This is a genomic window from Streptomyces sp. NPDC058195, from assembly GCF_042883525.1.
In the GTDB taxonomy this organism is placed as follows: domain Bacteria; phylum Actinomycetota; class Actinomycetes; order Streptomycetales; family Streptomycetaceae; genus Streptomyces.
Genome location: NZ_JBHVVM010000037.1, coordinates 1 through 54,605, shown reverse-complemented (window position 1 = coordinate 54,605; position 54,605 = coordinate 1). Strand labels below are relative to the sequence as shown.

Below are 54,605 nucleotides of genomic sequence, written 5' to 3'. Positions count from 1 at the left end.
TGCCGCGGGCGCCGACTACGCCGTCCTGGTGGCCAAGCACCACGACGGCTTCTGCCTCTGGCCCTCCGCGGTCCCCAACCCGCACCGCGCCCGCTGGCACACCCGCCGCGATGTCATCGGCGAGTTCGCCGAGGCGGTCCGTGCCGAGGGGCTGCGCCTGGGGATCTGCTACTCCGCCGGGCTCGACTGGACCTTCGACGCGCGCCCCATAGGCACCGGCGCACATGCCCTCGCGGCCGTTCCGCGCGGCGACTACCCCGCGTACGCGGGCGCCCAGCTACGCGAACTGATCCGCCGCTACCGCCCCGACCTGCTCTGGAACGACACCGTCTGGCCCGGTACGGACACCGACGTCCGGCGGCTCGCCGAGTACTACCGCTTCGCCGTCCCGCACGGCGTCATGAACCGCCCGCTGTCCCCGTACGCACCCCTGCGGCGGGCCCTGCGGCTCCCCGGTGCCAGGACCCCGTACGGGATCACCCCCGGCGAAGGCCGCGGCTCCTGCTACCACCGCGACGCCCCGGCCGGACCGTGCCCGGCCGCGGAGGGCGCCGCGGCGGGCGGCGGGCGGCTGCTGGCCGTGGGCCCGCGGGGAGAGGACGCGGCCCTCCCAGGCGGGCAGCGACACCACCTGGAACGGCTTGCCCGGGGCGAGTGCCCCATGTGACATTCTGACGACCGTGATAGTCAGGGTGAGCGAGGCGCGCGTACGCCCGGAACGGTTCGAAGCGTTCCGCGACATGATCGTCTCCGCGGTGCGCGAGTTCCCCGGCCGCTACCCGGGCCTGGTGGACCACGAGGTACTGCTCGGGCCGCCCGACTCCCTGCTCTACGTCAGCCGTTGGCGCGGCGAGGAGGACCTGGTCCACTACGCGGGCGAGCACTGGCGCGACCAGCCGGTGGTCCTGCCGGGCGAGGCCGAGTACCTCCTCGGACCGCTTCGGGTGCGGCACTTCGCGGGCGCGCCGCTGACCTGAGTCCGGCCGGGGCCGGTCCGTACGGGGTCAGTCCCAGACCATGTCGAAGGAGCGCTCGAAGTTCACGTAGCCCAGGCGGGCGAAGGACCGGGCCATCGGGACGTTGCCGAGGTCCGTGGAGGCCCGGACGCGCACCACGTCGTCCTGCGCGGCCAGCACCCGGGTGCCCTCGGCGAGGAGGTCGTCGATGTATCCGTGGCCGCGCCGCTCGGGCAGCACTCCGATGTACGCGATGATCGGGTTGTAGTTGTTGCGGGCCGGGATCACGAACCCGACCGGCTCCCCGCCGGGGAGTTCGGCGATCCGCCACCACGCGCGCGGGGTGCGGTAGTGCGCCAGTTCCTCGTCGTAGTGCTTCTCGGCGGCCTCGCGGGCGCTGAGACCGGAGGCCAGGTCGGCCTGGCCGTGCGCGTCGAGAGTGCCCTCCATCACCGGGGTCATCAGTGCGAGAAGGTCCTCGCGGTCGGCGACCGGACGGAACCGGAGCCGCCCGCTGTCCGCGGGGACCGCCGTTCCCGCACGCCACTCCAGGCGCAGCCGCTCGACCAGCATCCGCGCGCCGGAACGCTCCATGACCCGGATCCGGGCCTCCACGATCTCCCGGGCCGCCGGGTCCTCGTGCCAGTCCGCCGGGACGTGGCGCTGGTACTCGGGCCGCGGCGCACCGGCCGGTATGACCGCCGCCGTCGCCGCCTCCAGCAGCCGCCGTCCCGCCTCGCCGCGCTCCGGCTCGGGCAGCGTGTCGTCCAGGTCGAAGACGTCCAGGATGAGCGGTGCCTCGCCCGTGTGGCTCCACCACGAGAGCCGGGCCACCAGCCGCTCGCCGCGCAAGGCCACCCACATCCACGCGGGGCGGCGCCGTCCCGAGGCGAGATCGTCATCGAACTCGTGGTCGAAGACGTACGACAACTGCCGGAACATCCCCAGTTCCTGGGGGCCGGTGAGCGGGCGGATGGTCAGTTCCTGCGGTGCAGGCGTCATGCAAGCTCCTGATAAGGGCCGGAAAAAACCGCCCGGTGCACCGGGCGGTCTGCGGTGGCAGACAGTAGCAACGCCGCCGCCTCCCCGCGCGCGGATTTACGGGTCACGGCCGCGACCGGACCGGAACGCGGCAGGCCGGACCGGAACGCGGCGCACCGGAACGGAACGCGGCGGACCGGAACGCGGCTGACCAGACCGATTCTGGACACTGCGGGGCGGTCGGGCCGACAATTGGCACGTGACGTCCTCCTTCGAGTCCCACACGCACGCCGTGCGGCTGTCCGACGCCCAGCGCGACCGCGTGCTCGGCGTACTCAGAGACGGCGCCGCCCAGGGCAAGCTCTCCCACGACACCTTCATGCGGCGCATGGAACTGGCGCTCGTAGCCCGCCGTCCGGAGGAACTGGCGGCGCTCACCGCCGACCTGGAGGGCGAGGGCCGCCTGTCACAGCGGATACTCCGGGTCGTCGGCGGGGTCTCCGGATTCCCCGGCCGGATACGCCGGGTCTGGCAGAACGAACGGCTCCCGAAGCTCCTGCTGCCCGCCCCCAGCCCGCGCCCCCTGCTGATCGGCCGCGACCCCGGAAACGGGCTGCGGCTCAACCACGAGACCGTCTCCCGGATGCACGCGGAACTCCACACCCAGCCCGGCGGCGGCTGGCTGCTGCGCGACCTCGGCTCCACCAACGGCACCTGCGTCAACGGCCGCCGGGTCACCGGCACGGTCCCGGTCCGCGCGGGCGACCAGGTGAGCTTCGGCCGCATGAGCTTCTGCCTCTCCGCCCCCGCGCCCCTGCCCCCGGCCTGAAACCCGGTCATCACCCGGACGGCCGTACGCCGACTGCGCGTCGGCCCCGCCGGTGGTCCCCTGAGGGAACCGCGCCGCACACCGGCGCCCCGGACTCCAGGGGAACCGATGCAGGCCGACGCGCCGGAAGGCATATCCGCACCGGCCCACCGCCCGCGCACCGCCCCGGGCCCCAGCCTCCTCGCCCCTGGCACCGCCCGCGACCCGCACCGGCTCTACCGGGCGCTGCGCGCGACGTACCCGCTCAGCTACGACGCGCCCCTGGGCGCCTGGCTGGTCAGCCGGTACGCCGACGTCGTCACCGCCCTCACCGACCCCCGGTTCACCGGCCTCCCGCACGACGCCGTGCCCCGCGGCGGCCCCGCGCCGCTCGGCCTCTGCCACGGCGGCCCGCGGTGCGCCGCCCCCGGCCCCGCCGCCCCGCCCCACGGCGCCGTCGCCCGGATCGAACGCACCGCCTACGTACTGGCCCGCCGGATCGCCGGACGCCGACAGGCCGATCTGGCCGAGGAGTTCTGCCGCTGGCTGCCCCTCGGCGCGGCCACCACAGCGCACACCCACCCGTACCCCGTCCTGCCCGGTCCCAGCCCCTGCACCCGTCACACCGGACTGCGCGCGACCGCGCTCGCCTCCTTCCTCGCCAACGTGCTGGACACCCCCGGCCTGCCCGACGTCCTGCGCACCGAACCCGCTCTCGCCGACCGGGCGTGGACGGAGTCGCTGCGCCGCGACCCACCGGTCCAGATGGTGCTGCGCCGCACCACCGCCGAGGTCGTCCTCAGCGGCGGCACCCTGCCCGCCGGGGCGTACGTCGCCTGCCTCACCGGCTCGGCGGGCCGCGACCCGGAACGCTTCGCCGCCCCCGGCCTCTTCGACCCCTTCCGCACCGACCAGGGCAGCCTCCTCACCGGCCCCGCGTCCTGCCCGGCCGTCCTGCTCGGCCGGCTGGAGGCCCGGCACGGGCTGCGCGCCCTGCTCGACGCGATGCCCCGGCTCCGCTGGGCGGACGGCTTCCGTCCGGTCCGCGCCGGGCTGCTCACCCGCGGCCCGCGGACCCTGCTCGTCCGGCCCGGCTGAGCAGTGCCACCGGCCGCTCCGCGAAGAGTTCGGCCGACACCGCCGACCCCCCGGAGAACTCCCGGCCGGGCGTCAGCAGATCGGCCCACACCCCGTCGTCGGGCAGCGACAGCTCCGTACCGCGCCAGCCGCCCGACTCCGCCAGCCGTGACGACAGCCGGGTCACCGCCGTGACCACCTCGCCGGAGCGGCAGAACGCCAGACAGTGCCCGGCCGCCGGGCCCCGGACCTCCAGCGGGACGTACGTACCGGCCGCGCCGAACACCTCCGGCCGCTCCCGCCGCAGCCGCAGCGCCACCGAGGTGAGCCGGGCCTTCTCGTCGTCCCCGGCCCCGTCCGGCTCACGGAAGGGCCGCCGGTTGTCCGGGTCGACCAGCGCCAGGTACTCCCGCTCGGTGCCCTGGTACAGATCCGGCACGCCCGGCATCGTCAGCTGGACCAGCGCCGCGCCCAGCACATTGGCCCGGACGTACGGGGCGAGCGTGTGGGCGAACCGCTCCAGCGCCTCGCGCACCGCCCCGCCCGCGGCGGCCGGGCCCGCCGCGACGAAGTCCGTCACGGCCCGCTCGTAGGCCGGATCGGACTCGGTCCAGCAGGTGAAGAGCCCCGCCTCCCGGACCGCCTTCAGCAGCGCCGGTTCCTGCCGCCCGGCCTGCTCCCCGCCCGGCAGGCCCGTGCAGCCCACCGCGGTCTGCCAGGACAGCCAGGCGAACTGCGCGTCGGGAGGAGTGGCCGTCACGGCCCGCCCCAGCTCGGTCAGCAGCCCCGACCACGCCTCCGGGCTCTCCGTCAGCACCGCGATACGGGCCCGCACATCGGCGCTCCGCTTGGTGTCATGGGTGGTCAGCACCGTGCTCGTGGAGGGCCAGTCGCGGGCCAGCCGGGCACAGAACGCGTGGAACTCCTCCGGAGCCACCGCGGGCCGCCCCGGATCGCCGCCCACCTCGTTCGCCGACACCAGCGGCGCGTACCGGTAGTACGCCGTGTCCTCGACCGACTTGGCCCGCAGCGCCGAAGCCGTCTGGGCGAACCGGGCACAGAACGCCGCCCGCTCCGGCCCCCCGCCCAGCCGCCCCAGTGCCAGCTCCCGGACCACGTCGACCGCCGAGGACTCCTCCGCGACCGCGAACACCGCCTTCGCGTCCCGCGCCGCCGCCTCCGGCACCGCCTCCTCGGCCGGCCCGGAGGGCGGGGCGCCAGGCCCGTCGGGCCTCACGTACGGACGGTAGACGGGCACCCGCACCAGCAGCTCGCGGACGGCGGTGCGCAGCGCCCACGGGGCGTGGTCGCGCAGGCCGGGCTCGGCCGCGCAGATCCGTACCGCCAGCCGGGTCAGCAGCGCGGTCTCGGCGGCCAGCTCATGCGTCACCACCTCGTACGCGGCACGGCGCACGGTCGCCGTCCAGTCGCCGCCCCGGTCGGCGGCCGGGCCCGCGTACTCCCGGAAGCGGCCGACCAGTTCCGCCGCGCCGGCCGGGTCGACGAACAGCCCGTCGACGTGGCGCAGCGCGTCGTACCCGGTGGTGCCCGCGACCGCCCACCGCGCGGGCAGGCGCTCCTCGCCGGTGAGGATCTTCTCCACCACCGTCCACCGTCCCCCGGTGGCCGCCGACAGCCGCTCCAGATAGGTCTCCGGGTCGGCCAGTCCGTCCGGGTGGTCGACGCGCAGCCCGTCGACCACCCCGTCCCGGACCAGCTCCAGGATCGTGCCGTGGGTCGCGGCGAACACCTCCGGGTCCTCCACCCGCACCCCGATCAGCCCCGAGACCGTGAAGAACCGCCGGTAGTTCAGCTCGGTACGGGCCAGCCGCCACCAGCCGAGCCGGTAGTGCTGGGCGTCCAGCAGCTCCGGCAGCGGCAGCCCGGCCGTTCCCGCCCGCAGCGGGAACTCCTGACCGCCCAGCCGCAGCACCTCCCCGTCCACCCGGAACCGGTCCATCTCCTCGCCGATCCGGCTCCCGAGCACCGGCAGCAGCACCTTCCCGCCGCCCGCCTCCCAGTCGATGTCGAACCAGCGGGCGCAGCGGGACTCCGGGCCCTCGCGCAGCACCTCCCGCAGCGCGCGGTTGTGGCGGGGATCGGCGGCCATGTGGTTCGGCACGATGTCCACGACCAGCCCGAGCCCGTGCGCCCGCGCCGTGCGGGCCAGTCCCCGCAGCCCCTCCTCGCCGCCGAGTTCACCGCGCACCCGGCCGTGGTCGACGACGTCGTAGCCGTGCCGGGAGCCGGGGACGGCCTCCAGCACGGGGGACAGGTGCAGATGCGAGACGCCGAGCTCGGCGAGGTACGGCACGGCACGCGCGGCGGCCGCGAACGGGAAGTCGGGCTGGAGCTGGAGCCGGTAGGTGGCGGTGGGCGTCATGCGGTCGTTCGTACCCGGCCCGGCGGCATCTGTGACAGAGAACGCCGCAAAGGGCCCGACCGGCGGTGTCCCCGGCACCCGCCGCCCCGCGCCCGGCACCCGGCCGTGCCCCGTGCCGCGGCCTACGCGGGCCGCTGGAGCACCGCCATGCTGCGCCCGACCAGCGTCACCCGCTCGCCCGCGGTCACCTGGGGCCCCGAACCGGGCATGACCCCGACCGGGCGCGCCGTGTCCACCACGAGCAGCCACTGCCGTCCGTGGTGCACCGGCACCCGGAACTCCAGCGTCTCGGCGCTCGCGTTGAACATCAGCAGGAACGAGTCGTCGGAGATCCGCTCACCGCGCGGCCCCGGTTCGGAGATCGCGTGCCCGTTGAGGAAGACCGTCAGCGCCTTGGCGTGCGCGGCCTGCCAGTCCCGCTGCGTCATCTCGGAGCCCTGCGGCGTGAACCACGCGATGTCCGACAGCTCGTCGTGGGGGCCGTCCACCGGGCGGCCGTGGAAGAACCGGCGGCGGCGGAAGACCGGATGGTCGCGGCGGAGCCAGACCATCGCCCGGGTGAACTCCAGCAGACTGCTGCTGCCCGCCGCCCCGCGCTCGCCCCTCTCCGGGCCGTCCGGGTCCTGGCGCGCCTCCTCGGCCGGTTCGGGCCAGTGCACCCACGACAGCTCGCTGTCCTGGCAGTACGCGTTGTTGTTGCCCCGCTGGGTACGGGCGAACTCGTCGCCGTGACTCAGCATCGGCACGCCCTGCGAGAGCATCAGCGTGGCGACGAAGTTGCGCATCTGCCGGGTCCGCAGGTCCAGCACCTCCGGCCGGTCCGTCTCGCCCTCGGCCCCGCAGTTCCAGGACCGGTTGTGGCTCTCGCCGTCCCGGTTGCCCTCGCCGTTGGCCTCGTTGTGCTTGTCGTTGTACGCGACCAGGTCGTGCAGGGTGAAGCCGTCGTGGCAGGTGGCGAAGTTGATCGAGGCGAGCGGGCGGCGCCCGTCGTCCTGGTACAGGTCCGAGGACCCGGTCAGCCGTCCGGCGAACTCCGCGAGGGTCCGCGGCTCCCCCCGCCACAGGTCCCGCACGGTGTCCCGGTACTTCCCGTTCCACTCGGTCCACAGCGGCGGGAAGTTCCCCACCTGGTAGCCGCCCTCCCCGACGTCCCACGGCTCGGCGATCAGCTTCACCTGACTGACCACCGGGTCCTGCTGCACCAGGTCGAAGAACGACGACAGCCGGTCCACCTCGTGGAACTGCCGGGCCAGGGTGGCCGCCAGATCGAAGCGGAAGCCGTCCACGTGCATCTCGGTCACCCAGTACCGCAGCGAGTCCATGATCAGCTGGAGCACGTGCGGCGAGCGCATCAGCAGCGAGTTCCCGGTCCCGGTGGTGTCCGTGTAGTACCGCTGGTCGTCCGCGAGCCGGTAGTACGAGGCGTTGTCCAGGCCCCGGAAGGAGAGCGTCGGACCCAGGTGGCTGCCTTCCGCGGTGTGGTTGTAGACCACGTCGAGGATCACCTCGATGCCCGCCTGGTGCAGGGCCCGCACGGCCTGCTTGAACTCCAGCACCTGCTCGCCCCGGTCGCCCCAGGACGCGTACGCGTTGTGCGGGGCGAAGAAGCCGATGGTGTTGTATCCCCAGTAGTTGGCCAGCCCCGCGTCCGCCAGCCGGTGGTCCTGGACGAACTGATGGACGGGCATCAGTTCGATCGCCGTGACACCCAGCTCCGTCAGATGGGCGATCACCTCCGGATGGGCCAGCCCCGCGTAGGTGCCGCGCAGCTCCTTCGGCAGTGCCGGGTGAAGCATCGTCAGGCCCTTGACGTGGGCCTCGTAGATCACCGTGCGGTGGTAGTCCGTACGGGGACGGCGGTCGTCGCCCCAGTCGAAGTACGGGTTCACCACCACCGACGTCATGGTGTGCGGGGCCGAGTCGAGATCGTTGCGCGCGTCGGGGCGGCCGAACGGATAGCCGTACACCGCCTCGCCCCACCGGATCTGCCCGGCCACCGCGCGGGCGTACGGGTCGAGCAGCAGCTTGGCCGAATTGCATCGGACACCGCGCTCCGGCTCGTACGGCCCGTGGACCCGGAACCCGTACCGCTGACCGGGCATCACCCCCGGCAGATAGGCGTGGCGGACGAAGGCGTCGGTCTCCCTCAGCTCCACCGCGGTCTCGGAACCGTCGTCGTGCAGCAGACACAGCTCGATCCGTCTGGCGGCCTCCGAGAAGACCGCGAAATTGGTCCCGGCACCGTCGTACGTGGCGCCGAGGGGGTATGCCTGTCCCGGCCAGACCTGCATGGGCTCGACTCCTCCACCTCTGATCAGGCAGATCCTTCCCGAAAGAAGTGCGCCGACCTAGGACGTCTCCGGGACGTCACCCGGTCCGGTCAACATCGGGCCTCCGCGTGTCGCTCGGAACCGCGATCCGGACCCCGGGCCCGCGCCCCGGCCCGGCAGCCGGTCCGCAATAGGGTGCTTAATCACTATGAATCACCTCACTCCGGCCGATGCTTCCGCTGGGAACAAGCCTGCGTCAGTAAGGAGTTGACGAAGCAGCATGCGCATCCTGCTGCACCGGCTCCCGCTCCCGGAGTACCCTTCCTTGATCGTTGGTGGGGGAGTGGAAGGCGGTGCGCGGGTGAGCTCGGGAGGCTTCGAGCTGCCCCCAGGTGACCCAGGTCACGAGGGGGAATCCACCGATGCCCCGCCAGGGGCGGTGTCGCTTGCGCAGCCCGTGGAGATCGGCGCGGAACTGGACTGGGGAGCGGAAGCCTGGAGCGAGGTGCGGATGCGCGCCCAGCGGGCTGGCCGTGCCTACATCTGGCTGAATCTCGTGGAGCAGCGGCTGCGTGCCGTGGTCGCCGCGGTGCTCCGGCCCATCTACGAGCCGGTCCACGGCGAGGACTGGGTGGTGGCCGCCGCCGGTCCCGCCGGACAGGAGTGGGTGCAGCGCGCCGTCGCCGTGCGCGAGGTCTCGCGCCGCAAGGGCTATCTGCTGGACCCCGCCGACGACAACGTCCTCAGCTTCCTCACGCTGCCCCAGCTCCGCGAGCTGATGGTCCAGCACTGGCCCTGCTTCGAGGCGTACTTCGACGACCGGCGCGAGGTGGAGCTGGCGCTCGACGAGCTGGAGGTCGCCCGCAACGTGGTCTCCCGCAACCGCGCCCTGAACGAGCCGGTCCTCGCCCAGGCCGAGCGTGCCTCCGCCCGGCTCCTGGAGATCCTGGGCAGCGGTGCCGCGGTCCCTTCGGCCGACCGGCTGCCGGTCGACGCCGTCGAGGAGCTGGTCGGCGACCGGTACGCGGACGTGGTCTCCGTCCACCCCGACCGGGTGCGGCTCCAGCGCCAGATGCCCGCCGAGGACCTCTTCGGCGCCTCGCGGCGGCTCGACGCGATCGGTATAGGGCTCAACCTGCTGGTGCAGAACTTCTCGGGACGCAGGCTCGTCCGGCTGGCCGAGTCGGGCTGCCGCATCCGGCTGCTCTTCATCAACCCGGCGAGCAGCGCGGTCAAGCGGCGGGAGCGGGAGCTGGGCCTGAAGAAGGGCGAACTGAGCCGGTCGGTGGAGATGAACATCCTCCATATGCGCCGGGTCCGCTCCAAGCTCCGCGACCCGGGCGCCTTCGAGATCCATGTCTTCGACGAGACCCCGCGCTTCACGGCGTACCTGGTGGACGGCGACGGCACGGACGCGGTGGGGGTCGTCCAGACGTATCTGCGGCGCGCGCGCGGGATGGAGGCGCCGGTGCTGGTGCTGCGCGGCGGCGGACGTGCGGTGTTCCGCGCGGGGCAGGAGAACGAGCACGGGCTGTTCGAGACGTACCGCGAGGAGTTCGAGTCGGTGTGGACGGACTCCCGGCCCGTCTCCTGAGCGCCGTTCCCCCGGCCGGTGCCGGGCCCGCCCGTGAGGGGGCGTGGGGGCTCTGTCAGTGGTGCGTGCAAGGGTGGTCACCACATGGGGGAGCACACGAAGGAGGTACCCGATGAGTTGGGAACGGGAGCCGCTGGTCGGTTTCGACCTGGAGACGACGGGCACGGAGCCGCTGGAGGCGCGCATCGTGACGGCCGCCGTCGTGAGCGTCGGGAGCAGCGGCGGGGAGCCCGTGGGGGAGCGCACCTGGCTGGCCGACCCGGGGGTCCTGATCCCCGCGCAGGCCTCGGCGATCCACGGCATCAGCAGTGAGCGGGCGGCGGCGGAGGGGCGCCCGGTGCGGGAGGTCGCGGACGAGATCGCGGAGACGCTGACCGGCTACTGGCGCCGCGGCGTTCCGGTCGTCGCGTACAACGCGGCCTTCGATCTGACCCTGCTCACCGCCGAGCTGCGGCGGCACGGTCTGCCCTCGCTGAGCGACCGGCTGGACGGGGCGGGCATCGGCCCGGTCATCGATCCGTACACCATCGACCGCGCGGTCGACCGCTACCGCAAGGGCAAGCGCACCCTGGAAGCGGTCTGTGTCGAGTACGGCGTGGTCCACGGCGGCGCCCACGACGCGGGGGCCGACGCGCTGGCCGCGGTCCGGGTGGCCCACGCGATAGCCGGGCGGCACGGCTCGGTGGCCGCGATGTCCGCCGCCGAGCTGCATGAGCGCCAGGTGGAGTGGTACGCCCGGTGGGCGGCGGACTTCCAGCGGTTCCTGCGCCGCAAGGGCACGGCGGACGCGGTGGTCGACGGACACTGGCCGCTGCGGGAGCCGGCCGCGGTCACGGCCGGCTGACCCCGTCGCGTATCGGCCGGCTGGCCCCGTCGCGGCTCAGAAGGGGTACCAGCGCACCGTCGGGTCGTCGTCGCGCAGCGAGGCCACCCGGCGGCGGAATTCCGCGAGCGCCTTCGGGTTGGTCGGCGCGTGCTGCGACACCCAGGCGCAGCTGGCCGTCTCCCGCGCCCCGCGGAGCACCGCGCAGCCCTCCCACGCGCGCACGTCCCAGCCGTACGTGGCGGTGAACGCGTCGTACGCCTCGGGCGCCAGCCCGTACCGGTCCCGGGACAGGGCCAGGACGACCAGGTCGTGCTCGCGCAGATCCGCGGAGAAGGTCTCCAGGTCGACCAGCACCGGGCCGTCCGGCCCGACATGGACGTTGCGGGGCAGCGCGTCGCCGTGGATCGGTCCCGGCGGCAGATGCGGGACCAGGGCGGCCGCGGCCGCCGCGAAGCCGTCCCGGCGCCCCCGCAGATAGACGGCGTCGGCCGGGTCGATCGCGTCTCCCGCGAGCCGCAGCCACCGTTCGACGCCGCCCAGCAGTTCGCGGCGCGGCAGTACGAAGCCGTCCGGGGCGGGCAGCGCGTGCACCAGGGTCAGCAGCCGGGCCAGGTCCTCCGGCCCGGCGGGGCGCACCGCCTCGGGCAGCCGGTGCCAGAGGGTCACCGGGTGCCCCTCGACCAGCCGGGCCGCGGGCTCCGCGGCCCGTACGGCCGGGACGCCCGCGTCGGCCAGCCAATGGGCGACGGCCACCTCGCGGTCCGCCCGTTCCCGCAGTTCCGGGTGGCGTACGGCGTCCCGGCCGACCTTGACCACCAGGTCACCGACGGCGAACACCGCGTTCTCACCCAGCGCGAGCAGTTCCGCGTCGCCGGGCAGACCGGCGGCGGCGAGCACCTCGCGCGCAAGCATGTCGTTCATGTCTGCGATTTTCGCACCTGTGCAGGCCTCCTTGACGAACCGACGGCCCATCAGCACCATGACGGGGGCCACCTGAGCGGCCAGAACGGTACGAAACCGATCAAATGACGCGAAGGGGGCGGATCGTGACATTAGCGAGTGCGGCCGTACGTTCCGGGAGACACGGCCCACCCGGTGGCCCGCAGGACGCCCCGCCCCGGCCGGTCAGCCGCAGGACCGGCGCCTGGTTCCTGGTGCTGCCCGCGCTGATCCCGATCCTGGTCCTCAGCGTCGGCCCCCTGCTCTACGGCATCGCGCTCGCCTTCACCGACGCCCAGTCCGGCCGTACCCGCGCCACCCAGTGGGTGGGCGCCCTGAACTTCCAGGACCTGCTCCACGACACCCTCTTCTGGGACTCCTTCAGGATCGGCCTGGTCTGGGCGTTCGGCGTGACCGTCCCGCAGTTCCTCCTGTCCCTCGGCCTGGCCCTGCTGCTCAACCAGCGGCTGCGGCTGCGCTGGCTGGCGCGGGCGCTGGCGATCATCCCCTGGGCGATGCCCGAGGTGGTCGTGGGCATCATGTGGCGGCTGGTCTACAGCCCGGACGCGGGTGTCCTCAACGAGACCCTCCGCGACCTCGGCCTGGGCGACGGCCGGGACTGGCTCACCGGACTCGCCACCGCGCTGCCCGCCGTGATCGTCGTCGGGGTGTGGGCGGGCATGCCGCAGACCACCGTCGCCCTGCTCGCCGGGGTCCAAAACGCCCCGCAGGAGCTCCACGAGGCGGCCGCCCTGGACGGCGCCGGTGCCTGGCGCCGATTCCGTACCGTCACCTGGCCGGTGCTCAGGCCGGTCGCGCTCGCCGTCACCGCGCTCAACTTCATCTGGAACTTCAACTCCTTCGCCCTGGTCTACGTCCTGACCAACGGCGGCCCCGGAGGCCGCACCCGGCTGCCGATGCTCTTCGCGTACGAGGAGGCCTTCCACTACGGGCAGTTCGGATACGCCGCGGCGATGGGCTGTGTGATGGTCGCGGTGATCTCCGTGATCCTCGCCGTGTACCTCGCCGGACGGCTCGGGGGAGGCGAGGGCCGATGAACACCCGTACCCGTACGTCCGTCCGCGTCGGACAGTACGCCGCGCTCCTGGGCTACCTCGCCTTCCTGGCGTTCCCGTTCCTGTGGCTGGTGTCCACCGCCTTCAAGCCGGCCCGCGAACTGGGCTCGCTCCACCCCACCTGGATCCCCGGGCACCCGACGCTCGACAACTTCCGCCAGGCCTTCGACGAGCAGCCGCTGCTGCGGGCCGCCGCCAACTCGCTGACCGCCGCGCTCTGCGCCGCCGCCCTCGCGGTCGTCGTCGCCACGCCGCTGGCGTACGTGATGGCCCGTCGCCGCTCCCGGCTCTCGACGGCGGCCACCGGCTGGGTGGTGGTCAGCCAGGCGTTCCCGCTGGTGCTGCTGATCATCCCGCTGTTCCTGGTCCTGAAGGGCCTGCACCTGATCAACACCCTGTCGGGGCTGGTCATGGTGTACACCGTCTGGGCGCTGCCCTTCGCGCTCTGGATGCTGGTGGGCTACGTGCGGGCCGTGCCCGTCGAACTGGAGGAGGCCGCCGCGGTCGACGGAGCGGGACGGCTGCGGACCCTCGCGTCGGTGACCGCCCCGCTGCTGGCCCCCGGCATCGCCGCCACCGCGCTCTTCGCCTTCATCACCGCGTGGAACGAGCTGTTCTTCGCGCTCGTCCTGCTCAAGACCCCGGAGAAGCAGACCTTGCCGGTCGTCCTGACCCACTTCATCGGAGCGGAGGGCGCGGCCGACCTCGGGCCGCTCGCCGCCGCGGCCTTCCTCGCCACCCTGCCCTCGCTGGTGATCTTCGCGATCATCCAGCGGCGGATCACCGGCTCCATGCTGGCCGGGGCGGTGAAGAGCTGATGCGGGCGTCACCGCGCAGGGCGGCGGCCGCCGCGGCCACCGCGCTGGCCCTGCTCCTCGCCGGCTGCGCGGGGACGGACGGCGGCCGGGGGGAGGGCGGCCGGATCGAGCTGAGCTTCCAGTCGCTGGCCTGGCAGAAGGAGTCCGTCGACACCAACAAGCAGCTGGTGAGGGAGTGGAACGAAAGCCACCCGGACGTCCACGTCACGTATGTCCCGGGCAGCTGGGACACCGTCCACGACCAGCTGCTCACCTCGTTCGAGGGCGGCGAGGCACCAGACATCATCCACGACGCCTCCGACGACCTGGCCGACTTCGCGTACGGCGGCTACCTCGCCGACCTGCGCGGACTCCTCCCCGACCGGCTGACCGCCGACATCCCGCCGCAGAGCTGGTCCACCACCACCTTCGGCGACGGCGTCTACGGTGTGCCCTTCCTCCAGGAACCCCGCGTCCTGATCGCCAGCACCGTGGTCCTCGAAACCTCCGGGGTCCGCGTCCCCACCCCCGAGAAGCCCTGGAGCTGGGAGGAGTTCCGGCAGGTCACCAGGGAGCTGACGGGTGAGGGCCGGTACGGCGTGGCCTGGCCGCTCAGGGAACCGGTGTCCGTCACGCTCAACCTCGGCCTCTCCGGCGGCGGCCAGCTCTTCCACCGCGGCGCCGACGGCAAGGTCACCCTCCGCGCGGAGGCGGGCGACCGGATCGTCCCCGGGACCATTCACGACCAGGTCAACACCGACCGCAGCGCCGCGCGCACCACCCTCGGCATGGGCGGCTCCGACACCCTCCCCGGCTTCTTCGGCGGCAAGTACGCGATGGTGCCGCTCGGCTTCTCCTACCGCCAGCAGATCGCCGAACAGGCCCCCGAGGGATTCGAGTGGACGGTGCTCCCGGCGCCCGCGGGCAGTGCGGGGCTCACCCAGGGAGTCAGCCCGCAGACCCTGTCGGTCTCGCAGGACAGCCCGTACAAGCGGGAGGCCGCGCAGTTCATCGACTTCCTGCTCCGGCCGCCCAACATGGTGCGCCTGGCCAAGGGCGACTGGATGCTGCCGACCGGCACCGAGGCCCTCGCCGATCCTTCTCTGCACACCGCCGAGAACGGCTGGGCGACCGGCGTCGCCGTCGCGAAGGAGCTCCGTCCCGCCCCCGCCCAGTCGGTGCGCGGCTACCCGGAGTGGAAGGACAAGGTGGCCACGCCCGCCCTCCAGGAGTACTACAGCGGGGCCATCGGGGCCGAGGAGCTGAGGAAGCGTCTGGTCGACGACGGGAACCGGGTCCTGGCCCGCTACCAGCGCTGACACGGCTGCCGGAGGCGGCCCCGGGACGTCCGCGCGAGCGGTCCCGGGGCCGCCTCCGGCGCACCGGAACGTTCCGCACCGCCGCAATGTGGCCGCCAGGTGAGAGGTCGGTGAACGTGGGGGCGGAATCCGGCCGCGCCCCCGCCCGTCCGGACCGCCGGGCGGGGTGGGCCGCGCCGCCCGCGAAGACCGCCGGTCGCCCCGCCGCCCCACGGCGCCCCACCGAAGTCCCGCTGACCACGCCCGACTTGGGTGCCGCTGGCCGGTTTCTTATTACGAAAGTTTGTTGTGTAAGTCACAGCCACAAGAAGGTCTTGATCTGAGCTCGTCAATCGGTCAGGGTTTCGAGCCAGCCCCCGGAGATCTTCCGGCCGGGAGCGAATCCCCCCACAAAGAATGACGAGGAGATCCCTCTTCATGGCTATTCACCAGCGTGCCCGCCGGTTCAAGCTCACCGCCGCGATAACCGCGGTGGCCGCGGCTGCCGGAATCACCCTGCTCAACACCTCGCTGGCGGGCGCCGAGCCCGCCCCCGCGATGGGCGTCGTCTACGGCGCGGACGCGGCGGACGCCGTTTCCGGCAGCTACATCGTCATGCTGAACCAGAAGGCCGACAAGTCGGAGCTCGCCAAGGAGTACGGCGGCAAGCTGAAGCGCAACTACAGCTCCGCCATCAACGGCTTCTCCGCCTCCGGCCTCACGCTCACCGAGGCCAAGCGGCTGGCGGCCGACCCGGCCGTCTCCAAGGTCGTCCAGAACAAGAAGTTCCACATCGACGAGACCCAGACCAACCCGCCGTCCTGGGGTCTGGACCGGATCGACCAGACCGAGACCGCGGGCGACGACGCCTACACCTATCCCGACAGCGCGGGCGAGGGCGTGACCGCGTACGTCATCGACACCGGTGTGCGCACCACGCACGAGGAGTTCGGAGGCCGGGCCAGCTCGGGCTACGACGCCGTCGACAACGATGACAGCGCCGACGACGGCAACGGCCACGGCACCCACGTGGCGGGCACCATCGCCGGTGCGACCTACGGGGTCGCCAAGAAGGCCAATATCGTCGCCGTCCGGGTGCTCGACGACTCCGGCTCGGGCACCACCGAGCAGGTCGTCGCCGGTATCGACTGGGTGACCGAGAACCACGAGGGCCCCTCCGTCGCCAACATGAGCCTCGGCGGCGGCGCGGACGAGGCGCTCGACGCCGCGGTCGAGAAGGCCATCGCCTCCGGCGTCACCTTCGCGGTCGCCGCCGGAAACGACTCCTCCGACGCGAGCCAGACCTCCCCGGCCCGCGTCCCCGACGCCATCACGGTCGCGTCGTCCACCGTGGACGACGAGCAGTCGTACTTCTCCAACTACGGCTCGATCGTGGACATCTACGCCCCGGGCTCGGACATCACCTCGTCCTGGAACGACAGCGACGACGCGTCCAACACCATCTCCGGTACGTCCATGGCGACCCCGCACGTCGTCGGTGCCGCCGCCGTCTACCTCGCCGGACACCCGGACGCCAGCCCGGAGGAGGTCGCCACGGCCCTCACCGACGGGGCCACCCCCGACGCGATCTCCAACGCGACCGAGGGCACCGCGAACAAGCTGCTGAAGATCGTCGAGTAGCCGACCGGCCCTCAGCGGTGACCGGGCGGCGAAAGCCCGGCACGACGGAGAACAGCGGCCGCCGCGCCCTCCCCCACGGGGCGCGGCGGCCGCGCCGTGCGTGGGGCCCGGCCCCGCGGACACCTCGCTCACCGCGACTTCCGGCCGACCTCGGCCGGTCTCTCCCTCCGGCCGCATCCTGCCCGCGCGCCGGTGCGTTGATCCGGTGATGTCCACGCGCGCCGGCCGTGCCGGTGCGGCGCCGAAGGCATCTTCCCGTCCGCGCAGGCTCGTATCCGAAAGGCATCGACAGGATGACAGGATCACCGGACAAGAAGGACGTCACCAGCGACTGCTCCCGCCGCACGCTCCTCAAGATCGGCATCGGTGCCGCCGTGGGCGCCGGGATGGTCGGGCCGGGCGCCCGAGCGGCCACGGCCGGCGGACCGGGCGACCCGTCCAGCCCCACGCTCGCGGTCAAGGTGAAGAACCTGAGCGGCCCGGACGAGACGGGTCCGTTCGCCTCACCGTGGACCGACCTCGGCATCCCCGTGCTCTGCCCGGACGGCACCATGCTGTTCGTCGGCGGCGACACGTTCGACGGCGACCGGATGCCCCAGCCGGGCGGACCCGACGGTGACTGGCGCGCCCCGGTGGGGCTGCGCTCCAGCAGCGCGGACCTGAACAGCCTGCGCATCGACGGGAGCGTCGGCGGCGCTCACGCCAACGGCCTCGTCGAGGAGCCGCACACGCCGGTCGGTGACAACAAGGCCACGACGGCGATTCCGTCCGACGTGTTCGTCGTCGACGGCGTCATGTACATGCACCTCATGCGCGGCGTCATCTTCGAGACCCACCACACGGACTTCTGGCGCTCCACCGACAACGGCGAGACCTGGGAGTACCTGTGCCAGTGGCCGGGTGACCTGCACGGCGGCCAGTTCCAGCAGAAGACGTACGCCGTGGCCGACGACGGCTACTGCTATGTGCTCTCCACGGTCTTCAGCCGCGACGTGGCATCCGGGATGCTGCTCCACCGGGTGCGCAAGGAGAGCCTCGGCAACCCGGACGCCTACGAGCCCTGGGGCTACGCCGACGGCGGCTGGCGGTGGAACGCGCCCGCCCCGACCACCGTCCTGGGCACCCGCAAGTGGGGCGAGATCTGTTTCCGTGCCATGGACGGCAAGTACGTCCTCACCTGGCTGAACATGGATGTGCTGTCCATCCGGGCGATGGTCTTCCCCCTCCCGACCTCGGACCTGACCAGGACTCTGGAGCAGACGATGATCCTGCCCTGCCTGCCGGGCCAGGAGGCGGCCAACCTGGTGGCCAGTCCGTACGGCGGGTTCGTCATCCCCGGCTCGACCTTCGGCGACTTCCACATCGTCGTGAGCCAGTGGTACGACAAGGAGAAGGGGAAGGACTACCGGTTCATGCAGTACAAGATCAACATGCTGTCCTGAGCCGGGCCCCCTGCCGGGCGCCGTCCTCCGACGGTGCCCGGCGCCGCCGGACCCTGCCGGTCAGCGTCTGACGATCCGGTCGAGGACGGTGGCGAGGGCGGACTTGACCGCCTCGCGGTGGTGGAGGGGGTGTGCGGGCAGCTCGCTGGTGGGGCGCACACCCCGGTCGGCGAGGATGTAGAGCAGGCGCAGGGTGCGCAGGCAGTTGCTGAGGTGGGCGGGCACCGGGGTACTGATGCGGTCGGCGCCGAAGTGCTCGGCGATCGGGCCCAGCCAGCCGACGGCATCACGTTCGCTCAGGTCGGTGCGGGTGAGCACCCGGGCGATCCCCCGGGCCAGCTGGTCGTAGACGTGGTCGGTGGGCGCCGTCAGCCGCGCGGCGGCGAGACGCAGCATCCGCCCCGGCGCCACCTCGGGGTGGAGGCCGAATCCGGCGAGCAGGTCCGCGCCGTGCGCCACCGCGTGGAGCCAGCCGAGCGTCTCGTCATGGCCGCGCAGATCCCGCTCCGCCGGGTACCAGCGCTCGAACGCGTCCACCCAGCCGGCCGCGAAGTCCCCCGCCTCCACCAGCATGCCGAGCACGAGGGGCGCGAAGGTGCGGGCCTCGGTCCGGTCGTCGGCGAACCGCGCGGCCATCTCGTCCCCCAGCTCCAGCCGCCGCGGCGCGTCGATCGCCCCACGGGCGATCCAGGTCGCGAGGACGGTGTGGGGCGCGCCGTCCCGGACCAGCGGATCGGGGTCCGCCAGCGCGCGGGACAGCTCGCTGACCAGGTCGTCCATGGGGCGGTCGGCGGGCACGGCGCAGTCGGCGGCCTCGATGCTCTTCCAGTCGATCATGACGGGCAGACTAAGGGCTGTCCCGTACTCCCTGGCGGGCGTACGCCAGCGCATTATGTCCGGGTATTCGCCCTGTATCGCCAACTACGCCACTGAGCACGACAGTTCGGCCGAAGGACGTTTCGCGGAGCGCCGCCGGGCCGTCGCAGCGCTCGGAGCCGTTCCGGCGGAAGGCGTGCGGCCGTACCGGGTCACATGTCACCAGCGGACGCGCCCGGCGCCGCGGGCGGCCCGCCGCCCGCGGCGCCGGGGGAGCCGTGAGCCGCGGTGCGCGCGGGACCGGTGGACCAGACGGCGGAGGCGCCGCGTCAGGCGGCCGTCGAAGCCACTGTTCACCGCCACCGCGCCCCTCTCCCGCGCTTCCCCCGTCCGAGTGCAGGCGGAGCCACCCGGGGGACCGGACCGGCACAGGACACCGGGCCCGGCACCGCCAGCCCGCCCGCGGCCTTCCGCCACACGCTCTAGGGTGTGGGCCATGACGATGTACGCGGCGCTGTTGCGCGGGATCAATGTGAGCGGACACAAACGCGTTCCGATGGCCGAGCTCCGGAGCCTGCTCACCGGACTGGGACACGAGGACGTCCGCACCCACCTGCAGAGCGGCAACGCCGTCTTCAGCAGCGCGTCGGACGACGAGGACGCCCTCGCCGCCGAGCTGGAGCGGGCCGTCGAACAGCGCTTCGGCTTCGCCGTGCCCTGCCTGGTCCGCGACGGCGGCTACCTCGCGGCAGTCGCGGCGGCCTGCCCCTTCCCGGCCGCCGAACTTGAGGGAAGACAACTGCACATCACGTACTACGACCGGCCGGTCGACGCCGCCCGCTTCGCCGGGATCGACCCGGCGGCCCATCTCCCCGAGGCGTTCGCCCTCGGTGACCGCGCGCTCTACCTCTACGCCCCCGACGGGCTGGGCCGCTCGAAACTCGCCGACGCGCTGTCCCGTACCTCCGTCACCAAGGACATCGTCGCCACCTCGCGCAACTGGAACACCGTGGCCAGACTGGTCGAGATGACCACGGCAGGAGCCCCCGCATGACCGAACCGACCCCCGGCGTGGCCGCGGCGGTCGAGGGCGAGCTGCGCCTCCTGGACCCGGCCGTGCGCGCCTCCACCGAACTCCTCGCCCGGCTGCTGCACCCCGACTACCGGGAGATCGACTACACCGGCCGGATCTGGGACCGCGACACCATGATCGCCTCGCTCACCGCGGCGGACGCCCCGCGCCCCGGCCCGCTCACCGCCTCCCGGATGAACGGCATCCAGCTCGCCGACGACATCGTCCACCTCACCTACGACACCGAGACGAAGGGCCGCCTCGCCCACCGCAGCTCGGTGTGGCGGCTGACCGGCACGGGCTGGGTGCTCTACTACAACCAGGCCACCCCCTTCACTCCCACGGCGGGCTCCGGCGCCAGCGAAGGCTCCGGCGACGGCTGAGCCGCTCAGCGCCGGGAAACGCGCTGCGCCCGCGCCGCCCACCGCCCGTCCGTACGGGAGATCCGCACCGGATGCCCGAAGCAGTCGCTGACCCGCTCCGTGGTCAGCACCCCGTCCACCGGGCCCGAGGCCACGCACCGGCCGCCCCGCAGCAGCATCGCGTGCGTGGTGGAGGCGGGCAGCTCCTCCAGATGGTGGGTGACCAGCACCGTCGCCAGCTCCGGGTGCTCCTCCCGCAGCATGTCCAGACTGTCGAGCAACTGTTCGCGCGCGGCGAGATCGAGACCGGTGGCCGGCTCGTCGAGCAGCAGCAGCCGCGGCCGGGGCATCAGCGCGCGGGCGATGAGCGTACGGCCCCGCTCGCCCTGCGACAGCGCGGGCCAGCGCGACCCCGACTTGCCGCCCATCCCGAGCATCTCCAGCAGCCGCTCCGCCTGGTCGTGCTGCTCCTGGTCCACCGACCGGCGCGGCACCGGCTCGACCGAGTTCGTCAGACCCGTCAGCACCACCTCGTGCACCGACAGCGGGGAACGTAGCGGATGACGCGGGTCGACATGCCCGAGCAGTGCGCGCAGCTCCCGCAGATCAACCCGGCCAAGGGTGCGCCCCAGCACCTCCACCGAACCCCGGGTGGGGTGCTTCACCGCGCCGAGCAGCCCCAGCAGAGTGCTCTTCCCGGCCCCGTTGGCACCGAGCAGCGCCCAGTGCTCACCGCTTCGCACGGTCAGCGAGACCGCGTCGAGGAGCACCTTGCCGTCGCGGACCAGCTGGACCCCGTCGGCCCGGATCACCGGCACGGCGTCGGCGGCAGGGGCAGGGGCAGGAGCGGGCGCGGGAAAGGTGGTGGTGTCGGGCGTGGTCACGGCCGGGTGCTCCTTCTTCTCATGCGGGTACGAGCGTCTCCAGGCCGCTCAGGTCCTCGTCCGACAGCCGGATTCCCCGCGCCCCCAGGTTCTCCGCGAGATGGGCGGGAGAACCGGTGCCCGGGGTCGGGCACAGGACGGGGGAGCGGTGCAGCAGCCAGGCGAGGGCGATCTGCCCGCGGGTGGCGCCGTGCCGGTCGGCGATGGCGGAGAGCGCGACCGCGGCATCACCGGTCAGCGCGCCGTTGCCCAGCGGGAACCACGGCAGAAAGGCGAGACCATGGGCCTCGCACACCTTCAGTACCGCCTCCGACGAACGGTCCAGGAGATGGAAGCGGTTCTGCACCGAGGCGATCCCGGTCAGGGAGAGCGCCTGCTCCAGCTGCTCGGCGGTCAGGGTGTCCAGGCCGATGAACCGGATCTTACCCTCGCGCCTCAGCTCGTCCAGGGCGCCCAGCTGCTCCGCCACCGGCACCTCGGGATCCAGCCGGTGCAGCTGGTAGAGATCGATCCGGTCCGTCCGCAGCCGCCGCAGGCTGGCCTCGCACATGGCCCGCAGCCGCTCCGGGCGGCCCTCGACGTGCCAGGCGCTGTCGCTGGTGCGGACCACACCGCCCTTGGTCGCGATCACCAGCTCCTCGCGGTACGGGTGCAGCGCCTCGGCGACCAGTTCCTCGGCCAGCCCGGGGCCGTAGTTGTCCGCGGTGTCGATCAGGGTGACCCCCTGCTCCACGGCCGCCCGCAGCACCGCCACGGCAGCGCCGCGTTCACCGCGCGGGCCCCAGTACCCGGGCCCGGTCAGCTGGGCCGTGCCGTAGCCGAGCCGCCGTACCGGCAGCTCGCCGCCGAGCAGGAAGGTCTCATCGGGCGAGTCAGGTGCGAGCGTCATCCCGCCACCCTACGGTCTCGGCTTACGAGCCCATCGCGTCGACCGCGTCGAGCGCGAGCTGCCAGGGGAACCCCCCGGGGCGGCGCTCGCCCGGCAGGTTCGGCTCGAAACCGCCAGGGCCGTACAGCACCGTGACGCCCATCTCCCTCAGCTCGGTCACACTCCGGCCGAAGGCCCGGTGGCGTGCGTACGCCGAGTTGACGCAGGGCATCGCGACGAGGGGAATCCCCTTGCCGATCGCCTCGGCCGCGAAACCCACCACGAAGCTCGATGTGAGGCCCAGCGCCCAGGAGTTGACCGAGTTGAACGTGGCCGGTGCGAACAGTGCCACGTCCGCCGGTGGCCATACGTCGTCCGCGCCCGGCACCTTGTACGCGGACCGCACCGGGTGCCCGGTCAGCCGCTCCAGCTCCGTCAGCCGCGGCTCCAGCCACCGGGCCGCCGACGGAGTGAGGCCCAGACACACGTCGTAGCCGCGGACCTGGGCCATCTCGATGACCGGAGCGATGCCGAGGACGGGCGGAGCGGCGGAACCGAGCAGGTAGAGAGTCTTCATAGCGCCATCCCATCGCGCCGGGGCGGGACCGGCCAATTTTCCTCAATCCGGTGGGCACCAGGCCGCTTTGCGAATTCCGCGACGCCCCGCGCGGGTACGGTTCCGGGCGATGAACCAGGAACGCGAGGGGGCCGGAATGCCCGCACCCGACGACTGCAGCACGGGCGAGCGCATCAAGGAGCAGCGGAGACTGGCCCGGCTCAGCCAACGCCAGCTGGCCGCCCGCATTCCGTACTCCTACAGCCTGCTCAACCAGGTCGAGTGCGGGGCCCGGGTGGCGACGGCCGAATTCACCGCGGCCGTCGCCCACGGCCTCGGCATCGACATCACACTCCTCATGGGCCCGCCGCACGTGACCGAAACACAACAGGGCAGGCTCGCCGCGCTGGTGCGCCCGGTCCGGGAGTCCCTCGCCCTCTACGACCTCGAACCCGACGGCCACCACCCCACGCGCACGGTGGGGGAGCTGGTACGCGACGCCGACCGCCTCTGCCAGGAGGTCCGGGCGACGTACCTCAGGAAGGCCGCCCTCGCCCTGCCGGGTGTCATCGACGACCTGACCCTCACCGTGCACACCGCGCCGAGCACCGAGGCCTGGCGCGCTCTGGCCTCCGCGTACCGCACCGCCCACGACATCGCCGCCAAACTCGGCTTCGTGGACCTCGCCATCACCGCGCTCGACCGCATGGGGTGGGCCGCCGCGCACGCCTCCGATCCCTGCCTGGCCGCGATCCGCCAGTACCGGCGGGCCCTGAGCCACGCCGATGCGGAGCAGGATCTCGGCAGGCGCCTGGTCGAGGCCGGTCAGAAGCTCGTCGTCGGCCAGACCTCGCGCGAAGGGCTCGCCGTGGCGGGCCAGTTGCACCTCGGGGCCTCGGAGATGGCGGCCAGGGCCGGGGACGGCGGGGCCGTGGCGCAGCACATCGCGGCAGCCCGGGAACTGGCCGACCGCGTCGGCGGCGAGGCGGGCGAGGTCCACTGGCTGAGCTTCGGCCGGATGAACGTGAACCTGCACGAGATCGGCGCGGCCATCACCATGCGCGATTTCGACGCCGCGCTGCGGCAGGCCCGTACCGTGAAACTCCCTCCGTCGACGCTGACGTCGCGCCGGGCCCGCTTCCTCGTGGACCGTGCCGTGGCCGAGATGGAGACCGGGCACCTGGACGCCTCCCTGCGCCACCTGCTCGCGGCGCGCCGGACCGCCCCGGAGCAGACCCGCTACCACCCGCGTACCAGGGAGACGGTGACCGGGCTCCTCCACACGAGCCGCCGCACTTCGGACCACCTGGTCAACATGACGGCCTGGATCGGTCTCTGAGACGCGTCCGGCCCGCCGGAAACCCCTGGGGCCGCTCACAGAAATGTGAGCGTTGCGGCCCCCGTGTCCTGGGACTCTCGTCCCACCAGACCAGCGAGGAGCCGGGGGCGTCATGAACGTGAGGAACCTTCCGTCGGCCAGTGAACTGACGGAGCAGCAGCAGCGTGGATGGTCCTGCGTCTGGTGCCGGACCGGCCTGACGATCGGCACCGACACCGATCTCGGGGAACAGCGGACCCGCCCGGCCGCGGGTGCCGCGTACAGCTGGTTCCCCCGGGCCTGCTCGGACGCCGCGGCCTGTGCCGCCCGTGAAGCGGGGCTCGCGTCATGACGGCCGCGCGGCCCCCGGCGGGCGGCACGCCGGGGACCGTCCGCACCGGCGGCGACCGCGTCGTCACCGGAGCGTCCGTGACGCTCCCGCCCGGCGACCCGGTGCCCGGCCCGTAGGCGCACCCGCCCAGCTCACCGGACTGTCTCCCCCCGCGACACGTTCCGGGCCAGATTCCGCCAGCGCCACATCACTCCGGACTCCCCTGGACCGGCTCCGTGACCGACGTGTCGCCTTTCTTCAATTGCCGGGCACAGGTGCGGTCGTAGGGTTCCGGCATGAAGACCGAGCACGCTCATATGACCGAAGTCGCCGCCGAGGCGGCTCGTATCGCCCGTTCCATCCGTGCCGAGCAGCTTGACGCGGACCGTACGCCCTGCGGTGACTGGAATCTGCGGGGGCTTGTCAACCACTGGGTGCTGTACACGTCCCACGGGCTGGAGCACCGGGCCCTGGGCAAGGAACTTCCCGAGGCGCTTGTCGAGCGTGACTTCACCGCCGACGCCGACTGGGCCGGGCAGTACGCCGAGCAGCTGGAGCGCGCGGTCGCCGCCTGGGCGGACCCGGCGGTCTGGGAGGGGGAGATCGACCTGGGGAGCTCCACGTCCCCGGCCGGTGACGTGGCCGCGATGCTCATCGAGGAGACGGTCCTGCACGGCTGGGACGTGGCCCGGGTCGTCGGCGAGGAGTTCCGGCTGTCCGACGAGGCGGCCGCCTATGTGCTCGAAGTCGTCGACGGTACTGCCGCGTTGTACCGGCAGTACGACGGTTTCGCCGACGAGGTGGACATCCCCGGGACGGCGTCGGACTTCGAGCGCGCCCTGGCCCACAGCGGACGCGACCCGAAGTGGTCCTGACCCAGGGGCCTTACGCGGGGTGGCGGGGTGTGTCCGCCTCGCGGGAGCGCCGGGCGAGGCGCCGCGCGCGACCGCCGGCCGGATGATGTCTGGTCGCCGCGCGTCACGGCCCGGTCCGCGCCGCGCCGCGTCGCACGGCCCGGTCCGCGCCGCGCCGCGTCGCACGGCCCGGTCCGCGCCGCGTCGCGTCGCGTCGCGCCGATCGGACCGGGCCGTGCCCCGGGGTGCCAGCCGCCCTGGGGCGTGTACCGAAAGTCCCGTCCGCCCGGCGGCGCCTGGCACGCGCGCGCCGCGTTGCCGGGATCACCCCGGTCCCTCCACTACCGGGGCGGCTCTCCGCCGTGCGCTCGCACGCACCGGACACCGCCCGGCCCGCCCTTCGGGCAGACAGCGCCGTCTTCGCTGCCCGCCCTCAGTCCTGCCAGTAGAAGAGCAGGGTGCTGACGTCGAGGGGGCGGCGGCCACCGAAGTAGTAGACGCAGAGGCCGGTCACGCGGATCTCGCCGGTCTCCGGGGTGATCCAGCGGAAGCCGGCCGCTTCCAGGGCGGCACGGGCGGCGGGTTCGGGGCTGTGGGAGGTCACGAAGGGCCCCAGGGTGCTGACGGAGACCTCACCGTCCCCGGAGCCGAGGCCGATCACGTGGTACGTGCCGCCGCCCTGCTGGTGGTAGTGGCCGCAGGGGACCGGGGGCCGCGGATCCAGGCCCGCCGCGGTGAGCGCGGCCGTCGCCCGGCCGAGCCGCTCCTCCTCCTCTCTCTCCACGTCCTCGTCCGACCGTGCGGGCGGCTGGGTGCAGATGGCCTCGACCCGCCAGCGCGGGTCGCTCCGCTCCTCGCAGTGGTGGCCGTACTCCTCGACGACCGCCGCGCGCAGTTCGTCGTCCAGTCCGTCGACCTCGACCCGGGGGCTGCCCAGCGAGGCGTGGATCGCGCGGGTCTCGGTGGCGTCGCCGGTCAGGCGGTGCAGGGCGTACGCCGCCCACAGCTTCGCCTCGATCGTCGGCGCCGTGCGGAGGCAGGCGCGGAGCCGGTCCGGATCGGTGAGCAGGGACTGGGCGAGGTGGGCGACCGACCGGTCCGGGTCCGCGAGGGCGTCGGTGACGTCCTGCCCGGCCCGGTGCCGCATCCGGACCCGGAAGGCCCGGTCCTCGGGGCGGGCTTCACCGACGTCGGCCAGCACCGCCTCCGCTCCGTACCGGCCGACCAGCGCGTCGAGCCCGGCCTCGCCGGTCGCCCGCATCCGGGGCCAGGGCTCGGCCGCCAGCGTCGCCAGCTCGCCAGCCGCCGTGCGGTCACCGAGCAGACCGCGCGCCTTCAGGACCGCCTCCGGCATGCCGTACGACGTGTCCTGCCGCCGGTCTGGATGTCTGAGCCAGCCCAGCAGCTCCGTCCGGTCGGCGAGCAGGTCCAGCAGCGCGATCCGGACCTCCGCCACGTCCTGCGTGTCGTGGATACGGGCGAGCAGCGCGGCGACGCGACGCTCCGGCACCCGTCCGGCCAGCGCGTGCACACAGGGCCTGCGACGCCACCACGGATGGGCCGGATCGGCGACGTACGCCGCCAGCGCGTCCGCGTCGAACGCGCGCAGACCCTCCGCCTCGACACGCCCGGCCTCCGGCACCAGAGTTTCTATGCTGAACATTCAGCGGATGGTAGCGGCTGCCGCCGGATTCCCGCCCCCCGTACACGGTTTCGCCAATGGCCCAGTGGAACCGGCGGCGAATGGACCGGGATCACCTGCCAATCGCTGCCTACGCTCGACCCATGGACACCGCACCGCGTACCACCGTCGACTTCTACTTCGACCCGGCCTGCCCGTTCGCCTGGATCACCTCCCGCTGGATGCTGGAGGTGGAGCAGCACCGCGACATCGAGCTCCGCTTCCGTGTCATGAGCCTCTATCTGCACAACATCGGCAACGAACTGCCCGACTGGTACCGGGACCTGGTCGACCGGTCGATCGGGCCGGTCCGGGTCGCCGTCGCGGCGGCGGCCGGGCACGGCGAGGGCGTGCTGCGCGACCTGTACACCGCGATGGGAACCCGCATCCACCAGGAGAAGAACGAGGACGTGGACGAGGTGATCGCCCAGTCCCTCGCCGAGCTGGGGCTGCCCGCCGCACTCGCCGGCGCCGCGCACTCGGGGGAGTACGACGACGCGCTGCGGCTCAGCCACGACGCGGGGAAGGACCCGGAGGCGGGCGGCTACGTCGGTACGCCCACCCTCCACGTCGACGGGGCGGTGTGGTTCGGGCCGGTGCTGCGGGCCGCGCCGCGCGGCGAGGAGGCCGGGCGGTTCTTCGACAGCTTCCGGACGCTCGCCGGGCACTCGGACTTCTTCGAGCTCAAGCGGACCCGGGCCGGCCAGCTGGACGTGGGCTGACCCGCACCGGTCCGCGCTGACACGGGCCGCCGGGGTCACGCGCCGAACGCGGCGGCCCGGACCGCCATGGGGCGCGCCCCGGCGCGCCGGGCTTGCCCGCGCCGGGCCTCGTCGTACCGGGCCAGCAGCAGTCGGGCCAACTCCGGTGCGGGGCCCAGGACATCGGCCAGAACGTCCGCACCGGCCGCCCCCGCCGCGATCCGGTCCGGCAGCCGCCCGGGAGCGATGACGTACGGCGCCACCGCCACCCGGCGCACCCCTTCGGACCGCAGGGCCCGTACCGCGTCCTCGGTGCTGGGGAACCCGCCGGGAGAAGGAGCGGAGGCGAACGCAGGCCGCACGGAACACCAACCGGTGTGCCGCAGCTCCCGCGCGATTTCAGCGATCACTGCGATCGCCTCCGGGTCTGTGGAGCCCGCCGAGGCCAGGACGAGACCGGTCGACGCCCGGTCGGCGGGATGGACGCCCGCTTCCCGCAGGCGCCGTTGCAGCGCCGCGTTCAGCAGGGGGGACGGGCCGAGGACCCCGGCCTGCCTGACCCGCAGCCGGGGCAGGCGGCGCCGGGCCTCGCCCAGTACCGCGGGGATGTCGGACTTGGCGTGGAAGGCCCGGGTGAGCAGCAGCGGAAGGGCGACCACCGCCGCCTCCCCCTCGGCGGCCAGCCGTTCCAGGACCCGGGGCACCGGCGGCGCGGTGAAGTCCAGGAAGCCGGTTTCCACCCGCAGCCCCGGCCGCAGCGACCGTACCCGCGCGGTGAGCGCGTGGACGGTCGCCGCGTGCCGGGCGTCACGGCTGCCGTGGGCGATGACGAGAAGGACCGGTGCGGTCATGACCGGAGACGCCCCTAGCTCTTGACCAGGAGACCGCGACCGCGCAGCACCCACCGCTCCAGCGGACTGAAGATCAGCAGGTCGATCGCGATGCCGACGGTGAGGATCAGGATGATGGCGAGGAACACCATCGACATGCTGCTCGTCTCCCGCCCCTGCTCCAGCAACTGGCCCAGGCCCACGCCCAGATCGGGAGAGGAGGCGATGATCTCGGCGGCCATCAGCGAGCGCCACGAGAACGCCCAGCCCTGTTTCAGGCCCGCCAGATAGCCGGGCAGCGCGGCGGGCAGCACGATGTGCCAGGTGCCCCGCAGCCCGGTCGCGCCGAGCGTCCGTCCGGCCCGCAGATGCAGCGGCGGGATCTGGTCGACGCCCGCGACCAGGCCGTTGGCGATCGACGGGACGGCGCCCAGCAGGATCACCGCGTACATCATCCGGTCGTCGAGCCCCAGCCAGATCACCGCGGGCGGCACCCAGGCGACCGAGGGCAGCGCCTGGAGCCCGGACAGCACCGGCCCGATCGCGGCCCGGACCAGCCGGACGCGCGAGACCAGCAGCCCCAGCGGGGTGCCGATGGCCAGGGCCAGCAGGAAGCCGAGCAGACCGCGCGACACGCTGGTCCAGATGTAGCCGAGCAGGGTGCCCTGCGCCCAGGCGTCGGTCACCTCGCCCCACACCTGGGACGGTGACGGCAGCTTGTAGTCGTCGGTGACCTGGGCCTGGACCAGGAGCTGCCAGACCACCAGCACCAGGGCCACCGCCACCACCGGCGGCAGCACCTTGCGCACCAGCACCTCGCGGACCGGGGTGCGGTTCACCCGTACGGCGTCGAGGGCGTCCAGCCCCGCCTCCAGGCCCGCCGTGTCCTGGGCGGTGTCCTTCCCCGCGGTCTCAGTGCTGGCCATGTCGGCGGATCTCCCCACGCAGTTGTTCGGTGATCTCCACGGACAGCTCGGCCACCGCCGCGTCCTCGATGCGACGCGGCTGCTCGATGCCGACCGTCCACTCCCGGGCCACCCGGCCCGGCCGCGAGGAGAGCAGCACGACCCGCTCGGCGAGCCGGACCGCCTCGCGCACGTTGTGCGTGACGAAGAGGACGGAGAGGTTCGTCTCGCGCCAGATCCGGGTCAGCTCGTCGTGCAGAACGTCCCGGGTGATCGCGTCGAGTGCGGCGAACGGCTCGTCCATCAGCAGCAGTTGGCTGTCCTGGGCGAGCGCGCGGGCCATCGCCACCCGCTGCCGCATCCCGCCCGACAGCTCGTGCACCCGCTTGCCGTACGCCCCGCCGAGCCGTACGAGTTCGAGCAGCCGCACGGCCTCGGCGCGGCGCTCGGAGCGCGGTACGCCGCGCAGCCGCAGCGCCAGTTCGATGTTCTTGCCCGCGGTGAGCCACGGGAAGAGGGCGTGCTCCTGGAACATCAGGGCGGGCCGTCCGCCGGGGGTCTCGATCGACCCGGCACTCGGGCGGTCGAGCCCGGCCACCAGATTGAGCAGCGTCGACTTGCCGCACCCGGAGGCGCCCAGGAGGGTGACGAACTCGCCGGGAGCGACATCGAGTGTGATGTCGTCCAGGACGAGCTGCTGCCGCTCCGGTCCGTCGAAGGACTTCGAGACGTGGTCGATACGGGCGGCGTGCCCGGCCCTCGTACGGTCCTCGGCCTTGGTGAGTGTGGTGGTCGCCATGGTCGTCACCTCCTGGGAATCCTCTTCGGGTACCGGACGCGCTTACTTGACGCCGAGACCGGCGTCGGCGACCTCGGGCTTGCCCGCGGCCTTCAGGATCTTGTTCAGCGGCTTCAGGTCGTAGATGCCGCCGAGGTCCGTCCGCTCCAGGAGACCGGCCTGCACGGCGTGCCTGGCCTCGGCGTCGAGCGTGGCGGCCAGCGGGTCGTCGATGAACTGGATGGACTTCCACGCCGGGTCGAGGACCTCGGCCGGAAGCTCCTTGCCGGACAGCTGCTTGAGCGCCGTGTTCGCGGAGGTCTTCGCCCGGTCCGGGTCGGCGTTGATCCACGCGTTGGTGGCGACCGTGCCGCGCAGTACCGCCTCGACGACGTCGGGGTGTTCGGTGAGGAACTTCTGCGACACGATGATGTTCGTGATGACGAACTCGTTGTCCGGCCACAGCGTCGACTCGTCCAGCAGCACCTTCGCGCCCTGGGCGACCAGCTTGGACGCGGTCGGCTCGGGTACCCAGGCGCCGTCGATGGAACCGGAACGGTAGGCGTCCGGCGTCACCTTGTTGTCCGTGCGGACCACCGAGACGTCGCCCCGGCCGCTGTTGGCGTCGACCTTCCAGCCCTTCTCGGATATCCAGTTGAGGAAGGCGACGTCCTGGGTGTTGCCGAGCTGCGGGGTGGCGATCTTCTTGCCCCGGAGATCGTCCAGGGTCTTGATCTTGCTGGGGTTCACCACCAGCTTCACCCCGCCGGACGCCGAACCGCCGATGATGCGCAGGCTCTTGCCCTTGGACGTGGCGAAGCCGTTGATGGCGGGGGACGGGCCGATGAAGCCGATGTCGATCGAGCCCGCGTTGAGCGCCTCGATCTCGGACGGACCGGCGTTGAACGTCGACGGCTTGAGCGCGGTGGAGCCCAGCTCCTTGGCGATGATGCCTTCCTGGATGCCGACCAGGGCCGTGGCGTGGGTGAGGTTCGGGAAGTAGCCGATCTTCACGGTGTCCGCGGAGAGCTTCTTGCCGCCGGTGGAGACGTCCGCCTTCGCGGCGTCGTCCTTCGCGGCGGAGCCGTAGCCGCAGGCGGTGAGCGCCAGGGCGAGGAGCGGCAGGGCGGCGACGGCGAAGGCGCGGCGCGCGGTGGAACGGGGGGCAGACACGGGAGGCTTTCCTCTCGTCGGCCCGGCGTTCGCGTCCCGCGGGATCAGGGGGACGCGGCCGGGAGGTCGGCAGGTCTTCGTCTGAACTGACTGAACTGACTGAACTGGCTGAAAGGGCGAAACGGGGTGAACCGGCCGCACGCGCGGTGCGGCGGGTGCGAGTGGGCGCGCAGGCAGTGCGCGTACGTCCTCACGCACATCGCGCGACCCCGCCCTGGCCGCTGCCGAGGGCGCCGCTGCCGATGCGGCCGCCCTCCTTCGCGAACGTGGAGTAGATGTCGGTGGTCATCAGAAGTCCCATCCGGCGTCCTCGTCCGGGGCCGCGGTGTCCTTGGCGGCCGGGGCGGCGAACGAGGCGCCCGCCATGCCCGCCGACAGGGTGGTGCCGTCCGCCGGGTCGATCAGCAGGAACGATCCGGTACGCCGGGAGTCCGCGTACGCGTCCAGCGCGAGCGGCTCGGCGGTGCGCACGACGACCCGGCCGATGTCGTTGGCGACGAGCTGTCCCGGCGCCGGGTGCTGGGAGAGGTCGTCCAGGGCGAGCCGGGAGGGGATGTCCTTGACGATCGCCTTGACCGTACGGGTGGTGTGCTTGAGCAGGACCCGGTGGCCGACGCGGAGCGGCTGGTCGGCGACGTGGCAGACGGTCGCCTCGACGTCCCGGGTGGTGGGCGGGGCGTCGTTCGCCGGGGCGATCAGGTCGCCGCGCGAGATGTCGATGTCGTCGGCCAGCCGCAGCGTCACCGACTGGGGGGCCCAGGCGATGTCCACGCTCTCGCCGAGCGCGTCGATCGCGGAGACCGTCGACGTACGCCCGGACGGCAGGACGGTGACGGCCTCGCCGACCCGGAAGGCCCCGGCGGCGATCTGGCCCGCGTACCCCCGGTAGTCGGGGTGCTCCGCGGTCTGCGGCCGGATCACGTACTGGACCGGGAAGCGGGCGTGGCAGGCGGCCAGGTCGTGGCTGACCGGCACCGTCTCCAGATGTTCCAGGACCGTCGGGCCGCCGTACCAGTCCATGTGCGCGGACGGCTCCACCACGTTGTCACCGGCCAGCGCGGAGATCGGGATCGCGGTGATCTCCGGGACGCCGAGCGAGGCGGCGTACGCGGTGAACTCCTCGGCGATGGCGGCGAACACCGGCTCCGCGTAGCCGGCCAGGTCCATCTTGTTGACCGCCAGCACCACGTGCGGCACCCGCAGCAGGGCCGCGACGGCGGCGTGGCGGCGGGTCTGCTCGACGACGCCGTTGCGCGCGTCGACCAGGACGACGGCCAGCTCGGCCGTCGAGGCGCCCGTCACCATGTTCCGGGTGTACTGCACGTGCCCGGGGGTGTCGGCCAGGATGAAGCGGCGGCGCGGGGTCGCGAAGTAGCGGTAGGCGACGTCGATGGTGATGCCCTGCTCGCGCTCGGCGCGCAGCCCGTCGGTCAGCAGCGCCAGGTCGGGCGCCTCCTGGCCCCGGTTGCGCGAGGCGTGCGCGACGGCCTCCAGCTGGTCGGAAAGGACCGACTTGGAGTCGTGCAGCAGGCGTCCCACCAGGGTGGACTTGCCGTCGTCGACGGACCCGGCGGTGGCGAAGCGCAGCAGGGTGGTCGCCGACAACTGCTCGGTCGTGGTGGTCATTTAGAAGTACCCCTCGCGCTTGCGGTCTTCCATCGCGGCCTCGGACAGCTTGTCGTCGGCGCGCGTCGCGCCCCGCTCGGTGAGCCGGGAGGCGGCGATCTCGGCGATGACGGCGTCCAGCGTCGTGGCGGCGGAGTCCACGGCGCCGGTGCACGACATGTCGCCGACGGTGCGGTAGCGGACCTGCCGGGTCTCGACGGGCTCGTGGTCCCGGGGGCCGCCCCAGTCCCCGGCGGTCAGCCACATGCCGTTGCGGTTGAAGACCTCGCGGTCGTGGGCGAAGTAGATCTCCGGCAGCTCGATGCCCTCGCGGGCGATGTACTGCCAGACGTCCAGCTCGGTCCAGTTGGAGATCGGGAAGACCCGGACGTGCTCGCCGGGGGCGTGCCGCCCGTTGTACAGCTGCCACAGCTCGGGGCGCTGGCGGCGCGGATCCCACTGGGAGAACTCGTCGCGCAGCGAGAAGACCCGCTCCTTGGCCCGCGCCTTCTCCTCGTCGCGCCGCCCGCCGCCGAACACCGCGTCGAAGCGGTGGTGCTGGATCGCCTCGGTCAGCGGCACGGTCTGGAGCGGGTTGCGGGTGCCGTCGGGCCGCTCGCGGAGCGTCCCGGCGTCGATGTACTCCTGTACGGAGGCGACGTGGAGCCGCAGCCCGTGCCGGGCCACCGTCCGGTCGCGGTACTCCAGCACCTCGGGGAAGTTGTGCCCGGTGTCCACGTGCAGCAGCGTGAACGGCACCGGTGCGGGCGCGAACGCCTTGACCGCCAGGTGCAGCATCAGGATCGAGTCCTTGCCGCCGGAGAAAAGGATCACCGGCCGCTCGAACTCGCCCGCCACCTCACGGAAGATGTGCACGGCCTCGGACTCCAGGGAGTCCAGATGGCTCAGCGCGTACGGACTGTCGGTACCCTCCGACACGGTCGCCGTGGTGGTCACACCGCACCCCTCTCGCTCAGCAGCGCGTACAACTGCGCCGCGGACTCCCGCACGGTCTGCCGGTGCGACTCGATCCGCAGATCGGGTGCCTCGGGTTCCTCGTACGGGTCGTCGACGCCGGTCAGTCCGCTGATCTCGCCCGCCGCCTGCCTGGCGTACAGGCCCTTCACATCGCGTACCGAGCACACCTCGACCGGGGTCGCGACATGGATCTCCAGGTACGGGGTGCCCTCGGCCTGGTGGCGTCCCCGCACCGCGTCACGGCTGTCCGCGTACGGGGCGATGACCGGGACGAGCACCTTCACGCCGTTGGCCGCCAGCAGTTCGGCGACGAAGCCGATCCGCTGGACGTTGGTGTCACGGTCCTCGCGGGAGAAGCCGAGCCCCGCGGAGAGGAACTCGCGGATCTCGTCCCCGTCGAGCACCTCCACCCGGTGGCCCTCGCCGCGCAGCCGCCCGGCCAGCTCGTAGGCGATGGTGGTCTTGCCCGCGCTCGGCAGACCGGTCAGCCAGACCGTGGCTCCCGTCTCCGTCACGCTCATCGAAGTCTCCTGCCCGCTCGTCATCAGTCGTGCAGCCCGCACTCGGTCTTGCCCCGCCCGGCCCAGCGCCCGGCACGGGCGTCCTCGCCCTCCAGCACCCTGCGCGTGCAGGGCTCGCAGCCCACGGAGGCGTAGCCGTCCGTCAGCAGCGGGTTGGTGAGGACGCCGTGCTCCGCGGCGTAGGCGTCCACGTCGTCCTGCGTCCAGCGCGCGATCGGCGAGACCTTCACCTTGTGCCGTCCGGCGTCCCAGCCGACGACGGGGGTGTGCGCCCGGGTGGGCGACTCGTCGCGGCGCAGTCCGGTCGCCCAGGCGGTGTAGCCGGTCAGCCCCTCCCGCAGCGGCTCGACCTTGCGCAGCCTGCAGCACAGGTCGGGGTCGCGGTCGTGGAGCCGGGGCCCGTACGCGGCGTCCTGCTCGGCCACCGTCTGCCGGGGCGTCAGCGTGAGGACACGGACGTCCATCACGGCCGCGACCGCGTCCCGGGTGCCGATCGTCTCGGGGAAGTGGTAGCCGGTGTCGAGGAACACCACGTCGACGCCGGGGCGGACCCGGGAGGCGAGGTGCGCGACGACCGCGTCCTCCATGGAGGAGGTGACGCAGAACTTCCTGCCGAACGTGTCGATGGCCCACGTGAGGATCTCTGTCGCGGAGGCGTCCTCCAGCTCACGTCCGGCTCGTCCGGCCAGGGCTTCGAGCTCCTCGGCAGAGCGCTGACCCGCTGTCATATCGCGTCCCCTTCCCCGTCGTCGTGGACCAGGCCCCGGGTCAGCAGCCCCAGGAACCGGAGCTGGAAGGCCCGGTTGCAGGAGGCGCATTCCCAGGCGCCGTGACCGGCCTCGTGCGGACGCAGATCCTCGTCCCCGCAGTACGGGCAGTGGAACGGCGCGGCGCGCCCGCTCATGACAGCGACTCCGCACTGGCCCGCGCCGCCCAGGCCGCGAACCGCTCGCCGTCCTCGCGCTCCTCCTGGAAGCGGCCCAGCACCCGCTCGACGTAGTCGGGCAGTTCGGCCGAGGTGACCTTCAGGCCGCGGACCTTGCGGCCGAATCCGGCCTCCAGGCCCAGGGCTCCGCCCAGGTGCACCTGGTAGCCCTCGACCTGCCGGCCGTCGTCGTCCAGCACCAACTGGCCCTTGAGGCCGATGTCGGCGGTCTGGATGCGGGCGCAGGCGTTGGGGCAGCCGTTGATGTTGATGGTGAGCGGCTCGTCGAAGTCCGGCAGACGGCGCTCCAGTTCATCGATGAGCGAGGCGCCGCGCGCCTTCGTCTCGACGATCGCCAGCTTGCAGTACTCGATGCCGGTGCAGGCCAGGGTGCCGCGCCGGAACGGCGAGGGCCGCACCTGGAAGCCGAGCGCCTCCAGACCGGCGGCGAGCGCGTCGACCTGGTCCTCCGCCACATCCAGGATGATCATCTTCTGCTCGACGGTGGTCCGCACCCGGCCGGAGCCGTGCGCCTCGGCGAGGTCGGCGATCTTGGCGAGGGTGGAGCCGTCGACGCGCCCGACCCGGGGGGCGAACCCGACGTAGAAGCGGCCGTCGCGCTGCGGGTGGACGCCGATGTGGTCGCGCCAGCGGGTGCTGGGCTCCGCGGGCGCCGGGCCGTCCAGCAGCGGGCGCTTCAGGTACTCCTCCTCCAGCACCTGGCGGAACCTGGCCGGGCCCCAGTCGGCCATCAGGAACTTCAGCCGGGCGCGGTTGCGCAGCCGCCGGTAGCCGTAGTCGCGGAAGATCCCGACGACACCGGCCCAGACGTCCGCCACCTCGTCCAGCGGCACCCAGGTGCCGAGCCGTTCGGCCAGCCGGGGGTTGGTGGAGAGGCCGCCGCCGACCCAGAGGTCGAAGCCCGGTCCGTGCTCGGGGTGCTCGACACCGACGAAGGCGATGTCGTTGATCTCGTGCACCACGTCCTGCACCGGCGAGCCGGAGATCGCGGTCTTGAACTTGCGCGGCAGGTTGGAGAATTCCGGGCTGCCGATGTACCGGTCGTGGATCTCGTCGACGGCGGATGTCCCGTCGATGATCTCGTCGGCGGCGATCCCGGCCACGGGGGAGCCGATGATCACGCGAGGGCAGTCGCCGCACGCCTCGGTGGTGGAGAGCCCGACGGCCTCCAGCTTCTGCCAGATCGCCGGGACGTCCTCGATGCGGACCCAGTGCAGCTGGATGTTCTGGCGGTCGGTGATGTCCGCGGTGCCGCGGGCGTACTCCTGCGAGACCTCTCCGATGGCGCGCAGCTGCCCGGTGGTCAGCCTCCCGCCGTCGACGCGGACCCGCATCATGAAGTAGCGGTCCTCCAGCTCCTCGGGCTCCAGCACCGCGGTCTTCCCGCCGTCGATACCGGCCCGTCGCTGGGTGTAGAGCCCCCACCAGCGCATCCGGCCACGGAGGTCGTTGGGGTCGATGGAGTCGAAACCGCGCTGGGAGTAGATCGTCTCAATGCGCGTCCGCACGTTGAGACTGTCGTCGTCCTTCTTGAACTGCTCGTTGCCGTTCAGCGGGGTGTAGTGCCCCAGGGCCCACTGACCCTCGCCGCGGTGGCGGCCGGCCTTGCGGCGGGGCGTTGCGGGCGCAGGCTGTTCCGGGGTGGCGGCCATGACGGTACGTCCTTCGGGACTGCGGGAGGGCTGCTCTGAACTGCACACTCGCGTCAGATCGCGGCGGTGCGCAGGGCATTGCTCAGGAACGGAAGGGGGGCGGCGGTGCTGGGACTCTCAGCTCGCCGGACAGATGGCGCTGGACACGCGGCCGAGGTCGACGTGGCGTCGACTCACCAAGGCAATTCCAGTTCCAGGCATGTCGGAAGCGTGGCACGCCCCTCTCGGGCCAGTCCACCACTATCCGTCATGTGGACGTGATTATCCCGAAACGTGAGACGGTGTGGTGCCCGTCACGCGCTGTGCCCCGGCCGTTCCACCCGATATCGCTCTGATTCTCCCCGTGTGCGTCGCCCCGGCGAACCGGCGCCGTCGGCCGGATCCGGCCGGTCAGCCGCGGTCGGCGCCCGGCCACGGACCCGGTGTCGCGACCTCGGGCTCCCGCTCCACCGTGGTGTCGAAGAGCCGGAAGCCGCGCCGCAGATAGTTGTCCATGGCGTGCGGGCCGTCCTTGGAACAGGTGTGCAGCCAGACCCGCTTCGTCGGCGTACGCTCCGGCCAGCGCTCCGCCAGGTCCCAGGCGCGGGCCACCCCGTAGGACAGGAGGTGGCCGCCGATCCGCCGCCCCCGGAAGGCCGGTATCAGCCCGAAGTACATGATCTCGACGACGCCCTCGTCCTGCGGGTCCAGCTCGACGTACCCGGCCGGGGTGCCGTTCTCGTAGGCGACCCAGGTCTCGGCGCCCGGCCGGTCCAGGGCCTCCTGCCACTGCGCGTAGGTCATCGCGAGCCGGTCCGTCCACTGGATGTCGCCGCCGACCGCCGTGTAGAGGAACCGGCTGAACTCGGGCAGCGGCGTCTGGGCGCGTACGATCCGCACCTCCCCCTCCGGGGCCCTGGCCGGTCGCAGATCGTCGGGAGAGGTCTGCTCCAGCGACCAGGTGGTCACCTCGGTGGTCGGGGCGGAGGCGGCGGTGCGCGGTGCGGGGCTGTTCATGACTGCCAGGGAACCACGCCCCGCGCCGCACGCCAAAGCCGGTCCCGAAAAGCGGACCGCGGTCTCCAAGGGCTGTCCCGTGATCCCCGGCGGGCGTGCGACGACAGCCACGGCACCTCGCCGCGTTGCCGGAACGCCCGGATGCATCCAGTATTCGGGCGTCCCGCCGCGTTGTCGGAACGCCCGGATACATCCGGTATGCGGGCGTCCCGCCGCCGTGCGACGCACCGCGTCTGACGCCGCACCCCGATCCACCAGGGATCACGGGACAGTCCTTAGGGTCTTTCGTTTGGATCAGGCTGGATCAGGGAGCGGGGGCTGGTGCGTGCAGCTGCAAGGCGGAGGAAGGAGCCGACGCGGAGCGTCGGTGACTGACGACAACGCGGCAGATGTGCGTGCCGGCCCCCGCGAGCCCGGCATGATCCAAACGAGAGGCCCTAGCCGCGGTGACGTGCCCCGACCACCACCGGGGCCGTCGACCGAGGCAGCAGATCGGCCGGGTCGTCCGGATGGATCACCTCCACCTCCACGCCCTCCCCGAAGCGGTACGGGCGGTGCGCGAGCACCTGGGCGAGATGGCGGCGCACCCGGGAGATCTCCGCCCGCACCGTCACCGTCCGGCTCGGGTCGCCGAACACGTCCCCGGCCAGCTCGGAGGCCGTACGCCCCTCACGGTGCAGGGCCAGCGCGTACAGCAGCTCCGCGTGACGTGGCGAGAGCCGCTGGGTCCAGGTGCCCACCGCGCCCACCACGTTGATCCTGAGCCCGCGCGGGCGGCTCAGATCCAGCACCACCCGCTGCGGCGCCCCTTCCGACGGCGCGTCCGCGACCTGGATCAGCCAGCCGCCCGGCAGCGGCTCCACCCGGCACATGCCGAGCGACGGCAGCCACACCCGGCCGGGGCGTAACGACTTGGGCAGCGGCAGCCGGTCCACCGGCGGCATCCCCGTGACCGCGGCGAGCCAGCCATGGCTGTCCACCGCCAGCGCCCGGCCGCCCAGTCGGCACACCAGCGGCGCCGCCACCGAACGGAGCCGGTCGATCGCCCGCAGATGCCGGTCCCTGATCTCGCCCTCCGCCAGCCCGGCCACCGAGCTGACCAGGGCGAGCGTCGCCGGATGGAACGTCGAGAGCGGACCGCTCATGTCGACGATGCCCATCAGCCGCCCGTCGCGCGGATCACGCACCGGCGCCGCCGCGCACGTCCAGGCGTGCAGCGTACGGACGAAGTGTTCCGAGGAGTGGACCTGCACCGGGGCGCGGGACGCCAGCGCCGTACCGATCGCGTTCGTCCCCGTGCTCTCCTCCGCCCAGGCCGCGCCCTCCGCCAGACAGATGCCGTCGGCCCGGCGCAGCACCGCCGCGTTGCCCCGGCGCCACAGCACCCGGCACTCCACGTCCGTGACCACCACGATCTGCCGGGCGCTGTCCGCCAGCGACACCAGCCGGTCGTTCAGCAGCGGCATCACCTCGCTCAGCGTGGAGCCGCGCCGCCGCCGCTCGATCTCGTCCGCCCCGAGCAGCACGCTCTCGGTCGACTGCTCCGGATCGAGGCCGCTGCGCACCACCCGGTTCCAGGAGGCCTCGATCTCGGCCCGCGGGGCGGGCACCGGACGGCCGCCGGAGCCCACCGCCTCCCTGGCCCGGTGGACCGTCCGGGCGGCCCGGCCGGACTGCCAGGCGGACGGCCGCATCCCCCCGAAGGCGCTTGTCTCCACTGTCGATCTCCCCACGCGTGCCAGGGCCCGCTCGGCGCTCAGGGCCCCATCCTGCCGCCGCGCGGGGCCGGGCACCGCACACTCCGCACATTGGGTGCAACCCTTTGCAACTCTGGCGCGAGGGGGCGGTTGCGTACGAGAGTGGTGGAACACCGCGCGACGGGCCCTGCCCCACCGCCCGGTGTGCGCAGCAAGGAGGGTGGTGCCGTGTCGGCGCAGCACCACCCTCCGGCGCTGTCCGCCCGTACCGAAACGTCCTACGGCCGGGCCCGCTCCACGAGCGAGGCCAGGTCCAGGGTGTGCGGCAGCGTCCCGAAGGCCGCGCCCCCGTCGCCGCCCAGCCGCGACGCGCAGAACGCGTCGGCCACCTCCGGCGGCGCCCACCGCACCAGCAGCGACCCCTGGAGCACCAGCGCCATCCGCTCGGTCAGCCGACGGGCCCGCGCCTCGATCCCGTCCAGATCCGCCAGCTCCGTCAGCACCCCCCTGATCGCCGCGTCCAGCCGGTGATCGGCCCCGCGCGCCCGCCCGACCTCCCGGAGGTACGCGTCCAGCGCCATCGGCTCGCGGCGCAGCGCCCGCAGCGCGTCCAGCGCCTGTACGTTCCCCGAGCCCTCCCAGATCGAGTTGAGCGGCGCCTCGCGCAGCAGCCGCGGCATCCCCGACTCCTCGACGTAACCGTTGCCGCCCAGACACTCCAGCGCCTCGGCGACCAGCGGCGCGCACCGCTTGGTCACCCAGTACTTCGCCGCGGGCACCGCGATCCGCAGGAAGGCCCGCTCGGCCCCGGTGTCCGCGTCGTACGCCGCCGCCAGCCGCATCGCCAGCACCGTCGAGGCCTCCGACTCCAGCGCCAGATCGGCCAGCACGTTGCGCATCAGCGGCTTCCCGGCCAGCGGCCCGCCGGACACCTCCCGGTACGCGCAGTGGTGGACCGCCTGCGCCACCGCCTGCCGCATCAGCGCCGCCGACCCCACCACACAGTCCAGCCGGGTCGCCGCCACCATCCCGATGATGGTGTGCACCCCGCGCCCCTCCTCGCCGACCCGGCGCGCCCAGGTGCCGTCGAACTCGACCTCGGCCGAGGCGTTCGACCGGTTGCCCAGCTTGTCCTTGAGCCGCTGGATCGCGAAGGTGTTGCGGGTGCCGTCGGGCAGCGTCCGGGGCAGCAGGAAGCAGGTCAGGCCGCCGGGTGCCTGAGCCAGCACCAGGAATCCGTCGGACATCGGCGCCGAGCAGAACCACTTGTGACCGGTCAGCAGATACTCGCCCTCGGCCGCCAGCGGCTCGGCGCGCGTCGTGTTCGCCCGCACGTCCGTGCCACCCTGCTTCTCCGTCATCCCCATCCCGAGCAGCGCTCCGGCCTTCGAGGCGACGGGCCGCAGCTCCCGCTCGTACACCGTCGAGGTGAGCAGCGGCTCCCAGACGGCGGCCAGCGAAGGATCGGCGCGCAGCGCGGGCACCGCCGCGTGCGTCATCGACAGCGGACAGCCGTGCCCCGCCTCGGCCTGCGTCCACACCAGGAAGCCGGCCGCACGCCGCACATGGCCGCTGGGCCGGGACCAGGCGCCGGTCAGCCCCGCGGTGACCGCGTGGCCCAGGAGCCGGTGCCAGGCCGGGTGGAACTCGACCTCGTCGACGCGGTGCCCGTACCGGTCATGGGTGTGCAGCACCGGCGCGTACGTGTTCGCCTGCGCCCCCCACTCCTGTGCCTGGGCGGAGCCCGCCGCCCGGCCCAGCTCACCGAGCTCACGGTCGGCCTCGGCCAGCGCTTCGGGCGCGATGTGACGTTGCACCGCCTCGGAAAGTGCCCGGTCGGAGCCGTAGACGTCGTAGCCGGTCAGCGGGGGCGGCTGATTGGACACGGTGTGGGTGGTGGCTGCCATGCCGATACGGTAAGAGACGTGCAGGCAGCAAATGAAACACCCGAGCGGCCACCGGGCCGTCTCCACCGGGCCCGAGTGCTCTACCGCAACGTCTCCAAGCGGCAGATGGCCTGGCAGTTGCTCAAGGACACCGTCAATTCGTGCATGGAGTACCGGATTCTCGGACTCGCCGCCGAGGCGGCGTTCTTCACCCTGCTGTCCCTGCCTCCCCTGCTCCTCGCACTGATCGGCCTGCTCGGATACGTCGACGAGTGGACCAGCACCACCACCGTCGCCTCCATCGAGCGCAACATCCTCGACGCGGCGCGGACCGTGCTCAGCGAACGCGGCGTCAACGACTTCGCCAAGCCGCTCCTGGCGGACGTCTCCACCGGCGCCCGCCCCGACGTCATCTCCATCGGCTTCGCCATCGCGCTGTGGTCGGGCTCCCGCGCGGTCAACGTCTTCATCGACACGATCACCGTGATGTACGGACTCGACGGCCAGCGCGGCATCGTGAAGACCCGGCTGCTCTCCTTCCTGCTGTACGTCGTCGCGCTGCTGCTCGGCTCCGTCGTGCTGCCGCTGCTCGTCGTCGGCCCGGACCGGGTCATCGAGTTCGTCCCCTGGGGCACCGAGCTGATGAGCGTCCTGTACTGGCCGCTGGTGATACTGCTGTCGATCGTGTTCCTGACCACGCTGTACCACGTGTCCGTACCGGTCAGATCGCCGTGGATCGAGGACGTGCCCGGGGCGCTGGTGGCGCTCGCGATGTGGGCGCTGGGCAGTTTCCTGCTGCGGATCTACCTCACCAGCACGGTCGAGGGGCCGACGATCTACGGCTCGCTGGCGGCCCCGATCGCCGTGCTGCTCTGGATCGGCATCTCCGCCTTCGCGGTGCTGGTCGGCGCGGCGGTCAATGCGGCCATCGACCGGGTGTGGCCCTCGCTGGCGACGGCCGCGGCCCGTGCGGCGAACGACCGGCTACGGGCCGCCGAGGCGGCGGAGTTCGTCGCCCGGACGCGGGCGGAGCGCCAGGGGAGCAACCGGCCGGAGGACGACTGGGACGACGACGAGGGCGATGACGACGAGGACGAGGACGACGGCATGGCCGACCTCCCCTACATGCCGTCCGAGTTCCCCGAGCGCTGGTCGAGGTTCCTCCCGCCGGACGATGTGAAGTCCCGGCTCCAGCCGAGCCGGGACAAGGACCCGGACAAGGACCCGGACAAGGACAAGGACAAGGACGGGGAGCCGGACGGGCATGGCGGGCATGGCGGGCATGGCGGGCCGGAGCCGGACGGGCGCGGCGGTGCCTTCGGCGGCTGACGCCCCCGGCGCGGCCGCGGGCGTCGAACGGTACCGGGAGCGGGCGTCGCGGTTCGACGGCGCGACCGCGTGGACGCTGGACCTGTCCGGGGGCCCGGCCGGTCCGGTGCTCCCCGACGGCTGCATGGACCTGCTCTGGATCGGCGGACGGCTGCTCGTCGCGGGCCCCGACACCCGTGCCATGACCCCGTCCGCCCCGGCCACCGGGCGGTGTGCCGGTCTCCGGTTCGCGCCCGGGACCGCCCCCGCCCTCCTCGGCGTACCGGCGCACGAACTGCGCGACCGGCGGGTCGAACTGGCGGACCTGTGGCCCGCGGGCCGGGTACGGGTCCTCACCGAGCGGGTCGCCGGGGCTCCCGACCCGGCCGCCGCGCTGGAGGCCCTCGCGCTGAGCCGGGCGGCCCGCACCGGGCCCCCGGACCCGCTGACGCGGTTGGTCGCGGAGCGGCTCGGCGCCGGGCGGCCCGTGGCGGAGACCGCGCGGCAAGCCGGGATCGGCGCCCGCCAGCTGCACCGCCGCTCGCTCGCCGCATTCGGTTACGGGCCCAAGACCCTGGCCCGGGTGCTGCGGCTCCAGCGGGCGCTGGCCCTGGCCCGCTCGGGGACGCCGTACGCCGAGGCGGCGGTCCGGGCCGGGTGCACCGACCAGGCGCACCTCGCCCGGGAGATGCGGTCCCTGGCCGGGACCACCCTGACCGCCCACCTCGGCCGCTGAGGCCCCGGACGCGAGGCGCCCGGCTGCCGCGGGCTCAGCCGTTGGCGGCGAACAGCGACACCGCGCAGCCGTCCGGGTCGAGGACCGTCGCGTACCGCTGCCCCCACACCGCGTCCCACGGCTTCAGATGCCCCCGGTACCCCGCACCCGTCAGCTCGTCGTACACCGCGTCCACCTCCGCCGGGCTGTCGCACAGGAAGGCCAGCGAGAGACGGTCGCCGCCGGTCGGCGGGGTCCACCCGGGATCGAACGAGCGGAGCACGTCCTCGGTGTCCCAGAGCAGCCGCTGCCCGCCCGGGAGGGTCACTTCGACATGGGGTGCGGATTCCGCTCCGGCGGGGATGTCGAGGCCGAGCCGGCGGTAGAAGGCGAGCGATGCGGCAAGATCCGCGGTGACGATGCCGATCGCGTCCATACGTGGAGTCATGCCTCCGACCGTAGGCCCGGCCCGGCACCGGGTCTTGTACGAAACGGACGTCCGCCGGATTCTGTGGTCCGCCCGGGTCAGCAGTCCGCGGGGGACGTGCCCGCGTCCGTCAGGGCGAGGCCGAGCTGGGCGCGTTCGGTGACCCAGCGGCTCGGACGGTAGCGCGGATCGCCCGTCGCCCGGTGCAGCGCCCGGTGCAGCTCCAGCATCCGTCCCGCGCCGATCCGGTCCCCCCAGGCCAGCGGGCCGAACGGGTAGCCCAGCCCTGCGGTGACCGCCAGGTCGATGTCGCCCGGTGCGGCCACGGAGCGCTCCGCGATCCCCGCCGCCACCGACACGATCGAGGCGAGCAGCCGCTGCGCGACCGAGCCCGCCGTGTCCCGCACCACCGAGACCGCCCACGGCTCCTCGCCCGCCGCGGCACGGGCCAGCACCGCGCGGGCGTCGCGTGCGGCGGCCGGGTCCGCCGCCGGGGTCACCGCCAGCACCCGGCGGCGCCCGGCCGGGGGCAGCGGGTCCACCCCGAAGGTGCGCCCCGCGGGCAGCCCGCCCCCGGCCACCGCCGAGGCCGCCGAGGTCCCCCAGACCGGAACCAGCACCACCGCGCCGCCCGACGGCCCGTCACCGGACTCCACGGCGGCGCCCGCCCCGGTCAGCGCCGAGCGCAGCTCCGCCGCGTCCCGGCCCCGTCCCTCGGCGGCGTGCACGAACACCGGGCGGTCCGGGTCGCCGGTGACGGGCTGCTCCGGCGCGGGGGCGGGGGCCTGGGGGCCGTACGCGTACCAGCCGTGCCCGGTCTTGCGGCCGTGCAGACCGGCCGTCACCCGGTTCGGGGTGAGGTAGGAGGGGCGGAGCCGGTCCGCGTAACGGAAGCCCTGCCAGATCGAGTCGATCACCGCGGCCGTCACGTCCAGCCCCGTGAGGTCCATCAGCTCGAAGGGGCCCATCCGCAGCCCCAGCACGTCACGGGCGATCCGGTCGATGTCCGCCGGGTCGCCGACCGTCTCCTCCAGCAGCGCCAGTGCCTCGGTCACCAGCCCGCGCCCGGCGTGGTTGACCAGGAAGCCGGGGGTGTCGGCGACGGTGACCGCGCGGTGGCCGCAGCCCTCGACGAACGCCGTGAGGGCGGCCGGGATCCCGGGGCGGGTGGCCGCGCCGGGCACGATCTCGACGATCCGCATCAGCGGCACCGGGTTGAAGAAGTGCAGCCCGGCCAGGCGCGTGGGGTCCTTGAGTGCCGAGGCGATCCGGGTGACCGACAGGGAGGAGGTGTTGGTCGCGAAGACCGCGGACTTCGGCAGTGCCCGCTCCAGCCTGCCGAAGACCTCCGCCTTGGTGTCGAGATCCTCCCGCACGGCTTCGATGACCAGCTCGACCTCCGGGCCCCCGGCCCACGGATCGTCGAGCGGAACCAGCCGGTCCAGGGCGGCGTCCCGGTCCGGACCCGACATCCGTCCCTTCTCCACGGCCCGTTCGAGCATGGACCGTACGAAGTCCGCGGCGGCCGTCACGGCCTCCGCGCGCACGTCGCACAGCTCGACGGTGTGTCCGGCGGTCGCCGCCCACTGGGCGATGCCGCGGCCCATGGCCCCGGCGCCGACGATCCTGATACGCATGGCGGTTGCGGTCCTCTCGGGCTGTCACATGTGATCGGTCTCAGCGAAGATAGACGCGAAGCGGGCCCATGTCTTCGGGCGGCGGAAGGAGTTCGGCCGCCGCACGAGGACATGGGCCCGCCATGCCGCCGGGCGCCAGGGCCGACGGCATCCGTCCCGTCCGTCCCGTCCTGCCCGCTCTCCGCGTCCCGTCCGTCCCGGAAAGGTCCCACCGTGCCCGACCAGCAGTCCGACGTCGTCATCTGCGAACCCCTGCGCACCCCCATCGGCCGGTTCGGGGGAGTGTTCGCCACCCAGACCCCGGCGGTCCTCGCCGCACGTGTCGTCGCCGAGGTCGTGGCCCGCACCGGGATCGCCCCCGACGCCGTCGACGAGGTGATCCTCGGGCACTCCTACCCGTCGGCCGAGGCCCCCGCCATCGGCCGGGTCGCCGCGCTGGACGCCGGACTGCCCCAGAGCGTCACCGGCTCCCAGGTCGACCGCCGCTGCGGCTCCGGCCTCCAGGCCGTACTGGACGCGGCGATGCAGATCCGGTCCGGATTCAGCGAGGTCGTCATCGCGGGCGGTGTCGATGTGATGAGCGCCGCCCCGTACTACACCCACGACGGCCGCTGGGGCATCAAGGGGCCAGGTCTCCAGCTCCACGACGCGCTGGCCAGGGGCCGGGTCACCGCGGGCGGCATCCACCACCCCGTACCTGGCGGCATGATCGAGACCGCCGAGAACCTGCGGCGGGCCTACGCCATCAGCCGCGCCGACCAGGACGCCCTCGCCCTGCGCTCCCAGCAGAGGGCGGCCGGGGCCGCCGCCGAGGGCCGGTACGACGCGGAGACCGTCCCGGTCACCGTACGGACCCGCAAGGGCGAGACGGTCGTCACCGCCGACGAGCACCCCCGCCCCGACACCACCGCGGAGCAGCTCGCCGCGCTCCGCCCGGTCATGGCGAAGTCCGACCCGGAGGCGACCGTCACCGCGGGCAACGCCAGCGGGCAGAACGACGCGGCCGCCGCCTGCCTGGTGACCAGCGCGGCCACCGCCGAACGGCTCGGTCTCACCCCGCTGGTCCGGCTGGTCTCCTTCGCCCGCGCCGGGGTGCCCGCCGCGACGATGGGCCTCGGCCCCGTACCGGCGACCCGCACCGCCCTGGAGCGGGCCGGGCTCACCCTCGCCGATCTCGACCTGATCGAGCTGAACGAGGCGTTCGCCGCCCAGGTCCTGGCCTGCACCCGGGAGCTGGGCCTCGGCGAGAAGGACCACGAGCAGCGGATCAACGTCAACGGCTCCGGAGTCTCCCTCGGCCACCCGGTCGGCGCGACCGGCGCCCGCATCCTCGCCACGCTCACCCGTGAACTGCACCGCCGCGAGGCCCGGTACGGCCTGGAGACCATGTGCATCGGCGGCGGCCAGGGCCTGGCCGCGGTCTTCGAGCGGATCGCCGCCTGATCCCGGCTTTCATGCCGACGGTGCCGCCGGTGCCGCCGCGAGACGGTCCCGGACGGGGCCGGGGCCAGTTCGGCTGGTTCGGCCGGGCTGGCCGGTGCCGCCGGGCTGGTACGTCGAAGCAGGCCGACGCCACCATGACGACCGTGGTTCCCCAGGTCAGCACGGTCGGCGCCTGCCCCAGGTCCGCGCCGGAGGCCGGACGCGCGCCCCTGCGGTCCGAGGAAGCCCCGAAACCCGTGCGGCTTGTCGGGGCCGGGAACGCGGCCACTCCGTTGCGCGGTGGAGCCCGGGAAACCACGGGGCGTGACAGCCAGGTGATCGCCCGGGACCTGCGTCCGCCTCGCGCCGGGCTCCCCGCCGCGCCCGCCCGGTCGGCCTCTAGGAAGTGCCGCCGGAGGCCGGGGCCGCCCCGGTGATCGCGGTGACGGCCATCCGGGCCGCCCGGTCCGTCACCGCGGTGGGGTCGTCGCCGCCCTCGATCGCCGTGGTGGCCGCGTTGACGATCCCCTGGAGCAGCAGCGCGGCGCGCCGCGGGTCCTCCTCGCCGAGACCGGTCAGCGCCTCGATCAGCGGGGTCAGCAGTTCCCGGTGGGCGTGCGCCGCGCTCTCCCGTACCACCGTCGTGTCCCGGACCCCGGCCAGCGCCTGGGCGATCCGGTGCTCGCCGCGGCGCACCAGGTCCAGCTGGCACGACACATAGGCGGCGATCTTCTCCTCGGGCGTACGGGCCGCCGTCATGCCGTCCCGGATGGCGTCCGTCCAGCGCGGCATCGCGTCCTCGACGACGGCGGCGAGCAGCTCGGGACGGCCGGGGAAGTACTTGTACACGCTGTTGCGGGCGAGGCCGGTGGCCCGTGCGACCGCGGTGAACGTCACCGCTGACGCGTCCCCGCCCTCCAGCAGCTCACGCGCGGCCCGCACCAGGGCCAGCCGCTGCTGGGCATGGTGCTCGGCGACCGTCGCGGCTCTGATCCTGGGCACCGCCACAGTCTAGGAGCCCCGGCGCTTATCGGCCCCCACTTAGGGACGGTCCGTCCCCATCGTCTATCTTAGCGACGCACTGTCCCTAACATCGATCCATCGAAGGGAACCGCCGTGTTCCTCGCACTGCTGGAGCTGCGCGCCGCCCGGGGGCGCTTTCTGCTCATGGGATCCGTCGTGGTGCTCGTCGCCGCACTCGTCGGGATCGTCTCCGGCTTCACCACCGGTCTGGGCGACGACACCATCTCCGCGCTGCGCCGCCTCCCGGCCGCGCAGCTGGTGTTCTCCTCGGACGCCCGCTCCGACCAGTTCGCCCGGAGCCTCCTCGACGAGAAGACCGCGGCCGCCTGGCGCGCGGACGCGGGCACCGACACCACCCCGCTGGGCGTCTCCATCACCCGGGGGACCACGGACCGGGGCGCCGAGGTCGACCTCGCCGCGTTCGGCGTCGAGCCCGGCTCCTTCCTCGCTCCCTCCGTCACCGAGGGGAAGGGCCTCGCGAACGCCCCGCAGAACAGCATCGTGATGTCCGCCAAGCTCGCCGACGAGGGCGTACGCGTCGGCGACACCCTGGTCATCGACCGCCTCGGCATCAAGCTGCGCGTCACCGGGCTCACCGAACGCTCCAGCTACGGCCACGTGCCCGTCGCCTACGTCCCGCTGAAGACCTGGCAGCGCATCCGCTTCAGCACCCCCGGCGCTCCCGCCGCCGCGTCCGCCGCGATCCCCGACCAGTTCAGCGCCCTGGCCCTGCGCACCGAACCCACCGGCACCTCGGTCACCACCCTCGACAAGCGGCACTCCACCACCACCCTCACCAAGGAGAAGGCGTACGAGGCGGCCCCCGGCTACACCGGCGAGCGCGTCACGATGACCTCGATCCAGGTCTTCCTCTACCTGATCGCCCCGCTCGTCGTCGGCGCCTTCTTCGCGGTGTGGACCGTGCAGCGGCAGCCCGAACTCGCCCTGCTGCGCGCCATGGGCGCCTCCCGGCGCCGGCTGCTCGCCCACACCGTGCTCCAGGCGGCCCTGGTCGTCGTCCTCGGCACCGTCGCGGGCGCCGCGCTCGCCGGAGCGGTCGGACTGCTGGTCGGCGAACAGGTGCCCTTCAGCCTGCCTGCCGGAACCCTCGCCGCCACCATGTGCACCGTCGCGGCCGTCGGCCTCGCGGGCACCGCCCTGACCCTGCGCCGGGTCACCCAAGCCGACCCGCTGACCATGCTGGGAGCCAACCGATGAGCCTCGAACTGACCGGCGTCACCGTCGCCTTCGGCCGCGCCGACGCCCGTACCACCGTCTTCGAGCATCTCGACGTCACCTTCGGGGCGGGCAGGATGACCGCGCTCGTCGGGCCTTCGGGCTCCGGCAAGTCCACCCTGCTCGCCGTCGCGGGCGCGCTGCTGCGCCCCACCGCCGGGCAGGTCCTGCTGGACGGCGAGGACCTCGCCGCGCTCTCCGACGCCCGCCGGGCCGAAGCGCGCCGGGAACGGATCGGCTACATGTTCCAGAGCGGCAACCTGCTCTCGGGCCTGACCGCCACCGACCAGCTGCTCGCCGCCGTGTTCATCACCGGCGGCCGTCCCCGCACCCACCGCACCCGAGCCGAGGAAGCCCTCACCCGGGTCGGTCTCGGCCACCGGCTGCGCCACCGCCCCGAACAGCTCTCCGGCGGCGAACGCCAGCGCGTCGCCCTGGCCCGCGCGCTCTTCCTGTCCCCGAAGCTGCTGCTGATCGACGAACCGACGGCCGCCGTCGACCGCTCCCAGGCAGGCGAACTGGCCGAGCTGCTGGCCGAACGCACCCACCAGGACGACTGCGTCACGGTCGTGGCCACCCACGACCCGGCCGTGGCGGAGGCCTCCGACCAGGTCGTGGACATGGCCGCGCTGACCGCCGCGACGGTCACGGCCTAGGGCCTCTCGTTTGGATCATGCCGGGCTCGCGGGGGCCGGCACGCACATCTGCCGCGTTGTCGTCAGTCACCGACGCTCCACGTCGGCTCCTTCCTCCGCCTTGCAGCTGCACGCACCAGCCCCCGCTCCCTGATCCAGCCTGATCCAAACGAAAGACCCTAGCCCCGTACTCCACGGGTCGTTGATGCGTACGGTGTGACCGGTCCGGGGGTGTCCCCGGACCGGGGCGTGGCGTTGGGCGGGGTGTGCCGGTGGCTTCCCGGCCTCCACGGTCACGGCCTGGGCGTCGGCGCCTTGAAGCGGCGTGACGTCCGTGGCGCAGAGGCATCAGGACACGCTGGCTGTCGCCGCCGAGCTTCTGTGCCGCCTGGACGTCGCCGGAATCGCCGACGAGGTGTGCGCGAAGCAGTCGTAGGAGGACGGACAAGTCCTCGGCGAAGCAGTCGTAGGAGCACGGACAAGTCCTCGGCGAACCCACCCTGCGCATGGGCAACGTCATCGACGCGCCCACCATCCAGATCACCTGCGGCGTCCAGCTCCACCCCCTCGCCCTGCACGCCACCGAAATCGGGCAGACCTGCTGGTCGCGAACCGGGCTGGAATCCCGCCCCCTGCCCGCCTCCGGGCGGGAGGCGGCGACATCGTCCGGCGCTGCCCGTATGGTGCGCTCGTGATCAAACCGATTGAACTCGTGATCTTCGACTGCGACGGCGTCCTTGTCGACAGTGAGCGCATAGCCGTACGCGTCGACGCGATGGTTCTGGCCCAGCTCGGATGGGAGCTCACCGAATCCGAGATCGTGGACCGGTTCGTAGGCCGAACGACAGCCTCGATGAAGCAGGACATCGAGGCCCGTCTCGGGCGCGGCCTTCCACCCACCTGGGAGGAGGAGACGGAGAACCTGTACCGCGAGGCTCTCCTGACGGATCTGAAGCCCGTCGACGGCATCGCCGACGCACTGGACGCCCTTGCCCGTCTGCCCACGTGCGTCGCCTCCAGCGGGAGTCACAGCAAGATGAGACTCACCCTGGGAATCACCGGACTCTTCTCGCACTTCGAGGGCCGCATATTCAGTGCCACCGAGGTCGAACGGGGCAAGCCGGCCCCGGATCTGTTCCTCCACGCCGCACAGCGCATGGGCGTCGCCCCTGACCGGTGCGTGGTGGTGGAGGACAGTCAGTACGGCGTGCGGGCGGCCCGCGCGGCGGGCATGCGTGCCTTCGGCTACTCCGGGGGTCTGACTCCCGGGCAGTGGCTTGAAGGACCTGACACGGTCGTCTTCGACGACATGCGCGCACTCCCAGCCCTCCTGGCGGAGGGCTGAACAGGGCGCTGAACCGTCTCTTCGCACCACCGGCCGGTTCTGTCCACGAGTTCGGGTTCCGGCTCACGTTCCGTGGAGGACTGACTGAGTGTGATGTCAGAAGTATGTGGTGGGATGGCCGGACTCTGCTGCCGTGACCTACAGGGAGACCGCCTTCATGCCCGTGTACTCGTCTCTGACCCACGCGTTGGCCGCAGCCCTGGTCGATGTCCTGTGGTTCATCGAGGGCAGTGAGGACGAGCAGATGGATCCGGACGACGCCGTCAAGGTCCTGGAGGGTGTCGCCCACCTGATCAGCAAGCTGTCGGGCGACCAGCGGAGCGAACTGACCGGTCTGCTCGGGACGATGGCCGAAGCAGAGTCCGACCCCGCGCGGCGGGAGTTCCTGGAAGGGCTTCCGGAGGGCTTTGGCCTCCTTGATGACGCGGTCTGACCCGTGCTTCACGAGTAGAGCGGGACGCGCTTGCGCAGGAGAGGGGAGCCGGCCCGGCCGTACATCTGGCGCTTGAGCCCGCCCCCCGACGTCGACCAGGACAGTCCGTAATGACGCCCCTTGCGGGCGTACTCATCGACGCCGCCCACCCGTGTAGACGGAACTTCGGGGTCCGGTAACGCTTCGTCCAGCCGCAGCACCGTGCCGCGGCTCACGGAAACGTCGATCACGCTCGCCAGGCGGGCACCGGACGCAACCACGTAAAGGCTGTCCCGCAACCATCCACGCCACCCCGAGGGACCTCGGCGCCCTCCTGGGGCGGGGGCCAGTGATCAATCCGGGAAGACGGGGACTAGATTCCCTGGCATGTCTTTGCATCTCAGCCATGGCGCTTCGGGAGCCCTGCGACGCTTCGCCGGATGGCTTGCGCGAGGGTCGGTGGGCCATCCCATGCTGGACGGGATCGACTACTGGGAAGAGCTGCGCGAGTCGCCCTCCCAGATGGAGATCTGCGTCGCGATCTTCGCCAACGTCCTCGAACTGGACGCGCAGGGCGAACCGGTCAATGAGAAGTACGCGGAGCGCCGGGCTGCAACCTATCTCTACAGCTACTGCACCGGGAAGCTGCCTCCTGGGGAGCCGAAAATCGAGCCCTGGGAATGCCGACTTTACTGACCGTCACCATGCGACACCATTCGCGTACGGCCGACGCCCCTCGCGACCCGCTGCGTGGTGGGGCTATCCGGTGAGGGTGAGGGTGAGGGCGAGGTCGTGCAGGTGGGCGATGCCATGCACCGCGTGCTGCACTCCATCCCCTCTCAGGCGGCAGTCGCGACGGTGATCCCGCCACCGGCCGCACCGGTTGTTGCTCACCGGCAGCAGCGGTTGCAGCAGACCCCACTCATCGTCTGTCAGGTCCCCTCTGCTGATCACGTCTGGAGTGAAGTGTCATGTGATCGAGAAAGTGCGCTTCGGCGATGCGGTGACGATCCAGACGTGCCCGGGGACGTGGACACCGTCGGTGGTCTCGAACTCCGTGAGTGCGTCGCGCACTTCGGAGTGGATACGGGCGGTGGTCTCCGGGTCTACATCGCGCAGGTTGTGGCGCACCGGGCCCATGGCGAGGATGAAGTCGGTGGCGTCGCCCGCGTCGGCGCCCAAGGCCATGGGAGCCTCGGTGGGGGCTACGTCGATGTCGGTGAACCCGGCGCTGGTGAGCACCTGGCGGATGCGCGCGGGGTCGAGGAGTGACCCCATGCCCCTTGCGGCGGGGGATGGCTCGCGCAGGAACGGGGAGAGCGCGGCGGTTGCACGGGCGTAGGCGCTGTCCGGGCCCGCGGGCTGCGGGCCGAGGAACACGAGTCGGCCCGCTGGTGCGAGCGAGTGCCTGAGATGGGTGAAGGCCGCGATGTGGTCGGCGAAGAACATGACACCGCCGCGGCTGAGGAGGACGTCGAAGCCCTGGCCGGGCAGCGGATGCACTTGGGCGTCGCCCTGTTCGAAGGTGACGTTGCCGATGCCTTCCGCGGCGGCGTCACGGCGGGCGCGTTCCAGCATGGGCGCGGACAGGTCGATTCCGACGACGTCTCCGTCGTACGCCTGCCGCGCGGCGGTGCGCGTCGTCTGGCCGGTGCCGCAGCCGATGTCGAGGACCCGGTCGCCGGCCGCGATTCCCGCGGCGGCGAACAGAGGCGCGTTGAACGCGCCCATCATCGCGTCGTAGCGCTCGGAGTGTTCAGCCCAGTGGATGCCCTCCCAGTCGTTCCATGCCTCTGCCTGCTCACGGTTGGCGATGGCGTGCATGATTCACCCCTCCAGTGACTAGAGTTCACTTCTAGAGTTCACCTCTAGATATAGGCTCCAGTCATGACTGAGGTCAAGGGAAAGCGGGGCGACAAGGCCCTGGAGACACGGCGGCGGATCATCGACGCGGCCGCTGGCCTCTTCGTTGAGCAGGGCTACGGGGCGACCAAGCTGCAGGAGATCGCCGACCGGGCGGGCGTGGCGGTGCAGACGATCTACTTCGTCTTCAGGAACAAGCCCTCACTGCTCAAGGAGCTGGTCGATGTCACGATCGCGGGAGACGACGACCCCGTGCCCACGATGGACCGGCCATGGTTCGCGAAGGTCACGACCGCGCCTACCGCCGAGTCCGCCCTGGCCGCGCTGGTCGCTGGCACCCGCAGGACACTCGAACGTGTCGCGGCCATCGACGAGATGGTCCGCGCCGCGACAGCGACCAACCCGGAGATCAGGGAGCTGTGGCCGGGCGAGACCGACCCGCGATACACGGTCATCTCGACAGCCGCGAAGGCTCTGGCAGAGAAACCCGGCGCCCGCCCCGCCCTCTCCGCAGGAGAGGCGGCGGACATCATCTACGCATTGCTCAGTCCGGAGCTCTTCCTGGTCCTGACCCGCGACCGCGCGTGGCCGGCCGACAAGTGGGAGCGGTGGGCGTACGACACCCTCCGCTCCCAGCTGTTGGTCAGGATGCAGGACCTGGCTCCCTGATCGTGATCGGGGAGACGGAACCCAGGGCCGTCAGCGACTCCTCGGCCGCCCGCGGAGCGCGGCCCCACGATGCGGTCGCACCGGCCCGTCGTGGGCGGCCCGATGCTCTCCTCGCGACAGGCGGGCCAACAGTTCCACCCGGGACCTGAGCGCCTGCCCGTCCCTCAGCAACGGCCGGTGCTCGACGAGTTCATCCAGGTCCAGAGCGGTACGGGCCGCGATCGCCGCTTGTCTCGCAGGGCTTCACCCGCCGCAGTTGAACGGCCGCGGACTCGCCTACACGAGTGGCGCCCGCACACGATCACCACTGTGTGCGACGGGTGACTCCGTGCTTGTCGGCCCCCCGGCTCCGGCGCCCGGCCGAGACTCTGGACAGGGTCCGTACAGCGCGAGCGGCGGTCCGTCGTCGCAGCCC

At 72.6% G+C, this 54,605-nt stretch carries 54 protein-coding genes and 1 pseudogene (1 of these 55 running past the window's edge); 27 read left to right on the top strand and 28 right to left on the bottom strand.

Annotated features, from left to right (window positions below):
- Together ACFVWY_RS32015 and ACFVWY_RS32010 are read left to right on the top strand one after the other, a co-directional pair.
- Nucleotides 1-667: the 3' portion of an alpha-L-fucosidase gene (locus ACFVWY_RS32015; RefSeq protein ID WP_389878410.1), read on the top strand. The gene continues 302 nt to the left of window position 1, outside the view; 667 of the gene's 969 nt are visible here — the last part of the coding sequence; its start codon lies beyond the left edge, outside the window; it ends in the stop codon at nt 665-667.
- Nucleotides 668-680: 13 nt separating this feature from the next.
- The gene (locus ACFVWY_RS32010; RefSeq protein WP_389878409.1) at nt 681-977 is read left to right on the top strand and encodes an antibiotic biosynthesis monooxygenase; all 297 of its coding nucleotides are present in this window, start codon (nt 681-683) and stop codon (nt 975-977) included.
- Nucleotides 978-1,004: 27 nt separating this feature from the next.
- Here the strand turns inward: ACFVWY_RS32010 and ACFVWY_RS32005 are convergent, their stop codons facing one another.
- The gene (locus ACFVWY_RS32005; protein ID WP_389878408.1) at nt 1,005-1,958 is read right to left on the bottom strand and encodes a GNAT family N-acetyltransferase; all 954 of its coding nucleotides are present in this window, start codon (nt 1,956-1,958) and stop codon (nt 1,005-1,007) included.
- A gap of 238 nt (nt 1,959-2,196) precedes the next feature.
- Here ACFVWY_RS32005 and ACFVWY_RS32000 point away from each other — a divergent pair, with 238 nt between their 5' ends.
- Complete coding sequence (locus ACFVWY_RS32000) at nt 2,197-2,766, top strand: FHA domain-containing protein (protein ID WP_389878407.1); 570 nt, start codon at nt 2,197-2,199, stop codon at nt 2,764-2,766.
- Between the two features lie 108 nt (nt 2,767-2,874).
- Nucleotides 2,875-3,843, top strand: a complete 969-nt coding sequence (locus ACFVWY_RS31995; protein ID WP_389878406.1) for a cytochrome P450 — start codon at nt 2,875-2,877, stop codon at nt 3,841-3,843.
- On the opposite strand, the gene treY is transcribed toward ACFVWY_RS31995, so the two are convergent.
- Both treY and glgX read right to left on the bottom strand, forming a co-directional pair.
- On the bottom strand, nt 3,803-6,205 hold the full coding sequence (treY, locus tag ACFVWY_RS31990) for a malto-oligosyltrehalose synthase (RefSeq protein WP_389878405.1): 2,403 nt from the start codon (nt 6,203-6,205) through the stop codon (nt 3,803-3,805). The genes ACFVWY_RS31995 and treY overlap by 41 nt on opposite strands.
- A 122-nt stretch (nt 6,206-6,327) precedes the next feature.
- Nucleotides 6,328-8,496 (bottom strand): glycogen debranching protein GlgX, encoded by a 2,169-nt coding sequence (gene glgX, locus ACFVWY_RS31985; RefSeq protein WP_389878404.1) that lies wholly within the window; start codon nt 8,494-8,496, stop codon nt 6,328-6,330.
- Nucleotides 8,497-8,836: 340 nt separating this feature from the next.
- Between glgX and ACFVWY_RS31980 the strand changes: the two genes are divergently transcribed.
- Nucleotides 8,837-10,069 (top strand): SAV2148 family HEPN domain-containing protein, encoded by a 1,233-nt coding sequence (locus tag ACFVWY_RS31980; RefSeq protein WP_389878403.1) that lies wholly within the window; start codon nt 8,837-8,839, stop codon nt 10,067-10,069.
- Nucleotides 10,070-10,181: 112 nt separating this feature from the next.
- Nucleotides 10,182-10,913 carry a 3'-5' exonuclease gene (locus ACFVWY_RS31975; protein ID WP_389878402.1) on the top strand — a complete coding sequence of 244 codons (732 nt, stop codon included), beginning with the start codon at nt 10,182-10,184 and terminating at the stop codon, nt 10,911-10,913.
- A gap of 36 nt (nt 10,914-10,949) precedes the next feature.
- On the opposite strand, the gene ACFVWY_RS31970 is transcribed toward ACFVWY_RS31975, so the two are convergent.
- Entirely contained in the window at nt 10,950-11,816 is an 867-nt protein-coding gene (locus ACFVWY_RS31970; protein WP_389878401.1) for a phosphotransferase enzyme family protein, read from the bottom strand.
- A gap of 104 nt (nt 11,817-11,920) precedes the next feature.
- Here ACFVWY_RS31970 and ACFVWY_RS31965 point away from each other — a divergent pair, with 104 nt between their 5' ends.
- From ACFVWY_RS31965 to ACFVWY_RS31945, 5 genes are all read left to right on the top strand, one after another.
- The gene (locus tag ACFVWY_RS31965) at nt 11,921-12,892 is read left to right on the top strand and encodes a carbohydrate ABC transporter permease (RefSeq protein ID WP_389878400.1); all 972 of its coding nucleotides are present in this window, start codon (nt 11,921-11,923) and stop codon (nt 12,890-12,892) included.
- Entirely contained in the window at nt 12,889-13,728 is an 840-nt protein-coding gene (locus tag ACFVWY_RS31960; RefSeq protein ID WP_389878399.1) for a carbohydrate ABC transporter permease, read from the top strand. The genes ACFVWY_RS31965 and ACFVWY_RS31960 overlap by 4 nt, the downstream gene beginning before the upstream one ends.
- Nucleotides 13,728-15,026 (top strand): ABC transporter substrate-binding protein, encoded by a 1,299-nt coding sequence (locus tag ACFVWY_RS31955; RefSeq protein WP_389878398.1) that lies wholly within the window; start codon nt 13,728-13,730, stop codon nt 15,024-15,026. Before ACFVWY_RS31960 ends, ACFVWY_RS31955 begins: the two co-directional genes overlap by 1 nt.
- Before the next feature lie 417 nt (nt 15,027-15,443).
- Nucleotides 15,444-16,646 (top strand): S8 family serine peptidase, encoded by a 1,203-nt coding sequence (locus tag ACFVWY_RS31950; protein WP_389878397.1) that lies wholly within the window; start codon nt 15,444-15,446, stop codon nt 16,644-16,646.
- 293 nt (nt 16,647-16,939) lie between these two features.
- Nucleotides 16,940-18,088, top strand: a complete 1,149-nt coding sequence (locus tag ACFVWY_RS31945) for a DUF4185 domain-containing protein (RefSeq protein ID WP_389878396.1) — start codon at nt 16,940-16,942, stop codon at nt 18,086-18,088.
- A gap of 60 nt (nt 18,089-18,148) precedes the next feature.
- Here ACFVWY_RS31945 and ACFVWY_RS31940 read toward each other — a convergent pair whose 3' ends face one another.
- Nucleotides 18,149-18,925, bottom strand: coding sequence for a DUF2785 domain-containing protein (locus ACFVWY_RS31940; protein ID WP_389878395.1), 777 nt, complete (start codon nt 18,923-18,925; stop codon nt 18,149-18,151).
- Nucleotides 18,926-19,400: 475 nt separating this feature from the next.
- Here ACFVWY_RS31940 and ACFVWY_RS31935 point away from each other — a divergent pair, with 475 nt between their 5' ends.
- Both ACFVWY_RS31935 and ACFVWY_RS31930 read left to right on the top strand, forming a co-directional pair.
- Nucleotides 19,401-19,958: a DUF1697 domain-containing protein gene (locus ACFVWY_RS31935; RefSeq protein WP_389878394.1), complete on the top strand. Its 558-nt coding sequence runs from the start codon at nt 19,401-19,403 to the stop codon at nt 19,956-19,958.
- Nucleotides 19,955-20,359, top strand: coding sequence for a DUF4440 domain-containing protein (locus ACFVWY_RS31930; RefSeq protein ID WP_389878393.1), 405 nt, complete (start codon nt 19,955-19,957; stop codon nt 20,357-20,359). Before ACFVWY_RS31935 ends, ACFVWY_RS31930 begins: the two co-directional genes overlap by 4 nt.
- A gap of 5 nt (nt 20,360-20,364) precedes the next feature.
- On the opposite strand, the gene ACFVWY_RS31925 is transcribed toward ACFVWY_RS31930, so the two are convergent.
- The 3 genes from ACFVWY_RS31925 to ACFVWY_RS31915 form a co-directional block, all read right to left on the bottom strand.
- Nucleotides 20,365-21,156, bottom strand: coding sequence for an ABC transporter ATP-binding protein (locus tag ACFVWY_RS31925; protein WP_389878428.1), 792 nt, complete (start codon nt 21,154-21,156; stop codon nt 20,365-20,367).
- Nucleotides 21,157-21,241: 85 nt separating this feature from the next.
- Complete coding sequence (locus ACFVWY_RS31920; protein WP_389878392.1) at nt 21,242-22,111, bottom strand: aldo/keto reductase; 870 nt, start codon at nt 22,109-22,111, stop codon at nt 21,242-21,244.
- A gap of 22 nt (nt 22,112-22,133) precedes the next feature.
- Complete coding sequence (locus ACFVWY_RS31915; RefSeq protein WP_389878391.1) at nt 22,134-22,667, bottom strand: flavoprotein; 534 nt, start codon at nt 22,665-22,667, stop codon at nt 22,134-22,136.
- 136 nt (nt 22,668-22,803) lie between these two features.
- On the opposite strand from ACFVWY_RS31915, the gene ACFVWY_RS31910 reads away from it, so the two are divergent.
- From ACFVWY_RS31910 to ACFVWY_RS31900, 3 genes are all read left to right on the top strand, one after another.
- Complete coding sequence (locus tag ACFVWY_RS31910; protein WP_389878427.1) at nt 22,804-23,985, top strand: helix-turn-helix domain-containing protein; 1,182 nt, start codon at nt 22,804-22,806, stop codon at nt 23,983-23,985.
- A gap of 112 nt (nt 23,986-24,097) precedes the next feature.
- On the top strand, nt 24,098-24,316 hold the full coding sequence (locus ACFVWY_RS31905; protein ID WP_389878390.1) for a hypothetical protein: 219 nt from the start codon (nt 24,098-24,100) through the stop codon (nt 24,314-24,316).
- 275 nt (nt 24,317-24,591) lie between these two features.
- Nucleotides 24,592-25,170, top strand: a complete 579-nt coding sequence (locus ACFVWY_RS31900) for a TIGR03086 family metal-binding protein (protein ID WP_389878389.1) — start codon at nt 24,592-24,594, stop codon at nt 25,168-25,170.
- Nucleotides 25,171-25,582: 412 nt separating this feature from the next.
- On the opposite strand, the gene ACFVWY_RS31895 is transcribed toward ACFVWY_RS31900, so the two are convergent.
- Entirely contained in the window at nt 25,583-26,812 is a 1,230-nt protein-coding gene (locus ACFVWY_RS31895; RefSeq protein ID WP_389878388.1) for a hypothetical protein, read from the bottom strand.
- A gap of 122 nt (nt 26,813-26,934) precedes the next feature.
- On the opposite strand from ACFVWY_RS31895, the gene ACFVWY_RS31890 reads away from it, so the two are divergent.
- Nucleotides 26,935-27,552 (top strand): DsbA family protein, encoded by a 618-nt coding sequence (locus tag ACFVWY_RS31890; protein ID WP_389878387.1) that lies wholly within the window; start codon nt 26,935-26,937, stop codon nt 27,550-27,552.
- 35 nt (nt 27,553-27,587) lie between these two features.
- Here ACFVWY_RS31890 and ACFVWY_RS31885 read toward each other — a convergent pair whose 3' ends face one another.
- The 14 genes from ACFVWY_RS31885 to ACFVWY_RS31820 form a co-directional block, all read right to left on the bottom strand.
- Nucleotides 27,588-28,382 carry a sirohydrochlorin chelatase gene (locus ACFVWY_RS31885; RefSeq protein WP_389878386.1) on the bottom strand — a complete coding sequence of 265 codons (795 nt, stop codon included), beginning with the start codon at nt 28,380-28,382 and terminating at the stop codon, nt 27,588-27,590.
- 14 nt (nt 28,383-28,396) lie between these two features.
- Nucleotides 28,397-29,287, bottom strand: a complete 891-nt coding sequence (locus ACFVWY_RS31880; RefSeq protein WP_389878385.1) for an ABC transporter permease — start codon at nt 29,285-29,287, stop codon at nt 28,397-28,399.
- On the bottom strand, nt 29,274-30,065 hold the full coding sequence (locus ACFVWY_RS31875) for an ABC transporter ATP-binding protein (RefSeq protein ID WP_389878384.1): 792 nt from the start codon (nt 30,063-30,065) through the stop codon (nt 29,274-29,276). Before ACFVWY_RS31875 ends, ACFVWY_RS31880 begins: the two co-directional genes overlap by 14 nt.
- 42 nt (nt 30,066-30,107) lie before the next feature.
- The gene (locus ACFVWY_RS31870) at nt 30,108-31,217 is read right to left on the bottom strand and encodes an aliphatic sulfonate ABC transporter substrate-binding protein (protein ID WP_389878383.1); all 1,110 of its coding nucleotides are present in this window, start codon (nt 31,215-31,217) and stop codon (nt 30,108-30,110) included.
- A gap of 288 nt (nt 31,218-31,505) precedes the next feature.
- Nucleotides 31,506-32,843 (bottom strand): sulfate adenylyltransferase subunit 1, encoded by a 1,338-nt coding sequence (locus ACFVWY_RS31865; protein WP_389878382.1) that lies wholly within the window; start codon nt 32,841-32,843, stop codon nt 31,506-31,508.
- The gene (gene cysD / locus ACFVWY_RS31860; protein WP_389878381.1) at nt 32,844-33,779 is read right to left on the bottom strand and encodes a sulfate adenylyltransferase subunit CysD; all 936 of its coding nucleotides are present in this window, start codon (nt 33,777-33,779) and stop codon (nt 32,844-32,846) included.
- Nucleotides 33,776-34,321 carry an adenylyl-sulfate kinase gene (cysC, locus tag ACFVWY_RS31855; protein WP_389878380.1) on the bottom strand — a complete coding sequence of 182 codons (546 nt, stop codon included), beginning with the start codon at nt 34,319-34,321 and terminating at the stop codon, nt 33,776-33,778. The genes cysD and cysC overlap by 4 nt, the downstream gene beginning before the upstream one ends.
- 23 nt (nt 34,322-34,344) lie before the next feature.
- On the bottom strand, nt 34,345-35,049 hold the full coding sequence (locus ACFVWY_RS31850; protein WP_389878379.1) for a phosphoadenylyl-sulfate reductase: 705 nt from the start codon (nt 35,047-35,049) through the stop codon (nt 34,345-34,347).
- The gene (locus tag ACFVWY_RS31845; RefSeq protein ID WP_389878378.1) at nt 35,046-35,225 is read right to left on the bottom strand and encodes a hypothetical protein; all 180 of its coding nucleotides are present in this window, start codon (nt 35,223-35,225) and stop codon (nt 35,046-35,048) included. Before ACFVWY_RS31845 ends, ACFVWY_RS31850 begins: the two co-directional genes overlap by 4 nt.
- On the bottom strand, nt 35,222-36,919 hold the full coding sequence (locus tag ACFVWY_RS31840; protein ID WP_389878377.1) for a nitrite/sulfite reductase: 1,698 nt from the start codon (nt 36,917-36,919) through the stop codon (nt 35,222-35,224). Before ACFVWY_RS31840 ends, ACFVWY_RS31845 begins: the two co-directional genes overlap by 4 nt.
- Before the next feature lie 117 nt (nt 36,920-37,036).
- Nucleotides 37,037-37,120 (bottom strand): putative leader peptide, encoded by an 84-nt coding sequence (locus tag ACFVWY_RS31835; protein WP_317864749.1) that lies wholly within the window; start codon nt 37,118-37,120, stop codon nt 37,037-37,039.
- A gap of 189 nt (nt 37,121-37,309) precedes the next feature.
- Entirely contained in the window at nt 37,310-37,915 is a 606-nt protein-coding gene (locus ACFVWY_RS31830) for a GNAT family N-acetyltransferase (RefSeq protein ID WP_389878376.1), read from the bottom strand.
- A 437-nt stretch (nt 37,916-38,352) separates the two neighbouring features.
- Nucleotides 38,353-39,609 (bottom strand): GAF domain-containing protein, encoded by a 1,257-nt coding sequence (locus tag ACFVWY_RS31825; RefSeq protein WP_389878426.1) that lies wholly within the window; start codon nt 39,607-39,609, stop codon nt 38,353-38,355.
- Nucleotides 39,610-39,890: 281 nt separating this feature from the next.
- Entirely contained in the window at nt 39,891-41,519 is a 1,629-nt protein-coding gene (locus ACFVWY_RS31820; protein ID WP_389878375.1) for an acyl-CoA dehydrogenase family protein, read from the bottom strand.
- Between the two features lie 75 nt (nt 41,520-41,594).
- On the opposite strand from ACFVWY_RS31820, the gene ACFVWY_RS31815 reads away from it, so the two are divergent.
- Both ACFVWY_RS31815 and ACFVWY_RS31810 read left to right on the top strand, forming a co-directional pair.
- Nucleotides 41,595-42,827 carry a YihY/virulence factor BrkB family protein gene (locus ACFVWY_RS31815; protein ID WP_389878425.1) on the top strand — a complete coding sequence of 411 codons (1,233 nt, stop codon included), beginning with the start codon at nt 41,595-41,597 and terminating at the stop codon, nt 42,825-42,827.
- A pseudogene (locus ACFVWY_RS31810) lies at nt 42,763-43,634 on the top strand (DUF6597 domain-containing transcriptional factor); the annotation flags it as partial. The gene ACFVWY_RS31815 and the pseudogene ACFVWY_RS31810, both read left to right, overlap by 65 nt.
- Here ACFVWY_RS31810 and ACFVWY_RS31805 read toward each other — a convergent pair.
- On the bottom strand, nt 43,577-43,969 hold the full coding sequence (locus ACFVWY_RS31805; protein WP_389878374.1) for a VOC family protein: 393 nt from the start codon (nt 43,967-43,969) through the stop codon (nt 43,577-43,579). The pseudogene ACFVWY_RS31810 and the gene ACFVWY_RS31805 overlap by 58 nt on opposite strands.
- A gap of 77 nt (nt 43,970-44,046) precedes the next feature.
- Entirely contained in the window at nt 44,047-45,585 is a 1,539-nt protein-coding gene (locus ACFVWY_RS31800) for a 3-hydroxyacyl-CoA dehydrogenase (protein WP_389878373.1), read from the bottom strand.
- A 213-nt stretch (nt 45,586-45,798) separates the two neighbouring features.
- Here ACFVWY_RS31800 and ACFVWY_RS31795 point away from each other — a divergent pair, with 213 nt between their 5' ends.
- Nucleotides 45,799-47,028, top strand: a complete 1,230-nt coding sequence (locus ACFVWY_RS31795; protein WP_389878372.1) for an acetyl-CoA C-acetyltransferase — start codon at nt 45,799-45,801, stop codon at nt 47,026-47,028.
- Between the two features lie 378 nt (nt 47,029-47,406).
- Here the strand turns inward: ACFVWY_RS31795 and ACFVWY_RS31790 are convergent, their stop codons facing one another.
- Nucleotides 47,407-48,009, bottom strand: coding sequence for a TetR/AcrR family transcriptional regulator (locus ACFVWY_RS31790; RefSeq protein WP_389878371.1), 603 nt, complete (start codon nt 48,007-48,009; stop codon nt 47,407-47,409).
- 114 nt (nt 48,010-48,123) lie between these two features.
- Here ACFVWY_RS31790 and ACFVWY_RS31785 point away from each other — a divergent pair, with 114 nt between their 5' ends.
- The 5 genes from ACFVWY_RS31785 to ACFVWY_RS31765 all read left to right on the top strand — a co-directional run bounded on the left by ACFVWY_RS31785 (nt 48,124) and on the right by ACFVWY_RS31765 (nt 51,679).
- A complete protein-coding gene (locus tag ACFVWY_RS31785) occupies nt 48,124-49,248 on the top strand; it encodes an ABC transporter permease (RefSeq protein ID WP_389878370.1) in 1,125 nt (374 codons plus the stop codon).
- The gene (locus tag ACFVWY_RS31780) at nt 49,245-49,922 is read left to right on the top strand and encodes an ABC transporter ATP-binding protein (protein WP_389878369.1); all 678 of its coding nucleotides are present in this window, start codon (nt 49,245-49,247) and stop codon (nt 49,920-49,922) included. The genes ACFVWY_RS31785 and ACFVWY_RS31780 overlap by 4 nt, the downstream gene beginning before the upstream one ends.
- A gap of 485 nt (nt 49,923-50,407) precedes the next feature.
- Complete coding sequence (locus ACFVWY_RS31775; protein WP_389878368.1) at nt 50,408-50,596, top strand: hypothetical protein; 189 nt, start codon at nt 50,408-50,410, stop codon at nt 50,594-50,596.
- Nucleotides 50,593-51,246, top strand: a complete 654-nt coding sequence (locus ACFVWY_RS31770; protein ID WP_389878367.1) for an HAD family hydrolase — start codon at nt 50,593-50,595, stop codon at nt 51,244-51,246. The genes ACFVWY_RS31775 and ACFVWY_RS31770 overlap by 4 nt, the downstream gene beginning before the upstream one ends.
- A 133-nt stretch (nt 51,247-51,379) precedes the next feature.
- Nucleotides 51,380-51,679: a hypothetical protein gene (locus tag ACFVWY_RS31765; RefSeq protein WP_389878366.1), complete on the top strand. Its 300-nt coding sequence runs from the start codon at nt 51,380-51,382 to the stop codon at nt 51,677-51,679.
- A gap of 8 nt (nt 51,680-51,687) precedes the next feature.
- Here ACFVWY_RS31765 and ACFVWY_RS31760 read toward each other — a convergent pair whose 3' ends face one another.
- On the bottom strand, nt 51,688-51,909 hold the full coding sequence (locus ACFVWY_RS31760) for a hypothetical protein (RefSeq protein WP_389878365.1): 222 nt from the start codon (nt 51,907-51,909) through the stop codon (nt 51,688-51,690).
- A gap of 208 nt (nt 51,910-52,117) precedes the next feature.
- On the opposite strand from ACFVWY_RS31760, the gene ACFVWY_RS31755 reads away from it, so the two are divergent.
- Nucleotides 52,118-52,354 carry a hypothetical protein gene (locus tag ACFVWY_RS31755; RefSeq protein WP_389878364.1) on the top strand — a complete coding sequence of 79 codons (237 nt, stop codon included), beginning with the start codon at nt 52,118-52,120 and terminating at the stop codon, nt 52,352-52,354.
- Between the two features lie 273 nt (nt 52,355-52,627).
- Here the strand turns inward: ACFVWY_RS31755 and ACFVWY_RS31750 are convergent, their stop codons facing one another.
- Nucleotides 52,628-53,482 (bottom strand): class I SAM-dependent methyltransferase, encoded by an 855-nt coding sequence (locus tag ACFVWY_RS31750; protein WP_389878363.1) that lies wholly within the window; start codon nt 53,480-53,482, stop codon nt 52,628-52,630.
- Between the two features lie 63 nt (nt 53,483-53,545).
- Between ACFVWY_RS31750 and ACFVWY_RS31745 the strand changes: the two genes are divergently transcribed.
- Nucleotides 53,546-54,190: a TetR/AcrR family transcriptional regulator gene (locus ACFVWY_RS31745; protein WP_389878362.1), complete on the top strand. Its 645-nt coding sequence runs from the start codon at nt 53,546-53,548 to the stop codon at nt 54,188-54,190.
- The last annotated feature ends 415 nt before the right edge of the window (nt 54,191-54,605 follow it).

What these genes read in the sequence shown, in the direction of transcription:
- ACFVWY_RS32005 (WP_389878408.1), bottom strand. Translation starts at nt 1,958, where the DNA reads ATGACGCCTGCACCGCAGGAACTGACCATCCGCCCGCTCACCGGCCCC.
- ACFVWY_RS31995 (WP_389878406.1), top strand. Translation starts at nt 2,875, where the DNA reads ATGCAGGCCGACGCGCCGGAAGGCATATCCGCACCGGCCCACCGCCCG.
- treY (WP_389878405.1), bottom strand. Translation starts at nt 6,205, where the DNA reads ATGACGCCCACCGCCACCTACCGGCTCCAGCTCCAGCCCGACTTCCCG.
- glgX (WP_389878404.1), bottom strand. Translation starts at nt 8,496, where the DNA reads ATGCAGGTCTGGCCGGGACAGGCATACCCCCTCGGCGCCACGTACGAC.
- ACFVWY_RS31975 (WP_389878402.1), top strand. Translation starts at nt 10,182, where the DNA reads ATGAGTTGGGAACGGGAGCCGCTGGTCGGTTTCGACCTGGAGACGACG.
- ACFVWY_RS31970 (WP_389878401.1), bottom strand. Translation starts at nt 11,816, where the DNA reads ATGAACGACATGCTTGCGCGCGAGGTGCTCGCCGCCGCCGGTCTGCCC.
- ACFVWY_RS31965 (WP_389878400.1), top strand. Translation starts at nt 11,921, where the DNA reads ATGACGCGAAGGGGGCGGATCGTGACATTAGCGAGTGCGGCCGTACGT.
- ACFVWY_RS31960 (WP_389878399.1), top strand. Translation starts at nt 12,889, where the DNA reads ATGAACACCCGTACCCGTACGTCCGTCCGCGTCGGACAGTACGCCGCG.
- ACFVWY_RS31955 (WP_389878398.1), top strand. Translation starts at nt 13,728, where the DNA reads ATGCGGGCGTCACCGCGCAGGGCGGCGGCCGCCGCGGCCACCGCGCTG.
- ACFVWY_RS31950 (WP_389878397.1), top strand. Translation starts at nt 15,444, where the DNA reads ATGGCTATTCACCAGCGTGCCCGCCGGTTCAAGCTCACCGCCGCGATA.
- ACFVWY_RS31945 (WP_389878396.1), top strand. Translation starts at nt 16,940, where the DNA reads ATGACAGGATCACCGGACAAGAAGGACGTCACCAGCGACTGCTCCCGC.
- ACFVWY_RS31940 (WP_389878395.1), bottom strand. Translation starts at nt 18,925, where the DNA reads ATGATCGACTGGAAGAGCATCGAGGCCGCCGACTGCGCCGTGCCCGCC.
- ACFVWY_RS31935 (WP_389878394.1), top strand. Translation starts at nt 19,401, where the DNA reads ATGACGATGTACGCGGCGCTGTTGCGCGGGATCAATGTGAGCGGACAC.
- ACFVWY_RS31930 (WP_389878393.1), top strand. Translation starts at nt 19,955, where the DNA reads ATGACCGAACCGACCCCCGGCGTGGCCGCGGCGGTCGAGGGCGAGCTG.
- ACFVWY_RS31920 (WP_389878392.1), bottom strand. Translation starts at nt 22,111, where the DNA reads ATGACGCTCGCACCTGACTCGCCCGATGAGACCTTCCTGCTCGGCGGC.
- ACFVWY_RS31915 (WP_389878391.1), bottom strand. Translation starts at nt 22,667, where the DNA reads ATGAAGACTCTCTACCTGCTCGGTTCCGCCGCTCCGCCCGTCCTCGGC.
- ACFVWY_RS31910 (WP_389878427.1), top strand. Translation starts at nt 22,804, where the DNA reads ATGCCCGCACCCGACGACTGCAGCACGGGCGAGCGCATCAAGGAGCAG.
- ACFVWY_RS31905 (WP_389878390.1), top strand. Translation starts at nt 24,098, where the DNA reads ATGAACGTGAGGAACCTTCCGTCGGCCAGTGAACTGACGGAGCAGCAG.
- ACFVWY_RS31900 (WP_389878389.1), top strand. Translation starts at nt 24,592, where the DNA reads ATGAAGACCGAGCACGCTCATATGACCGAAGTCGCCGCCGAGGCGGCT.
- ACFVWY_RS31895 (WP_389878388.1), bottom strand. Translation starts at nt 26,812, where the DNA reads ATGTTCAGCATAGAAACTCTGGTGCCGGAGGCCGGGCGTGTCGAGGCG.
- ACFVWY_RS31890 (WP_389878387.1), top strand. Translation starts at nt 26,935, where the DNA reads ATGGACACCGCACCGCGTACCACCGTCGACTTCTACTTCGACCCGGCC.
- ACFVWY_RS31885 (WP_389878386.1), bottom strand. Translation starts at nt 28,382, where the DNA reads ATGACCGCACCGGTCCTTCTCGTCATCGCCCACGGCAGCCGTGACGCC.
- ACFVWY_RS31880 (WP_389878385.1), bottom strand. Translation starts at nt 29,287, where the DNA reads ATGGCCAGCACTGAGACCGCGGGGAAGGACACCGCCCAGGACACGGCG.
- ACFVWY_RS31875 (WP_389878384.1), bottom strand. Translation starts at nt 30,065, where the DNA reads ATGGCGACCACCACACTCACCAAGGCCGAGGACCGTACGAGGGCCGGG.
- ACFVWY_RS31865 (WP_389878382.1), bottom strand. Translation starts at nt 32,843, where the DNA reads ATGACCACCACGACCGAGCAGTTGTCGGCGACCACCCTGCTGCGCTTC.
- cysC (WP_389878380.1), bottom strand. Translation starts at nt 34,321, where the DNA reads ATGAGCGTGACGGAGACGGGAGCCACGGTCTGGCTGACCGGTCTGCCG.
- ACFVWY_RS31850 (WP_389878379.1), bottom strand. Translation starts at nt 35,049, where the DNA reads ATGACAGCGGGTCAGCGCTCTGCCGAGGAGCTCGAAGCCCTGGCCGGA.
- ACFVWY_RS31845 (WP_389878378.1), bottom strand. Translation starts at nt 35,225, where the DNA reads ATGAGCGGGCGCGCCGCGCCGTTCCACTGCCCGTACTGCGGGGACGAG.
- ACFVWY_RS31840 (WP_389878377.1), bottom strand. Translation starts at nt 36,919, where the DNA reads ATGGCCGCCACCCCGGAACAGCCTGCGCCCGCAACGCCCCGCCGCAAG.
- ACFVWY_RS31835 (WP_317864749.1), bottom strand. Translation starts at nt 37,120, where the DNA reads ATGCCTGGAACTGGAATTGCCTTGGTGAGTCGACGCCACGTCGACCTC.
- ACFVWY_RS31830 (WP_389878376.1), bottom strand. Translation starts at nt 37,915, where the DNA reads ATGAACAGCCCCGCACCGCGCACCGCCGCCTCCGCCCCGACCACCGAG.
- ACFVWY_RS31825 (WP_389878426.1), bottom strand. Translation starts at nt 39,609, where the DNA reads ATGCGGCCGTCCGCCTGGCAGTCCGGCCGGGCCGCCCGGACGGTCCAC.
- ACFVWY_RS31820 (WP_389878375.1), bottom strand. Translation starts at nt 41,519, where the DNA reads ATGGCAGCCACCACCCACACCGTGTCCAATCAGCCGCCCCCGCTGACC.
- ACFVWY_RS31805 (WP_389878374.1), bottom strand. Translation starts at nt 43,969, where the DNA reads ATGACTCCACGTATGGACGCGATCGGCATCGTCACCGCGGATCTTGCC.
- ACFVWY_RS31800 (WP_389878373.1), bottom strand. Translation starts at nt 45,585, where the DNA reads ATGCGTATCAGGATCGTCGGCGCCGGGGCCATGGGCCGCGGCATCGCC.
- ACFVWY_RS31780 (WP_389878369.1), top strand. Translation starts at nt 49,245, where the DNA reads ATGAGCCTCGAACTGACCGGCGTCACCGTCGCCTTCGGCCGCGCCGAC.
- ACFVWY_RS31775 (WP_389878368.1), top strand. Translation starts at nt 50,408, where the DNA reads ATGGGCAACGTCATCGACGCGCCCACCATCCAGATCACCTGCGGCGTC.
- ACFVWY_RS31750 (WP_389878363.1), bottom strand. Translation starts at nt 53,482, where the DNA reads ATGCACGCCATCGCCAACCGTGAGCAGGCAGAGGCATGGAACGACTGG.
- ACFVWY_RS31745 (WP_389878362.1), top strand. Translation starts at nt 53,546, where the DNA reads ATGACTGAGGTCAAGGGAAAGCGGGGCGACAAGGCCCTGGAGACACGG.